Source organism: Pedobacter cryoconitis (assembly GCF_014200605.1).
Taxonomy (GTDB): Bacteria; Bacteroidota; Bacteroidia; order Sphingobacteriales; family Sphingobacteriaceae; genus Pedobacter; species Pedobacter cryoconitis_B.
This window is the reverse complement of the sequence record NZ_JACHCE010000005.1, coordinates 1-57,671: the sequence shown is the minus strand read 5'-3', so window position 1 is coordinate 57,671 and position 57,671 is coordinate 1. Positions and strand designations below refer to the sequence as shown.

Below are 57,671 nucleotides of genomic sequence, written 5' to 3'. Positions count from 1 at the left end.
CCCAGGGTAAGCTGTTCGGCTTCATTGATAGTAACCAGCTCATTTCCCCTGCGTTCTATGCCTTTAGCAGCAATTCTTAAACGCCCAACGTTAAGTGTTTCCAGTTTTGCCCATATTTCTTTCTTATCAATTCCGGATTGCTGAAGTTTTTCCTTTTCTTCACTGAAAAAGTCAGAAAAAGGAGATTTAAGACATCTTGTTTCATGACCGGGAGCGGTTTCCAGTAATATCGTATCACTGGCATTGACTGCTTCCTGCTGAAATCTTTCCTGAATAGCACCTGTACTTACTGCTTCTTTAGTATATAAATAAGCAGTTCCCATCAATACCCCTATTTTCACCCCTTTAGCGGCAAGTGGTGCAGCCATAATTGCGATAAAAGCGGTAGAAAAGGAATCATGGATACCACCAGCAAAAAATACGCTGATCTGCTCAGGATTATCTTCTTTGAGTAAACGCTCAATTTGTTTTTCCCAGAGTACCATGCTGGATAAAGGACCAACGTGCCCACCACATTCTCTGCCCTCAAATACGAATCTGCGGGCTCCTTCTTTCAAAAACATGTCTAACAGCGATGCTGAAGGCACATGCAGGAATGTTTTGATACCGGCTTTTTCAAGTGGTTTTGCCTGGGAAGGACGCCCGCCCGCAATCAAAACTACCGGGGGTTTTTCTTCCAGAATATATTGCATCTGTTCGTCCCGCAATTCTTGCGGGGCAAAACCAAGAATACCTACACCCCAGGTTTTATCACCTGCAAGTTTTTTGGTTTCCTGAATCAGATTTCTGGCTGTTTCTCCTTTTAATAGGGATAGCGCGATAAAAGATAAAGCTCCTGCACCAGATACCGCATCTGCAAATTGCGCTACATCACTTACCCTTGTCATTGGGCCTTGTGCAATAGGATAAGTCAGGTTCAATTCTTTGGCCAGTGGATTTTCAGGGCTGATTACGTTTAGTGATTTGGCCTGGTTCAAATGTCCGTAAATAGCTTCTTTGACACCAAATACAAGTTTATCCAGTTTTTTATATCTGTTAAAAAGGTCTGATGCCAATGCAACATCCTGTCCTAAAGACAGGTAGCTCTTATCCAGATCAAAATCAATAAAATAAGCCTGTAGCTCTTTATAAGTCAGGTTAGCTGCAACTGCCGGCGAATTAGGACGGGATAAAACACGGCAGTTATCAAAAAGCTTTGTTTCTGTGCCACTTAGCTTAGCACAGATATCTTTAATTGCTTTAGGTGCACTGCAATCAGCGAATAAAATTAATTGACTATCCAGTACAACTCCTGCAGCTCCCTGAGCCATCAAAGCCGCAGCGGTATGTACCCCTACGCCACCTTGTATCCAAACAGGGATATCTTTAACTTCTTGTATAATACGTTGAAACAGCACAAAAGAAGACTCGTGCCCTACTCTTCCGCCCCCCTCATTACCTTTTACAATAATTCCATCCGCCTTTGAAGCTTTGGCCTTCTTTGCCGATTCAAGATCATAAACCTGACTGATAAGCTTAACTCCTGGTTTACGCTCAAACTTTATATCCTGTGGGATAATAACCAGGCTCACCTGTACAGGGAGGGGAATAGAGATCATATCAGAAGATGGAAAACAAACTCCAAAATCTGTCACACCGCGCTGTACCAATTCATGAATTGCCCGAACAGCATCAGCCTGCTGATATCCAAGGTTCAATACAGGAAAGATTCCTGCTTTTATCAAAGCAATCGCAAGTTCGGTATCTGGCTTCTCAAATGGGGTTACTCCAATTATCTTAAGATTTTCCATATAGTAATAGGTAGATAAATATTAAACTTTATAGATATTATACTGTCAAAAACATCAATTACAAATTGAGCTCTTACACTAAAGAATACACCCCGGATATCGCCCAAATAATTAGCCTTAAGCTAATAAATTAGCTAAATCGAAAAAACAATAATCGAGGTGAGTCTTAATTCTTTCAATAGAACAAATTTACGACTCTGATTATAGGTTTTCGCCTCAGAAAGAGTAATGAACAAAAAGAATAAAACAGGTATTATTTATTCATCATAAAATAACATGAAAGAAATAAAAAGCTGAAAAATGTTAAAACAGAATAAAATGAAATTAAGCGAATAGCAGTAAAAAAAGATAAAAATGATTGTTTTCATGATGAATCCCAGGATGATTATGAATTCTAAAAACAATATGCTAAAACGTAATACACTAAAAATTAGGCTATTTTAAAACAAAAAAAAGCCACCACAGTAATGTGGCGGCTTTTTTCTCCTATCTAATAAGACTCAAAATAAATTAATAATATCCAAAATATTAAAGGAGAATAACATTTTAAGGTATTTTTATCTTTTATTCTTTAGTTAATTTATATCTCCTTACTATAATGAACAAGCTTTCGGAACGTAACCTGTTAAACTGAGGGTTCCCATCTGACAACGTCTCCCCACATGTCATAAATGTCGCCTTTTGAGATACGTATATATTCAGCTTTTGCATTGTAAATCCCCTCTTGCCAGGTTTCATATTCCTCATCAATTACGGTTTGAAATAGAACCTGCTGTCCGTGCTGTGGCAGCGTGGTTTTGTCGAGTTTAACTTCCATACTGTAAACATATAAACTTGCATTGACATTCCCTATAGGTTTAAAGCGATTCAAACATTATCACAACTATACTGTTGTCTGTCAGCATCTAAAGAAAGGGGCTTCCCAGCCAAATTTCAAAGATCAGACTATTCTATTTTATCTACCTATTTAAAAACAAACAATTATGACTAAATCGATTCAAACATTTAGTGATAAATCTCCATTGGGATTTATCAGCCGTTTATCATGGAGCGCAGTATTTGCGGGCGTATTTATTGCCCTTGCTGTACAATTATTATTAAGTCTATTAGGCCTGAGTATTGGATTTGGCAGTATTAATCCTGTAGAAGACACAAAGCCCTTTAGCGGCTTAGGCACAGGTGCACTGATCTGGTGGGTGCTTACTGTACTGATTTCATTATTCTCTGGTGGCTGGGTAGCTGGCTGGCTTTCTAATCAGGTACAAAAGACTGATCTGATCTTGCATGGCTTAATTACCTGGTGCCTTTTTACGTTTCTAAATATTTATGTAGTGACACTCTCGGTCGGAAAGATTGCGGGAGGCTTAGGTGCTGTAATTGGTAAAGGATTTTCAATAGCAGGCACAGGTATAAAAAATGCAGCACCCGAAGCAGGTGATCTGATTAAAGATCAATTGAATATAGATGGAAATTCTATTGAAAAAATGAAGAATGAAGCTGAGTTGATGTTAAAGCAGACTGACAAGAAAGAATTACAGCCCGAAAAACTGAAAAATAAGGCAAAGCAAGCTGCTGGTAAAGCTGAAAATACAGGTAAGTCTGTTTTAGAAAACCCGCAGCAGGCTCAGGCTAAAGTGGATTCTCTTTTCTCCAAATTGTTCAATAGCGGTGATACTGCATTTGAGGCCGCAGACCGCGATGCCCTGGCTAATATTGTCATGCATAAAACAGGTAAATCCAAAGTTGAATCTGAGCAGATTGTAGACAACTGGGTAAATGCGATTAAACAGACAAAGGAGAAGCTTAAACAAGCTAAAGACAAAGCTGTAGAGAAAGCAAAAGAAGTAGGTGATGATGTAGCATCCGGGCTTTCTAAATTTGCACTTTTCTCTTTCTTTGGTCTATTGCTGGGTGCAATAAGTTCAAGTATCGGTGCCGGTATTGCCGCCCGTAAACGTGAAACAATCAGTTTACATACCACGACAGTAGTAGAAGACTAACAAAAAAAGGCCTTTTTGATTAAAATACAATCAGAAAGGCCTTTCAATATATATGATTAAGGATTAATCAGCTTAAAGAACTTAGGCACATCATTTTGATTGCTTGAAGTAAATACCAGGCTTTTGTTAGCATCATATAAATAAATAGCCGGATATTGTTTTGGATGGAAAGCCATAATAAAAACATGGTCACGATCCTGAACTACCTTTACATTTTTTTCCTGTAAAAATGGCTTACCAAAATTGGTCATAAAATAATCTATAGATCTGTATTCATCCTGCGAGATCATATAGACATTTACATTTTTCAGTTCTTTTGTTCTTTTACTCATTTGCGCCACTACTTTTTGACAATGTTCACAGGTCGCATCAAAAAAGACAATGAGTGACTTTTTCCCTTTAGGAATACTATAGGTAGAAAACGGGGTATTATCTCTATTGTAAAAAATAGCGTTAGGTATAGTAGAACCTATATCCTGCGCAGTAGCAGAAAGCGAGAAAAAGATAACAGTAAGGCAGGTTATTAATAACTTCATATGATGGTTTTTAATTTTATACGTGCCGCAAATATCGGTTTCCCCATTTTGCTTTATGTCAGCTCATTTACAGATTTTAGAAACATAACCGTTATAAACGGTATAAATCAGGTGTTCATGCAACGGACAGATTTTAGTCTTTGGTCAATGTAAATAAAATGGAATCTGCTGCATGTATTTTATCTTACTGATTTTCAATTTATCCATACCAGGATAATATATGGCACAAAATGTTTTTTTTCTTCTGGGATCATGTTCAGGCACCAGCATCCTTGCTCCATGATCACCAGAGATTATTATAATTTTATTTTTCCAGTCTGGAATACCATTTAACATTTTCAGCACAACTGTATTTGCATAAGAAAGATAACTAGTATATTGTCTGGTTACTTCTTTAGACGAAGCAGCATCAAATACTTCTATAGGATGCTCATTTACTCTACCATGGGCGTCTCTATAAAACGGCGTATGCGGAATCAGTAAATGAGTCCAGGTAAAGACAGGCCTGGACCTTTTTAAATGCATATTTTTATTGAACTTACTAACTATCATTTGATTATAATCATCATAAGGCATTTTATGCTTTAAAAACAGAGAATCCCATGCTGAGATAAACAAAGTACCATTTAAGACTTGTCCAATATAGTTATCCGGAAAGATTTTCAGGTCCTGCAATTTTGGATGTCCACCGATATTAAGGAAGTCTAAACTTATAAAATCATATCCGAATTTAGTCAAATGGTTAATCCAGCTACTCTGATTTAAATATACAGTAGCATTAGCATAATTCGAAATAGTAACACTATCATCAAGATTGAATAAAGAATTAACAGAATAAACCGTCGTATCACTTCGGGAATTCATATTTTCAAAAACATAAAAACCCTTATTCCCCAAAGAATCGACCAAACTATCTTTAAAGTTAAATTGACTTTTCAGACTGGCAGGAGATGCATATTCATCCAATAAAATCCAAACAATGTCTTTATTATCCTTGATTTTTAAGGAAGGTAGCTTTCTGTTTTGCAAATAGAAATTATGACCCTTTTCTTTCAAATAGATTTGAACACCAGAAAATATAATCAGTCCTGTTAAAATCAAGACAAAAACATTTACTAAATAATTTAATCCTGAGATTATTTCATAACCAACTCTCCTCTTTATGACATACACCAATAAAGAAAATACAAAAATAAATGTGACAAGATATCTTAGCCGAAGAAATGATGGATCTATAACTGTAGTTAAAAAAGCAGCTATCTGAGAAAAAAAAAGAACTAAAATCCAAACAAGTATAAGCCAGCTTATACCATATTTATAAAGTCCTGTTTTTCTTTGTATCCATATCAAAATATAATTAACCAGGCAATATCCACCTAGAAAACATAAAAACAACAAAGGATTAAACAACTGAAAACACAGTGAACTCTTATAAACTAAAAAAAACAGACCAAAAGTGTAAACAAAAACAGGAGTTTTAAGCAGATTAATTAGATTTTTTCCCACAGATACAGTTTTCTTAATGAGTTTTCAAATGAGTGTGAAGCTTTTAGTTTAAAGTGCTGTTCAAAAGAAAGTATAAAATCATTTTCAGTATAATGCTCAAAAATATCTCCTTTATGCTGAAGCAAAATCTTTGATTTAGGATCTTCTTTCGGCACAAATTCAACAATAGCAAAACGAGAGGTCATATTCGAAAAAAGCCGGGCAATAAAAGAAATTGGCAAATTTCTGCTCAGGCATAAATGGTGTATCAGTGCAAGCGCCATCACCATGTCGCCTTTTAATCTTTGTAACAGCGGAGATTTTTCATCATTACTCCAGCCAAGTCCGGGAGATGGATCAACAAGGTCAGCAACAATAGTGGTTACATTATTATTTTCTGTTTTACGATTAGCCTGATAAATATCATTGACACAATAAATATCACTTTCCACTGCATAAACAACTTTAGACAGTGATGATGCGATACTGGAAAATTTACCAGTATTTGCACCCAGGTCAATCGTTATTTCTGGTTTTGCTGCTGTTAGCCATTTTGTAATAACCTCTGTTTTGTCAGTTATATAAGACTCACTTTCAATATCTTTTTCATAATAGTCTTCCCAAATACTATTTTTTAGCATGGGTTCTTTTTTCTGATTGATGTTCTTTTTGATAGAAGAAAAAAGAACCTTCAATTTTTCAGCAGTAAATCCATTATGTTTATCATCACTCCCTTTATTTCTATTCTTAAATCGGGAATGAAGATGGATATGCATTAAGCAAAACAGGTCGAAATTAGTTTTGAAAGGCAAATGGGCGCTAACAAAAGGAAGGGATAAACCAGTTATGCTTCCTCTGTATAGTTTAGACCATAAGGGATCTTTATAGTACATTAATAGAAATGGGGATAAAGATTCTTCACAAAACTGCCTATAGGCAACCCATGGATCACCATCTTTATAAAAGCTGAAAGATAAAGTATCAATTAATACACAATTTCCATGATGAAAAGTGAAGTTATAAGGAGAAGCATCCTTTAAAATCATTCCATGATCTAATGCTATTTCATTGATTCTGATGTAGCAAAGTAACATTTGCTGCCATTGTAAAAATGACCATTCATAAGGATAAGATATCAGGCCAATCTGCTGGGGAAAAATCTTCTTATAAAAATCAGGAAATTCCCGATTCAGCTCTATCTCCCGATGAGACACCATTAATCTTTCCTCAATCAGTAAATTATAAAGTCCGGAATTATTGAGCTGATCAAATTCACTTGCATAACTATGTGCAATATATCTATAGTAACCATCATTTAACTTTACAACAAAACCCGCAGGGTCTTTATAGGAAATAGCCTGTTGTAAGCTCATATTTGTTTATTTCCCTTTTTAGCTTTAACATTTCTGATGACTTGCAATACAAAAACTTTTATTCTGCTTCCGAAAACAGACAGGGTAAGAACGGCCGATAAAATGGCCTGATAAAAGAGACTTCCGGTCCCAGGGTCAATGTATAATAAATACTTTATCATAATCAGTTTTTTTTGTTTTTATGACTTCCTACTCTTTCAAAAGTTTAAAACATTTTAATAAAATAATAAAACTTATATAACAATATACATAATACTTAATTTAGTTACCCCATTCAATTTGTTCATTTCTACAACGTAAATTACTTGTTACAGACTGAAACACCAGTAATAAAAAAAGTATTTTGGGCTCCTTGTATAAGCAGTTCAAACTTCAGATGAGTAAATCAGCCGCCAAAGGATCAAAATCTTTTGCAGTTTTTCTATTGATCCTGATTTGTCTGCTTTCTATCTGTACAATCAGAAAAAGTATACAATCCTTTTTCTCAGATACAGCTGTTGAGCGTACTGCTGTATCAGGCAAATCTCTTAGGAACTTATGGACTCAACAGCACCAATTCAGTCCTAAAACTGTTGATTGCTCAAAGACTTACCTGAATTCATCTCCGGATGAACCATTATTCAAACAAAGTATTTCAAAAACAGCGGTAATTATGCTTTTTGCATTCATACTCCCTGTTTTTATTCTTTCTCTTCTCCTTCCTTTTAAAAAGCTGATCATTTTACACACCCCTGAGTCTCAGTGGCGCTGGTCAGTAATACCCCTGTTTTTACAAAACAGATTACTGTTGATATAGAAAATTATACGCTGATAATTTTCACCGTTACGTTGATTTAAACCATCGCGGATACACGTTTTCTTTTTATATCCACAATTAATTTTCAAATATGATGAAGTATAATCTTTATCTGATTAGCCTGTTTTTCATGCTGATTAGTGTAAGTACCTGCGCACAGCAAACAGCCGGACTGACTTTAGCACAGGCCTGGGAACTTGCTTATCAGAACTATGCTGGTTTAATGGCCAAAGATGCACAACTCCAGGAAGCCTATTATGCAAAAAAAGAAGTTCAAAGCCGTTCTTTACCACAAATACAATTACAGCTGCAAAATTCTTATGGAACATTTGCAGGAAGCAATGGGGCATTCTTCCCTGTTCCTGGTGTATTCAATGTAAATGGCACCAAATCCGATCACGCAGGCAGCCCTGCAGCCAATACATTCGGATCAGTATTAGCAGACTGGAAGTTTTTTGAGTTTGGCAGGCAACGCAAAACGATAGCAGCTGCTGGTTATAAAGTTCAGGAGGCCCAAAGTGGTTATGACGCTGCAAAACTATCCCTGCAAGCAAAAGTTACGTCGCTGTATATAGGAATACTCTATGCAAATTCCAATTTAACATGGGCAGATCAGCAAGTAAAAAGAGTAAAAGAAATCCTTGAATTAACGGTAAGCCTTGCTGATGCCGGCCTGAAACCCGGCGCAGACACAGCGCTTGCTGCATCTTCCTATTTACTGGCAGTTGCCTCAAAAAATGAATGGGCAGGAAAATATAATGCTGGTCAGATCAACTTCTCAGAGGTTGTGCCAGGTACATCCGTTCTGCTGCCGCAGCAATCTTTCATGCACTATCAGACGCTTCATATCCTCCCGGATTCTATCTCTTCAAACCATCCTTATCTGCAAATTCTTGATCAGCAGGTTAGATATAATGAAGTTCAAAGTACTTTAGCATCAAAAAAGGCATTACCCTCCTTATCACTTTTAGGGGGTCTGTCAGCCCGTGGAAGCGGTATCTATACAGCTGGTACGGTCGAAAAGAATTGGTCTGCAGGATTTAACAATATAGCGCACAATTACCTGATTGGCATAGGATTAACATGGAACCTTAGCAATATTTACACTGGTTCTCCAGAAAAGAAACGTACAGCTAAAACCCTGCAAAGCTCCAAATTCAATTATGACTTGCAAAAATTACAAATGAATATCGCAATACAAGCGATCAACAGCAGAACAGATCAGCAGCTCAAACAAGTTAAAAATATCCACCTTGCTTTAGCAAAAGCACAGCAGGCCTATGAGCTGTATCTCTCGAGATATGAAAGCGGGCTGATTAATTTAACCGAACTGCTTCAGATCCAATCCCTTTTACAGCAAGTCGAGAAAAACTCCATTGAAGTTCAGCAGGAGTTCTGGAACCTTCTTATCCGAAGAGCCGAGTTATCAGGTGATTTCAATTACCTGTTTAATCAATTTTAATTATAGAAAATGAATATGATCCGATTTGCCTTAAAAAAACCATTAACTGTGATGGTTGCTGTACTGGCCATTGCTTATTTCTCTTTCACTGCCATAAAAAATATCAACGTCGATATTTTCCCTAAAGTCGAATTGCCTGTTATCTATATCGCCATGCCTTATGGAGGCCTGAGTCCGGCCTATATGGACGGTTTTATGGCTAATGAGTTTCAGAAAGTACTGATTTTTATCAGTGGGGTGAAGGATATAGATTTTAAAAGTGTTCAGGGCTTTACCCTGATGAAAATCACATTTTATCCCGGTGCTGATATGGCCCAGGCAGCTGGTGAAGTCTCTGCCTATGTCTCCAGGGCAATGGGATTCCTGCCTCCCGGAGCTGTTCCACCTATGGTGGTCCGGTTTGATGGCAGCTCCCTCCCTATCGGACAATTAGTTTTTGAAAGTCCGTCTCGCTCAATCACTGACCTTCAAACGCTGGTTCTGACTAAAATCAGGCCCATGTTTGTCACTATTCCAGGAGTTACTGCACCTGCTCCTTTTGGTGGAAATGTACGCACGATGGTAGTAAAAGTAAATCCTGAACTCATGCAGTCTTATGGTTTATCTGCTGAAGAAATTACTACAGCAATTGCAAAAAACAACTTTCCATCACCCGCCGGCAATATCAGGATTGGAGATCAAAACCTGATGAGCCCGGTAAATTCTATGGCAAAAGGGCCCGAAGAGTTTCTGAATATCCCGGTAAGAACTGGCTCCGGAACCCATGTCTATGTGAAGGATATTGCCAGTGTAGAAGATGCTGCCGATATTACCAGTGGTTATGCACTGATCAACGGTAAAAGATCTGTCTATCTGCCTGTCATCAAAAAAGCAGATGCCTCCACGCTTAAAGTAGTGGAAAATTTAAAAACATCAATCCCTATGTTAAAAGCGGCTTTGCCAGAAGACGTAAATGTTAAATATGTATTTGACCAGTCCGGTTATATAGAAAAATCGTTAGAAAATCTTGTCCATGAAGGGGTACTGGGTGCATTGCTAACCGGTTTAATGGTTTTTCTCTTTTTAGGAGATTCCAGGGGTGCATTAATTGTTGTACTAACAATTCCGATAGCAATTCTTTCTGCTGTGATTATGCTCTACCTGTTTGGTCAGACCATTAATGTGATGACCCTGAGTGGGCTTGCACTTGCCATAGGGATTTTGGTCGATGAAGCTACAGTGACGATTGAAAATATTCACCAGCATTTTGAAATGGAGAAACCTAAACAACGTGCCATCCTGGATGCCTTACTCGAAATTTCTGTACCTAAAATACTGATCCTGTTTTGTATCCTGGCTGTGCTGATCCCTTCTTTTTTGATGACTGGAATTCCAAAAGATATGTTTATGCCTTTGTCTCTGGCAGTCGCATTTGCTATGATTGCCTCATTTATCGCCTCGCAGACATTTGTACCCATATTAGCCAACTGGCTAATGAAACCAGAACTGTTCCAGCATCATAAAATTAGTTTACAGCGGAAAAAACTAACCTGGTTTGAGAAATTTAAACGCAGATATCTGTTGTTTATCAGGTCTGGTCAGCGGAAGACAGGACTGGTAATTGGTACTTATGCTGCCATTGTCTTATTGATGGTTACTGCCGGCGGATTAATTATTGGAACTGATATTTTGCCTGCAGGTAACAGTGGCGATATACAGCTCCGTATTGTGGCACCTGAAGGCAGTCGTTTAGAGCTGACAGAAGGATATTTAAAAAAAGTTACCCAGCTTATTAAAGAACAGCTACCAGAAGAAGCTGTCAAAATCAGTTCTGCTTATGTTGGAACGCAACCATCTTCAAATGCAATCAATCCTATCTTTCTTTTCACAAGCGGTTCACATGAAGCGGTACTGCAATTGTCGGTTGACCAGAAACTATTTAAAGGTTCAATCACAGTACTCAAAGAAAATATAAGAAAGGTTATTCATCAGGAATTACCTGTGTTAAAAATTGGCTTTGAGCCGATGGAACTGGTAGAAAAAATAATGAGCCAGGGTGCAATGAATCAAATACAGATTAAAATTGCAGCAGGACAACTAAAAGGGGCAGAAAAGTTTGCAAAAAAGATTGAACAGAATTTATTAAAAGTTCCTTTTTTCAGGGATGTGCGCATAGCAGAACCTGTTAATTATCCAGGTGTACAGGTTGATGTGAACAGAGAACTTGCTGCGCAGTTTGGCCTGACCATGGACGATATAACCCGTACACTGACCATTGCAACCTCTTCTTCGCGTTTTACGAATAAGAATCTCTGGGCAGATCCTAAATCCGGCCTGGTTTTTCAGGTTCAGGTACAAATCCCGGAAGCTGATATGCACTCGCTGGATAAACTCCGTTCTTTACCTTTAAAATCTGGTCAGCCGAGGCCTTTATTAGAGGATGTAGCAACGATCAGTCTGGTTAAATTACCGGGACAAGTGAACAGACAGGGCCCAAACAGATATGTGACCTTAATGGCCAACCTTCATCAAACCGATATAGGGACAGCCTCTAAAGCAGTTGAGAAGGTGATTAAAGAAGCCGGTACACCTCCAAGAGGGATTATCGTTTCTACCGAAGGATTGGTCCCATTATTGGAAGAAACACTTTCTGGTTTGCAAACAGGTCTGCTGGTGGCTATTGTTGTCATCTTTTTGATGCTGACTGCTTACTATCAGTCTTTTGCCGTTTCGGCTCTTATTTTATCGGTTGTCCCTGCTGTTATTGGCGGCAGTTTAATGCTATTGATTTTATCAGGAAGCACGCTAAACCTTCAGTCTTATATGGGTATTATTATGTCTGTAGGAGTTTCAGTATCGAATGCGGTACTCCTGATCAATCAGGCAGAGACTAACCGTTTAAAACATGGCATGCAAGCCAAACAAGCCGCTTTTATGGCAGCATCGTCAAGGCTAAGACCTATTATTATGACCACCATGGCTATGATTGCAGGTATGATCCCTATGGCCATTGGCATAGGCGATGGCGCTGAACAGGTAGCTCCATTAGGTCAGGCCGTTATTGGCGGACTTATCCTATCTACGCTAACTGCACTGCTGGTTTTACCACATGTATTCACTTTAGTGATGAAAAACAAAACAAGGAACAGCCTGACCCTCGATCCTGATGATCCGGAAAATAAAGACCTATTAGTTAATTATTCAAAATAAAAGCCTGACGGCGCTAATCAGCCATTAAATATGAAATTTAAAACTTGTATCTTACCAATTTTCACCCTGACCTGTACTTTAACTTTTACAGGTTGCTCTTCTCCTCAAACAGAGGAGAAGCAACAACAGAACAATGCTATCCAAAAAGAGCCTGTTCAGGTAATCCATCCGATTTCTGATCAGCCTTTTTACCCGCTTTCTCTCCCTGGAGAACTTAAACCTTATGAGGAAGTTGTGATTTATCCAAAAGTAAAGGGATTTGTAAAAAAGATATTTGCTGATAGAGGCAGTAAGGTAAAAAAGGGACAATTACTGGCTATACTGGAGGCTCCTGAAATTAGCCAGCACTATTTATCTGCTAAATCTGATGAGAACAAATTTCACGAAGACTATCTGTATAGTTATCAGGCCTATCGGCGTTTAAAACAGGCCGCTTCCAGAAATGGAGCCGTTGCAGCCATCGAACTGGATAAGGCCAGAAGTAAATTCAGAAGTGATAGTGCAGCTTATGCCGCTGTAAAAGCGACTACTGGTGCATCTGCCCAATTACAACAATACTTAAAAATTACAGCTCCTTTTGACGGAATAGTAATTCATAAAAATGTATCCGCAGGGGCTTTAGTCGGTGACAATAACCAAACCCCTTTGTTTTCTATTGCACAAACCAACCGCCTGAGACTTACCGTGGCCATCCCGGAAAAGCACGCGCAGTCTGTTGGCAAAAACACGAAAGTATCATTTACGGTCAGTGATCATCCCGGTCAGTCATTTCAGTCTGTATTATCACGCAAAAGTGATTTTTTACAGCAGGGAACACGTGCTATTACTGCCGAATTTGATATATTAAATGATAAAAACATATGGAGTGGCGGTGAATATGCACAGGTAAACCTAATCTTAAAAAGGCCTTATGCTACACTTTGGGTTCCCACAGGCAGTATTGTCCAGGCGCAGTCTGGTACATTCATTGTTAAAGTAGTCAGCAATATGATCAAAAGGGTCAGCATAACTACTGGTATCCGCAAAGGAGAACTGCAGGAGATATTTGGCGCGGTTGAAGAAAACGATCAGATTGTTTTGAAAGGAACTGAAGAACTGACCGATGGGGCTAAAATTATGCTCAGATAAATCGTTTGATATCAGACAAAGCCCCCCTATCATATCATTCATTATAGGGACAGGTTGATTTTGGATTAAGCGTCTTAAGACTTAAATGTCCCAAACAATCTGTCCCATATACTGGTATAAAAACCAAAGTTATATTCTTCTTTCAGATGATGATTGTGATGAAAAGAGGATGTGCCCAGGTATTTAATTAAAGGCAGACTGCGGACCTTAACAGGTAATGGTTCTATCCCCAGATGTCCGGTTAGACCAAATACAACATTGATAATCAGATAAATGACAACCGAATAAATATTAAAATGAAACAAAGTCAACAGGATCAGCCACAATGCACCAAAAGAGATTGTTTCTAATGGATGTAAAATAAAAAGATCAATTGGTTTAGGGTTGATGGCCTGATGATGCAGCTGATGCACTATTTTATATAAGAACGTTTGATGTATGCAATAATGAAATATAAACATCAGAAAATCCATTGCGATAAATAGCAGCAAAAAATCTGTAATTATAATTAGCGATATATCTATGCCTATAATCACATAACCATGTTCCCATAATTTAAATCCTGCATAAGTAACTACTGTATTCAGGATATTTGTCCATGCACAAATCTTCCACTCCCTGGCCACGTAATGATAAGGAACGAAAGGAGCTTCCGAATATTTTTGATGTATTATCTTACCAAAAAATAAGACCAGGATAGTTATCATGATATTTTCCATCAGAAAGATCAGCCACAATAATAAGGCTGGTAACTGAGCTAAATAATTAAGTGCATTAATTATATTAAAATCTGATGGCATGATGCATATTAGTGAATTATTCTATAAAATAAAAAACTGCAGCCACGCTATACAATTATAGTTTGTTGGAATTTTGAATATTTTTATTCAAATTCTGTAAATTCAGGATAAAGTATTGAACTATATTTGGCTTACATGAAATTGCACCGTTCCACAAAGCTTAAAGCTGCCTTTTTAATCCTCATATTCTTTTTGAATACGGTGATAGGTTTTGCTTGTGCACTTGGAGTGGATATGGGATTTAACAGCATGCACCACCAGCGAAATCAGGTACATCCTCAGCAAGAGGAAGCCGGTCTTCATCAGCATGATCAAAAAACTGCTCATCAGCATCAGGAAAAAGAAAACTGTTGTAAAAACGAGGTTTCTAAATTAACAACTTCTGATAAAGAAGCGCTTTCTGCTGCTGTTTTTGGTTTTCAATTATCATTTCCGGCCATTTTACAGACACCGTTTTATTTTCAGCATAATCTGATTTCTATTCCGGTAAATATTCCTAATATATATTTTGTCAGACATAGCCGCGCTCCGGTACCGGACGTTCGCATTGCCATACAAAGTTTTCAGATTTGATTTAAGGTTATTTAGTTCTAACAGGATGATTCTGTCCTGTGGTAATTATGTTCACCATTAAAATCGATAAAAATGAAAAAGATATTATTTATGATTGCTTTAATAGCAGCAGTCTTTGTGCAACCTGGATTTGCACAACAAAACACCGAACAACCTACTTCCCTGTTGTCTTCTTATTATGGGGTTAAAGATGCCCTTGTAGCAGACAATCCCAAATTAGCCGCTGTTAAGGCTTCTGAATTTGTTAAGACACTGAATAGTGGAGTACTTAAAACTATAGCTCCGGCTACACAAAAAGCCCTGACTGAAGATGCGGATAAAATTGCTGCCAGCAATGATCTGAAAAGTCAGCGTGATTATTTTTCTGCTTTTTCTGCACATATGATTGCTTTTGCTAAAACATCAAAACTATCAGACGAACCAGTTTACGAGCTTTATTGTCCTATGAAAAAAAGCAGCTGGTTAAGTAGCAGACAAGCTGTTAAAAACCCGTATTATGGCAGTGCTATGCTCACTTGCGGAAAAGTAACGGAAACCTTAAAATAAATATCTTTAATTACCCTGATCTGTACAAGATCAGGGCTTTAATAAAAACAAACATGAAAAACTTCCTGTTAAGCATCACTATAGTCACTATTTTTTTAAGTGCATGCAATAGCAATTCAAACCAAACGGCAAAAGATCAACCGCAAGTAAAAAAGTCCGCTTTGGCTGATCAATCTGAAAAAAAAGCTACAAAATCTCCTGTTCAAGAGGTTATTTCAGCCTATCTTCAACTTAAAAATGCTTTGGTAAATGATGATGATCAAGCGGCAGCAAATGCTGGTAATACCTTAAAAATGGCAGTAGAAAAAGTAATACCATCAAGTCTGGCACCTGCACAGGCTAAAGTATTTAATGATATAGCAGATGATGTTAAAGAACATGGGGAACATATTGGTGCAAACGCTGGAAATATTAAACATCAGCGTGAACATTTTGAGCAGTTAAGCCAGGAAATTTATGAACTGGCTAAAGCAGATAAAAATTCCGGTCAGAGGTTATATTATGATCATTGCCCGATGTATAATAACAAAAAAGGTGGAAACTGGATCAGCGAGACCAAAACCATTCAGAACCCTTACCTGGGAAAAAAAATGGGCACTTGTGGCAGTGAGCTGGAAACACTGAATTAAATTTATGCGCCTGGTTAAAGTAGTACTGGCCATGATCATCCTGCTGGTGATAAGTATACAATTTATTCCGGTTATCAGGAATCAGGACAGCCGCCTCAGAAACACAGCTATAAACAAGATCTATCCTGTACCCTTAAGGGTACAGGCGATCCTGAAAAATTCCTGCTATGATTGTCATAGTGATTATACCCGTTATCCCTGGTATGCAAACCTGCAGCCTGTAAGCGGATGGATGGCCTCACATATCAATAAAGGAAAAAAAGAACTTAATTTCAGCGATTTCGGCAGTTATTCTGTACGCAGACAACAAAGCAAATTAAAGGCGGTCATCAACAGTATTCAGGATGAAACGATGCCGATAGCATCTTATACATTAATCCATAGAGAAGCTAAATTAGCAGAGAATGATAAAAAGCTAGTTATCAATTGGATTGAAAAAACGAAAGACAGTCTTTCATTAATAAAAGAAAAATGAAAAAATTAATCATCTATATATTATTCATGAGTATTTATGGGTTTGCCTCAGCGCAAACCCAGACAAATAATGACCGGCAGAAAGTTGTCCGTTACGACCTCTACGTCAATGATACCACCGTCAATTTTTCGGGAAAACCTAAAATGGCTATGGCCGTTAATGGAAGCATTCCGGGCCCGGCGCTGGTTTTTACTGAAGGTGACACGGCAGAAATTTATGTGCACAACCTGATGAATATGGAAACATCTATCCACTGGCACGGTGTATTCCTGCCTAATGAAATGGATGGAGTGCCTTTTTTGACACAAATGCCTATCAAAGCCCATTCTACTTATCTGTATAAGTTTCAGGTTAAACAAAATGGGACTTACTGGTATCATAGCCATACTATGCTGCAGGAACAAAGCGGCATGTATGGTGCACTTATTTTTAATAAGAAAAATGAACCGGCCATTCCCGCCATTCCAATAGTACTGAGTGACTGGACAGATATGAAACCCGAAGAAGTAGACCGCTCACTTCATAATGCCAATGACTGGTTTGCTATCCGTAAAGGAACTACACAGGGGTATGCAGAAGCCATACAAAAGGGTTACTTTAAAACCAAAGTTACGAATGAATGGAAGCGGATGAATGCAATGGATGTCAGTGATGTTTACTATGAGAAGTTTTTAACGAATGGCAAACAAATCAATGAACAGCCTCAGTTTAAAGCAGGAGATAAAGTAAAATTGCGCGTGGTTGGAGGCAGCTCTTCCACTTATTTCTGGTTAACCTATTCGGGAGGTAAAATTACTGTGGTGGCTAATGATGGTAACGATGTAGAGCCTGTTGAAGTAGACCGCCTGATTATTGCCCCTTCAGAAACCTATGATGTCATTGTAACTGTTCCGGAAAATAAGAGTTACGAGTTTTTATCTACTGCCGAAGATCGTACAGGTTCTACTTCTTTATGGCTTGGAAGCGGGACTAAAGTGCCAGCTAAACCTTTAGGAAAACTAAAATACTTTGAGGGGATGAAAATGATGAACGGTATGATGAAAATGAATGGGGATATGGCGCCTATGGGCATGGAAATGAGCAATCAGCAAATGGACATGAATACAGTCATGTATCCTGAAATTACCGGAGACAATTATGGAAAGAAAAAGCCGGCAGCAGTTACCCGTCATCAAATGGATAAGGCAGGTAAAAAAGACATGCCGGATCAAATGGATATGAAGGACATGGATATGGGAGATAAGCCTGACCTGGTTACTCTTAATTATGGCATGTTAAAGGCTACTGAAAAAACTACTTTAAGGAAAGGGCCTGAAAAACTATTACGTTTCGAACTAACCGGAAATATGAATCGCTATGTGTGGACTATTGATAATAAAACGGTCTCAGAATCAGATAAGATCCTGATCAAAAAAGGAGAAAATGTAAAGATTATACTCTACAATAATTCTATGATGCGCCACCCTATGCATCTTCATGGTCATGATTTTCGTGTATTAAATGGGCAGGGCGAATATGCACCCCTAAAAAACGTGCTTGATATTATGCCCATGGAAACTGATACTATAGAATTTGCTGCTACAGAAAGCGGAGACTGGTTTTTTCATTGCCACATCTTATATCATATGATGAGTGGAATGGGCAGGATCTTCAGTTATGAAAACTCACCTCCCAATTTGCAGATTCCTGATCCTAAAGCTGCAATCCAAAAGCTATACAGTGATGACAGAAAAATGCACCTGATGTCCAATATAGGTTTGGAAAGTAATGGTAGTGACGGTACTGCCAGGTTAGCGAACACCCGTTATAGTATTTCTACAGAATGGAGATTAGGACTTAACGCAAAACACGGATTTGAAAGCGAAACTTATTTTGGAAGATATATAGGAAAAATGCAATGGCTAATGCCTTTTGTTGGTTTCGATTACCATTATAACAGCAGAGAGAATGAAAATGAGAAAAATATGTTTGGACAACTGACAAATCAGTCAAACAGAAAAGCCTTTGTTGCGGGTATGCAATATATGCTGCCTATGCTGGTTACCGCCGAAGCCAGGGTGGACAGCAAAGGAAAATTTCGTTTTCAACTCAAACGTGAAGATATTCCGATTACAAACAGATTGAGATTAAATCTGTCCGGAAATACTGACAGAGAGTATATGGCTGGTTTCAGATATGCAGTAACCAAGTATTTTTCTCTTTCTACACATTACGACAGTGATATGGGTTATGGCGGTGGTCTGACTATAACTTATTAAATTAAGAGGAATTCACTAATTAAAATCCAATATTTAGCCAAAACATGATCATTTTACCCTAAAAAAGCAAACTAAAACCATAAATTAGCCAATTATTAACTCTATTATTTATAAAATGTCAGAAATAGACTACAGAAATGCAACATTACCTGATCTTGAACCAATAGTAGCTATATATAATTCGACAATAGCTTCAAGAATGGTAACAGCTGATACCGAACCGGTAAGTGTAGAGAGTAAAATGAAGTGGTTTGAACAACATACTTCAACTAAACATCCACTTTGGGTAATTGAAGATGAAAACAACCAGATTATTGGCTGGATAAGTTTTCAGGCTTTTTATGGCAGACCTGCTTATAATGGGACGGCAGAGATCAGTATATATCTGGACGAAAAACAGCGTGGTAAAGGAATGGGTAAAAAAATATTGGCTTATTCGTTAAATAAATGCGCCGAACTGGGTATCAAAACTATTCTGGGATTTATTTTCGCTCATAACGAACCGAGCCTTAAATTATTCAGATATTTTGGATTTGAAGACTGGGGTACTCTTCCTGATGTAGCGGTACTTGATGGCGAAGAAAAAAGTCTTAAAATATTAGGAAAAAGAATCTGATTTATCATATTTAAGGCCGTACCTTCTCAATTGAGAGGATACGGCCTTAAATTTATGAAATGATACCACCTTATTATTTATTCAGAAAGCAGTACTAATTTATTCAGAGAGTGCAAAACTGATTGGAATATTATATTTTACACGAACAGGCTTTCCGTTCTGAATACCAGGCAGCCAGTGCGGACTAGCTTTTAATACACGAATAGCTTCTTCATCGGTACCTGATCCCAATTTCCGCTCTACCTTAATATCAGTAAGTGCTCCATTCTTTTCAACGATAAAAGATAGAAATACTTTACCCTGAACTTTGTTTTCCTGAGCCATTCCAGGATATTTGATCGCTTTAGAAAGATAAGTATAAAACTTATCCATTCCGCCAGGAAACATGGGTTGTACTTCAAGAGGCACATAAGGCTCATACACATGATTGTCTTCTGCTGCGGCAGCTTGCTTTATTCCTTCACCAGTAGCCCCGGTAATAACAATTTGCCCCTCAGGCTCACCTATTATAGTTTTTTGTCCCGGATTTGCAGCTTCAAGCTGCTTAATTTGCGGCGGATCTTCATTAACAACTTTATCAACCACTATTGGTGGTGGAAATTTAAGACTATTTTCCTTTGCTTTGGGTGGTTCAACAGAAACCGGTGGTGGGGTCTTGGGATTGACAGCTGGTGGAGGCTGCATAGCTACAGGGGTCTCTCGCTCATAGCTATCTTCTGTTGTCGTATTCCCTCTAATTAAACTAATGATTCCGGGAGATAGAAACAATAGAATAAAAAGTGAACCTGCGATAAAAAGTGCTTTAACTGTATCAGAAGAGCTCTGTCTGCGAAGCGCATACGCCCCGTAACTTTTGTTTTTCTGATCAAATACTACATCAAGCCACTCATTGCCAAATAAATCGATTTTTGAACCTAACATTGCTTTAGAATTTAGAAGTTAACACCATACAATTAAATGGCCCGGAGCTCATTTATAATAGGGATGCTCATTCTTTAAGCTTTCCATAAAAAGAAAACATTTTAGCTAAAACAAGATTCATTGCGACTATAATCACTCCTCCTATATGGAGTTAGCAGACTATTTTACAGGATTATACCGGGCAAAAAGAAATAAAAAGCGGCCATATTATTAATATGGCCGCTCTTATTATCTGATTAAGACTAACCAGGTCATTATAGTTTCCTGACAGCCTGTATATAACTTATTATAAAGTTTCGTTTGTAGCTTTAATCGCGTTTTCTAAAGCGCGTAATAGCGTTTCTTTATAAGCGATGAAGCTAGTTTGACGTGCTTCATCTGTGTCTGCTTCTTTAAGCGCTTTTCTGCTATCTTTTACTTCCTGTAATTCATTGGTATAAAGAGCACTGAATATCTCTGGTTCTTTATTTTTCAATATCCTCACCGTATGTGAATATTTTTCATGTGTATCAACGAGAGCAGCTAAACTTTTCTCATCGTAAGTATTTAAACCAACTATTCTTAATAGCTTTTCAAGCTTTCCTCTTTCTTTTGCGTAACCCATAATTGCGACAAATATACCAGTTCTCTGGAAGATTCATACTATAATAAGCTCTTATAAGATTTTTGGATTAAATTCAGTTTATCATCTTATCTTTGATAACATAAGTCCTGTTCTAATGAAAAGCGCATTTAAAAGACTCCTTATATTAAGTATAAGCCTGATTTCTCTAAATACTTTTGCACAAAATAAGATGCAAAGTCTGGATGAACTGATTAATAAAACAGATCCAGCATGGCCTCTTGTTCAAAAATGGATTGATTCTGCTAAAAACAAAGTAGAAATCCTCGAAGTTGATTCTGTCAATGCTAAACAAGCACTGGTTAACACACAGGTTTCAACTTATTCCACATTAGGCGCAGTAATTTACAATAGCGGAGGAATTATGATTGATAATGGCTGGTTGAGGATTTTAGGTTCAGGAAGTGCCAAACTAAACCGCTCTGTTCCAGAATGGAATAAGGGAAAGACAATACAGGAGTATGGAGATAAACCTCAATATCTATTAATTGCTGATGATGCTGCCGGTGGTTTTTTTGCGATAAACTATGGGGCATTTGGTCAGGATTTGAAAAATGTTTATTATTTCGCGCCAAATAGTCTGAATTGGGAACCATTAGGTCTTGGTTATAGCGAATTTATTCGTTTCTGTTTTGATGGTGATCTTTCTTCATTCTACAAAGGCCTGAGATGGTCTACCTGGGACAAGTTTATTGCTAAACTTGATGGAAGTAAATCTTATAGTTTTTATCCGTATTTATGGACTGCAGAAGGTACTGATATAGAAAAGTGCAAACGTAAACTAGTACCAACTGAAGAACTTTTCAATTTTAACATGACTAAACAGAAGGAGCTTAAAACAGAAAGCACTACTGATTCTCAATAAAATTCAGAAAATACAGATCTGTCTGTATTATTTAGGATAGGCAGAACCGATAATTACAGAAGTCAGTTAATAACGCCTTGTATTCTGTTATGTAACAGCTAATCATTTGATAAAATCGTTATTATTTGGTAATCTTGGAATAGTACAAGGATTCAATTTTGTTTGTACAATTAGATTAAACCTGCTAACCAAAGATAAATGACCGTAAAAACGATAAGCCCTGATCTTCTAAAAACTAAAAAGCATTTTGAAATTCTTGACGGATTAAGAGGAGTAGCGGCTTTGGCGATTGTACTTTTCCATTTTATGGAAATGGCCTTTTCAGACTATACCAAAAACTTCATTGCACATGGCTTTTTAGCTGTTGACTTTTTTTTCTGTCTATCTGGATTTGTAATTGGCTATGCTTATGATGACCGTATTGGAAAAATGGGAATCATGGCGTTCTTTAAATCAAGATTAATAAGATTGCACCCTTTAGTTATTTTAGGATCAATACTAGGTTTATTAGCTTTCCTCTATGATCCTTTCGGTGGCCATCCTGAGTTGTATGGGACCGGCAAAACTATACTCATATTTCTAACTTCCATTTTCCTTATTCCCTTCCCGGTAATAACAGAACGCTCTTTCAATTTATTTGGTATTAGTGCGCCTTCCTGGTCTTTATTCTGGGAATACATTGCCAATATCGTTTATGCTACCGCACTTTATAGAATTGGACGCAATTATTTGCTTCCTTTAACTGTTATTGCGGCTATAGTGCTTTGTTTTGTAAGTTATCATGCAGGTGCATTAATGGGTGGATGGGCCGGAGCAAATTTTTGGGAAGGTTGTGCCCGTATATCTTATTCGTTTTTAGCAGGACTTCTTATCTACCGGTCTAATTGGATTATCAAAAACAACATAGGCTTTATGGGCCTTTCTGTCTTATTGATACTGTCGTTTCTTATGCCTTTTACTAAATGGAACTGGGTAACAGAACCAATTGTTGTATTATTCTATTTCCCTTTATTGATCGCATTAGGCGCTGGAGCAACATTAACACAGGGATTTAAAAAACTATGTGTGTTTTCAGGAAAAATATCTTATCCACTTTATATGACTCATTATACTGTGATATGGATGTTTTTAAATTATTGCACAACCCATAAACCAGGAAATACTCAAATAGCACTGATTATAATAACAGGAACAATTCTTTTAGTTGGCTTCGCTTATTTAGTCATGGTCATTTATGATATTCCTGTCCGGAAATACTTAACTGAGAGAAGAAAACAGGATTAATTCAGTCGTCAGGGAAAGGTAAAATAACTATTATTGTGATTATTAGTATTTATATAGAAGGGAAAAACTATAACTTTGAAAAACATACTAAGTAGTATCTAATGAAGAAGGCTGAACAGACAAGATTTAATATATTGCAAAAGTCATTTGAATTAATTTATATCAAAGGATATCAATCTACCAGCATTGATGATATTCTTTCTTCTATGGAGGTAACCAAAGGTGCCTTTTTTTATCATTTCAAAAATAAAGAAGATATGGGACTTGCTTTGATTACAGATTTCCTATATCCAAGAATGAAAGATTTTTTGATAGATCCGCTAAATTCTGTTAGTGATCCTATAAAAGGTATTTATCAAATGACAGCTAACCTGCTGAAAGATACGGTACATTTCGACGTTAAATATGGCTGCCCTGCTGTTAACCTTATTGAGGAAATGAGTCCTTTGAATACCGCATTTCATAAACAATTGAAAGATATGACGATGGAATGGGCAAACGCCATAGAAAAGTGCCTGACCAGAGGAAAAGAAAATGGGAAAGTTAATCAGACAATTAATCCTGCGGATGCAGCAAATTATATTGTCTCAGGATATGCGGGAGCAAGGAATATGGGCAAAATTTTAGGCACTGCATTTTACCAGACTTATCTAAGGCAATTCAAAATATATCTTCACGGTTTAAGTTAAAAAAATTTGCCCTTTTTACATACCAATTAGTATGTTTAACCAATCAATTATTCATATGTTTTCAATTCTGCTCATTTGTCATTCAGTTACACGATGGTTGGTTCTAATCAGCCTGGGTACAACAATTTACAGATCTGCAACAGGTCTGCTGAATAAAAAGCATTTCACTAAAAAAGATGATCAATGCAGACACTGGACGGCAACAATTATACATATCCAGTTTATTTTTGGAATGGTCATGTATTTTAAAAGCCCTGCAGTGGCCCGCTTCCATATGACAGGCTTAGAGGCAACCAGGGGAATTACAGATTCCGTTTTTTTTGGGATAATACACATTTCAATGATGCTGACAGCAGTAATACTTGTTACGCTGGGATCTGCATTTGCCAAACGATATACAGAGGATGATAAGAAATACAAAACCATTCTCTTATACTTCGGAATAGCCCTATTAATTATCCTGGCTGCAATACCATGGCCATTTTCACCACTGGCCCAGCGCCCGTTAATCAGAACCTTATAAAAAAATAAATATGCTCAAACTATTCAAAACAAACATTGGTCGTTTAAGACTGATAGGACTACTGGAAGGTATATCCCTCTTAATCCTGGCAGGAATTGCAGTACCCCTGAAATATGGATTTCATCAGCCTTCTTTTGTCAGTAAGGTAGGCCCGGTACATGGCACACTTTTTCTTTTGTTTGTCTTCAATACCTTCAGTGTAGCGATACAACAGAAATGGAAGAAAACTATTACGGCTAAATTACTCCTCTCCTGCCTCATCCCATTTGGTACTTTTTATGCAGACCATAAATTCCTAAAATCAGCTTATGAGGAAGACGTCACAAAAAGTAAAAATTTATGAGATCAAAAATCTTTATCCTGATTATACTCTTCCTGCCCTTTGTATATATTTTATCCTGTAACAGACAAAATAAGGCCATTGAAAATAATACGACTTTACTTCCCCAGTCTTTGAATTCATTAGGGCTTTTTAAAGGACAGCCAGACTCACTTTTACCTGCACAGGGTGTCGAGGTTTATGAACTGTCCTCTACCCTTTTTACCGATTATGCGGAGAAACAGCGTTTGATAAAAATACCCGTCGGTAAAAAGTTAAAGTTAAGTGGTGACGGACTGCCGGAATTCCCGGAAGGTACTATACTGGCCAAGACTTTTTTTTACAGCCATGCAAAAACAAATAAGGGCATAGGACGTCAGCTTATAGAAACCAGGATACTGCTGTTTAAAAACGGAAAATGGACAGCTGGTACCTACAAATGGAATCAACATCAGGATGGTGCAATTTATGATCCGGCCAGTACAGAGGTTGCAGTCGATTTTTCGGACAAGCAGGGGGATACGCACCAAATCAAATACCGTATTCCATCTAAACAGGATTGCATGAGTTGTCATCAGTCTGCTAACCAAATCATCCCTATCGGGCCCAAAGGAATGAACCTGAATAGAGAAATTAGAATTGGAGATAATAAAATCAATCAGCTTATCGAATTGCAGTCTAAGGGGAAGTTAATTCTGGGAAAAGGTATTGACAAGATATCCAGGCTTCCGGATTACGAAGATCTTCACGCCTCTGTTGAACACCGTGCAAGAGCCTATATGGAAATTAACTGTGCGCATTGCCATAATCCAAATGGGCTGGCTTACAGACAATCCATTCTCTTAAACTATCAGGTTCCTTTGAAACAATCAGGGATAGAATTCAATAAAAATAACATTATCGATCGTACAGGTAGTATGGGACAATTCCACATGCCAAAGATAGGTACAACTATTTTAGATAAGCAGGGCGTAGAATTACTCAGAAAATATATTACCAGTTTGCAGTAAACCTGAATTACTCAAATACAGGTCTTACAAATGTGCGTTCATAACTGATAATACATTTATTTTGTTCTGCAGCTTTAAATGTTTCTATACTTTCTGCATCTGTCAGCAGCTGATTTCTGTAATATTCATAGTCGGTCAGGCTTGGAAAGGAGAATAATGCAAAAGCAATATTATTTGCACCTTCGCCTGGCATGAAATAGCCGTGATGCTGCCCGCCAAGACGGTTTACGATTTGAATCCATTTTTTACCATAAGCTTCAAAGGCTGGTACCTGATAGGGATCGATGATATATTTTAAGTGACAGGTTATCATTTTATTTAATTTTCGGCTAAAATAATGAAACCCGATTAAAAGAACAGAATAAACAACTCAATTCTATATTGAAGCCAGGCAGGCGATATATGATCTTAAAGAAAAATTTAGTGGCAGCTCATTATTCGGAAACGAGAAAGATGAATCTATTAGTAATCAAAAAGGTACTATCCTCCAAAATCTGTAATCCCGGAAAGGGATTTCCAACTTTCCATTTCTTCAGACAGTATTTTAATTTTATTTTCTGCTCTTTGACAGGCATCACTACCCATAAAGAAATTTACCGGAGGGTTTTCACTTTCAGCCAGCTGTATCAATACATCAGCTACCTTTTCAGGATTTCCCAATTGATTGCCATTCATCGCATTGAATTTCGCATGAAATTCCCGGATATAATCATATTCCTGCAACTGATTTTCAGAAAACACGATAGACTCTGCAGTTGCAAAACTTGTCCTGAACCAACCTGGAGAAACTGCAGTTACCTGAATACCTAAAGGTTTCAGATCATTGGCCAGTGCTTCAGATAAACCACTTACAGCAAATTTAGCAGCTGCATAAACTGACCATCCGGTACCCGGCGCAAAACCTGCAATCGAAGAAATATTCATGATGTGACCAGACTGCTGTGCCCTTAAATAAGGAAGTGCTTTTTGAATCACACGGATCACCGCGAAGAAATTCACGTCAAAGTTTTCACCAATTTCCTTTCCTGACAGTTCTTCCAGTGCCCCTCCTGTACCATAACCGGCATTGTTAACAACAACATCAATTCTTCCGAATTTTTCAATAGCCAGTTTGAATGAACGTGCAATGGAATCTTCATCACCTAAATCAACTTCAACTGGAAGAAAAAAGGAATCAAAAACAGGATCAACTGCATTTTTTAAAACAGTCAGTTTACGCGAAGTAGCCACGACCTGATGTCCCTGATTCAATAAATTTTGAACCAGAGAAAGTCCCATTCCTTTTGATGCCCCTGTTATATACCATACTTTATTTACTGTACCCATATCATTTAAATTTTAAGATGACACAAAAGTACCGGTAAACCAAAGACCAGTGTTAGCCACAGTCAAACCAGTATTTGTACAAATCAAACCTTTCTGTATACAGAAGGACTGGTCCCGCTTTGTTTCTTAAAAAACCTATTAAAATGAGCAAGATCTTCAAAGCCCAGGGCATAACTGATCTGCGAAATATTCCAGTTTGTATGCCGGAGCAGAATCTTTGCTTCGGAAGTGATACGCTCAAAAATATGTTCACTGGTAGTTTTGCCTGTATTCTTTTTGACCACCCTGTTCAAATAATTGACATGAACAGCAAGCTTATCTGCAAAATCATGTGGCCTGCGCAACAAAAGCCGATGATTACTAAATTCAACCAGAAACTGACGTCCCAGAAGTTCTGTAAACAAAGCAGTGATACGCAGGCCGGCATCAGTATGTTTTAACAAAGTCCGACCGGGAGACAGCTTCATTCCCAAAAAGATCAGTTCAGTTACATAAGCCCGTATCAGTTCATATTTAAAGATATATTCCGAATCTATCTCTTTCAGCATCTTAACAAACACAGTAGCTACCTCTTTGCCATCTTCCTCATTCAAACTATAAACGGGGATATGTCCAGGAGCAAACAAAGGCAGATCATTTAAATTCAACCTGAAATTTTCCTGAAAAAACTCTTCCTGAAAGACGCAGAAATAACCTTTAGTGTCTTTAGCTAATGCTTCATAAGCATAAGCTAAACGGGGATGAAAAAACAATAAAGTCATTCCGCTGACCGGAATGCTTTGATCGCCATAATAAAATACATTCTCACCTATATACAGCATCACTTTATAAAAATTCCGTCTGGTATAAACAGGTGAGGCAGTCTGGTTAGCCAATCTGTCGGCAATATCAAATACATTGAACTGCCCTATCTGCTGCTGAATATCTACTGTAAGTCCATTAAATTTATGCTGATAAAACTGTTCTAAAGACTCCATAGGCTTGTTAATCACAAATGCAATATAGCCTTATTTTGAAAAAACGGAAGATTCTATACGTATCCCTTTACTATAAAAAAGAACAGCTGTCTTTAATTGAAGACAGCTGTTCTTTTTATGATCGTATTTAATCTTAGCTTTTAATAAAAGCCAATAGATCTGCATTTATTGTTGCAGCCTCAGTTGCTGGCATTCCATGAGGAAAGCCCGGATAGGAAATCAGTTTTCCATTTTTTAAAAGTTTCACAGCTTTTGCCCCTGAAATAGGAAATGGAACAATCTGGTCATCTTCGCCATGCAGAACCAGTACAGGGATATCTACACTTTTAAGGTCTTCTGTAAAATCAGTTTCCGAAAAAGCTTTGATACCGTCATGATGTGCCTTTACACCGCCCATCATTCCCTGACGCCACCAATTATCCCTTATACCTTGTGATATTTTTGCACCTTCCCGGTTATATCCATAAAATGGGATAGTAAAATCCTGAAAATACTGTGCCCTTTGAGTTGCCGTTCCTACACGTATTTCATCGAAAACAGACAAAGGAACACCATCAGGATTATTTTCAGATTGTATCATTATTGGAGTAACCGCACTGATAAGTACGGCTTTAGCAACACGGCCCTGCCCATGTTTTGCCACATAACGGATAACCTCTCCGCCACCAGTCGAGTGGCCTATGTGTATGGCATCTTTCAGGTCAAGAGCCTGTGTAAGCTCGGCAACGTCTGCTGCATAAGTATCCATATCGTGCCCACCTGAAGCCTGGCTTGATCTTCCATGTCCCCTGCGGTCATGAGCAATAACCCTATACCCCTGCTCCAGAAAAAACATGAGTTGGCCATCCCAATCATCGCTGGATAAAGGCCAGCCATGATGAAAGAAAAGTGGTTGTCCGGTTCCCCAGTCTTTGTAATAAATTTCAGTGCCGTCTTTTACTGTAATTTTACCCATTTCTTTTGATTTTAATTATTGTGTTCAATGATATTTAAGCGCTATAATTTTGTTTTAATAAAAGGATTGAACAGCTCAAATTGTTTTATTCTTTATGCTCTCATGCAAGAGAACAAGGCCATAAGGTTTTATTCCAATCAGGATGTTACATAAAACATATAGCCCGGAGATTTAAAATCTGTAATTTGAATTTCCAAAATATAAACTGATATGAGATACAACCGACGACATTTCCTGGGGAATAGTCTTGCCTTAACATCCACTTTACTATTATGTTCACCAGACATCTTTGGAGCTCCAAAACCAGTCTCAAATGAAAGATCAAAAGGTTTTGAATTAAAGATTATGGCACCTTACTGGGGCTTCAACGGATCTGTAACTGATTTTTGTAAAAAGGCGAAACATGATGGATATGATGGAATAGAAATTTTATGGAGTCAGGATATTACTATGCAAAAAGAGTTATTCACTGCACTCAAAGAAAATCAATTAGCTGTAGGGTTTTTATGCCGGGGCGACGAACCAATTCCGGATAGTAATTTTGCAACTTTTAAAAAGGTCATTATAGCTGCTGCGGAAAATAAATACCAGCAACCACTCTATATCAATGTCCATTCAGGAAGGGATTTCTTTACCTATGAAGAGAACAAATGGTTTATTGATTTCACAGTCAGTTATTCAAAAAAGACAGGCGTTCCGATTTACCATGAAACTCACCGGTCACGTATGCTCTATTCAGCACCTGCAGCTTTACCCTATTTACAAAAAAATCCGGATCTGAGACTTACACTGGATATTTCTCACTGGTGTAATGTTAGTGAAAGCTTATTAGAAGATCAGCCGGCTACAGTTGAACTGGCCATTTCCCGTACAGATCATGTACATTCCCGGATTGGACATGCTGAAGGCCCGCAAGTTGGAGACCCCCGTGCACCGGAATGGAAAGCAGAGTCAGATGCCCATTTTGCCTGGTGGGATAAAGTTGTTGCCACAAAAAAAGAGCAGGGTAAATTGCTAACGATGCTAACCGAATTTGGCCCTCCCTCTTATATGCCAACCATCCCTTATACCAATCGCCCGGTCGCTGACCAATGGGAAATAAATGTATACATGATGCAGGCCTGGAAAAAAAGGTATTTATAAATCGGGCTAAGCCAGCAAAAAAAACACACAATCTATTGTAAACCAAATATATTAACTCATGAACATCTTTCAAACATTTTATGAAGAACTGACTGGTTTCTTCGGTATCGGCGGTATTATAAAGATGGTGCAAACCGGAGATTACGGATCGTTATCAACATTTGAAGGCATACAACATCTGATCACCCCTATTATCCCGATTTTATTATTGATAGAAATAATAAGGGCCTTTTTTTATAAGCGTTTTAAAATAGACGAATACCGGATACCCTTTTTTGTATTTGTAGTAAATCGGTTTATATCCAGGTTTATATCAATTGCTGCTGTAGCATTCTGTATCGGACTACTTGAAAAACATGCAATTTTTACGACAACATTCACCTGGTACTGGCTCATCTATGGTTATATTATCTGGGAATTTTCTCATTTTGTTTATCATGCTTTAGCGCATAAAGTCAGGGTGTTATGGTGTCTTCATTCCACCCATCATGCACCGCAGCAGATGAACCTCTCCGTTAATTTTGCCCACTTCTTTTTAGAGGCACCCTATGCAGATGTAATCCGCACTTCAATTTGTATAATTTTTGGGGTAAATCCAGCCTTATTATTTTTCATCATGTTCATCGACGGATTTTGGGGATCCTTTATACATATAGGAGAAAATGTGATTAAAGACGGAAGGCTGGGGTTTTTAAATCATATTTTGCTTACACCTTCCCATCACCGGGTACATCATGCAAGAAACGCATTATATATGGATACTAATTTCTGCAACCTTCTGAATATCTGGGACCGGGTTTTCAGGACTTATCAGGAAGAAAGAACAGATATTAAAATAGAATATGGCATCACCAGAGAAATGAATCCTAATAGTTTGTGGGACGTTTATTTCGGTGAATTTATTTGCCTGGGAAAAGATATTGCTGCTGCTCCTGGCTTCAAAAACAAACTGTTATATATTATCATGCCACCGGGCTGGAGCCATATAGGAGATCACAAAACTGCCAAAATCACCAGGCAATCCTTTATTGAAGACGAGCTCATTAAACCGGCTAAATAAAATTTGGACTTTTCAACAAAGCAAGGAATTATATTAATACTCATCTTTGTATGCTGATCTTATCATGATGACAAAGAGCGCAATAGAATAGTTTCGCTAATTTAAAGACAAATCTATACACATGAAAATAATATTAACAGGGGCCACAGGAATGGCAGGCCAGGGTGTTCTATTAGAATGCCTGCAAAATAATGCCGTTACAGAGATATTAATGGTCAATAGAAAACACCTGGACATCGTAAACCCTAAACTAAAAGAATTACTGGTCCCTGATTTTTTGAAAATAGAGGCCTTTAGCGATTCTTTAAAAGGTTATGATGCCTGCTTTTTCTGTGCGGGTATTAGTTCTGTGGGAATGAATGAAGAGCAATACACCAAAATTACCTACGACACAACCATGCAATTTGCCAAAACATTAGTTGCAATTAATCCAGCTATGGTTTTTAACTATATCACAGGTGCGCAAACTGATAGTACGGAAAAAAGCAAAACAATGTGGGCCAGGGTAAAAGGTAAAACTGAAAACGATTTGATGAAACTACCTTTTAAAGGACAGTATAATTTTCGTCCGGGTGGCATGGAGCCTGTAAAAGGGCAGAAAAATGCCAAAATGCTCTATGTAGTTCTGGTAAGCATCATCAAAGTCTTTTCACGAAAAAACATTATCACGCTTAATGAATTGGGACAGGCCATGATTAATGCAGTACTGCATGGCTATGTTAAACAGGTTCTGGAAATCAGCGATATTAAAATACTGGCTAAAGAGCAGGTTGATGAAGAAAGTATTTAAAATTCTAAAACGCACCATGCAGATTTTTTTAATATTGATCGTATTCATAGGGGCCGTCACCTTTTTATATATGCGTCAGGCCAAATTTGGACAATTACCAGCTGGAGAACGGTTAGCAAGAATTGAAAAGTCACCGCATTATAAAGATAGCCACTTCCTAAACCTAATTGAAAAGCCAACACTTACACCGGGCTATTCAATGTTAGGGGAATTATATAAAACAATTTTTAAAAAATATCCTAACCGCGAGCCCCTGGATTCCCTGCCTTCAGTAAAAACAGATTTAAAAAACTTACCTATTGATAGCAATCTGATTGTCTGGTTTGGACATTCTTCTTTTTATATGCAGCTTGACGGAAAAAGATTTTTAGCAGACCCTGTATTTAGTGAATCGGCCTCTCCTGTTCCAGGTTCGGTTAAGGCTTACAAAGGAAGTAATATTTACGAGGCAGACGATATGCCTGAAATTGACTATATGCTGATCTCTCATGACCACTATGATCATTTGGACTATAAAACAGCTATTGCATTAAAAAACAAAGTAAAACATGTGGTTTGCGGCTTAGGTGTAGGTGCACATTTTGAGTACTGGGGCTATAGACCCGAACAGCTTATAGAAAAAGACTGGTATGAAAAAGTAGAAGTAGCTCCGGGCTACACGATCTTTACCGAATCAACCCACCACGATTGCGGCAGAGGGTTCAGACCAGGCAAAGCATTATGGCTATCTTTTTTAATCCAGTCCCCTGCTATGAAAGTTTATTATAGTGGTGATGGTGGTTACGATAATCGTTTTGCAGAAATAGGTCATAAATATGGCCCGGTTGACTGGGCAATTATGGAATGCGGGCAATACAATAAAGCCTGGCAATCCGTGCACGAGTTACCAGAAGAAGTGGCATTGGCAACTGTGCAATTAAAGGCAAAGAACATGATACCTGTACACCATTCTAAATTTACGCTGGCAAATCATCCATGGGATGAGCCCCTGAATAAAATAACGGAGTTTTCAATTCACAAACCCTACCGTCTGGCCACACCTATGATTGGTGAAGCTGTAAGCCTGAATGATCCGGCACAGACATTTACAAAATGGTGGAAAGGTGTAAATTAGCAAATGCCTGATTGATTCCTATGAAAATTACAGAAATAACCTCTTGCTATCTTGGTCCGCAAATTTCACCAGAGCAATTTGTACCGGAACACGTTTTTATCTTTTTGCTTAAAGGGACGATCAATGGTTATGATGGCACTAAACACACCAAAATAGAATCTGGAGAATGTTGCCTTGTCCGTAAAAACAGATTAGCAAGATACAACAAACAAAAAGATCAGAATGATTTTGAGAAAGCAGTAATCATATTGGATGAAGAATTTCTAAAAAAGTATCAAAAGAAATATGCGGTTTCGCCAACCGCATATTTTGTATCCGATATTTTTATTCCATTAAACAATACACCTTCCATTACAAAATTTATGCTGGAAGAGCTCCTGCATTACAAAGATCAGGAATCAACTGTACAGGATACAGATGGGATAAGAGAACAGTTCCTTCAACTCCTGCTCCAGGCACAACCGGAGCTGATTAATTTATTCTTCGACTTTGGAAAACCCGGCAGAATAGATCTGGAAGCCTATATGCAAAGACATTATAAGTTCAATGTAAGTCTTGAGCGATTAGCCTACCTGACAGGACGCAGCCTTTCTGCATTTAAAAGAGACTTTAAAGATATATTCAAACAAACACCAAACCGCTGGCTCGTACAAAGACGCCTGGAGGAAGCGCATTTTCTCATTGAAAAAGAGAAAAAAATATCAAATGAAATATATCTTGATCTGGGATTTGAAGATCTTTCTCACTTTTCTTTCGCATTTAAAAGACATTTTGGCTATAATGCTACAGAAATTGCGAGATAAAATGCGGGTTGTGGCATTCATTTCATCTCTCCTATTCACAAATAGTTAACATAATTTTATCATTATAATTATAAACAATGTTTAGTTTAGCTAAACAATAGATATACTTATAAACAGAATATTCAAATTACCTGAACCCATCAGATAAAATTATGAAAACACGATTGCTTATCTTCTTCCTGTTAGTATCAGGCGTAACCTTTGGTCAGCGGACTAAAACAAAAAACATTATTTTTATTTCTATCGACGGCTATCGCTGGGAAGAGATATTTCATGGTGCAGACTCTTCCTTGCTAAAAATCAAGAAATACCATGAGCAGGATTCTGCAGCTATTGCGCGTAAATACTGGGCACCCACATTAAATGAACGCCGCGAAAAATTAATGCCGTTTTTCTGGAATGTTATTGCTAAACAAGGACAGCTACATGGTAACCGCGACCTTGGAAATAACGTGAATGTTAAAAATAAATATTGGTTTTCATATCCTGGCCGCAGCGAAACCATATGTGGTTATTATGATCCTGCTGTGAATTCAAACTCATATCCTGATAATCCAAATGAAAATGTACTGGAATTTATAAACAAACAAAAGGGTTATGAAAACAAAGTCGTAACTATTGCTGGCTGGGATGCTGTTGCTAAAGTAGTTAACCGGAATAGAAATCATATGCCACTGATCAACCCCTTTGAAAAAGTTGAAGGGAAACACCTCACAGAGGCGCAACAACTAGCTAATGAGCTACAAAATTATCTGCCTAATTATTTCGGCACTTCCGTAAGATGGGATATGGGTACTTATGCCATTGCCAAAACCTATATAACAGCTAATCATCCTAAGTTTACTTATATTGACTTTGCTGATCCGGATGATCTTGGCCATGCCGGGCAATATGATTATTATCTGGATGCAGCACATTACCTGGATGCCATGATCAGCAGTCTTTGGCTTACCTTACAGGCTGATCCGTTTTATAAAGATAATACAACCCTTGTTATTTGTCCCGACCACGGACGGGGTGTTGGCAGCGGATGGACGGGCCATGGAAGTAGCACAGCCAGGTCAAACGAAACATGGCTCGCTGTAATAGGGCCAGATACACCAGCAACAGGAGAAATGAAAAATCCAGCGCAAATTTATCAGGACCAGTTTGCGCAAACGATGGCACAACTACTTGGTTTTACATTTAAAGCTAATCACCCGGTTGCACCAGCAGTTAGTTCCGTTTTTAAATAATGATTACTTAACCTTAACAGAACGCCATAATCTTATAATGAGATTATGGCGTTTTTCATTAATAACGGTCTGGTTAGCCACGTTCCGAAACAAGGATAGTTTATAAATACTTAACAAAAGTTTAGTAATACCTTCATGAACAAAGTTTAGTTTTACTAAACAAAGCAAAACTAAAAACATGAAAAAATTTTTCACTAAACCCCAGCTAATACTCCTTGTATTTCTGGTGTTTTGTTCAAGCCATCTCTTTGGCCAGACAAAAATCACAGGTACAGTAGCTGACCAGGCCGGCTTGCTGCCCGGAGCCAGCGTAACTAACAAAACGACTGGAAAAAGTACAGCCACTGATTTTAAGGGAGGTTTTAATTTAACAGCTTCACCTGGCGATCTGCTGGAAATAAAATCAATCGGCTACCTTACTAAACAGCTTAAAATAGAGGATACCAAACCTTTAAAAATAATGCTGGAGCAGGACAATAAATCCCTTAGTGAAGTAGTAGTTACTGCATTAGGTATTAAAAAAGAGAAAAAGGCGGTAGGTTATGCCGTTCAGGAGGTGAAAGGAAATGATTTAGTTAAAGCCCGTGAGCCCAATCCGGTACTCTCTTTAACCGGTAAAGTGGCAGGTCTGGTAATTACACCCAGCACCGATATGTTTGCGAATCCAGGTATTACGTTGCGTGGACAAACAGGTGTACTATTTGTGGTCGATGGTACTCCCGTTAATACAGATTCCTGGAATCTGAGTGCTGATGATGTTGAAAGCTATTCGGTATTAAAAGGTGCCAATGCCGCTGCCTTATATGGTAGCAGAGGGGCTAAAGGTGCTATATTAATTACGACCAAAAAAGGAACCGGTACCAAGCAGAAACTAACTGTAGAGTTAAATTCAAGTACTCAGGTACAAACCGGCTATAATGCTATCCCTAAAATACAAACCAGTTATGGTGCAGGTGATAGTTTTAAATATGCATTTAAAGACGGTAAAGGTGGTGGTATTAATGACAATGACTTTTTTAACTGGGGACCAAGATTTGAAGGACAGCTAATTACACAATATAACAGTCCTGTTGACCCGGTTACTGGTGCGCTGGTACCTCTACCATGGTTAGCCAGAGGGAAAGATAACCTTAAGAACTATTTAGAAACCGGTATATTGAGCGCCAACAGTGTATCTATTGGTACACAAAGTGATTTAGGTGATTTAAGATTTTCACTTTCCAATACCCATCAAAAAGGCATTACTCCTAATACCAGCTTAAACATTACAAATTTCTCTTTGAATGGTAGTATTAATGCCGGTAAGAAAGTGAAATTTGAAGCAGCAGTTAATTTTAACAGACAATTATCTCCTAATTATCCCGCACCGGGTTATGGTTCAAACAGCCCAATCTATGAACTGACCGTTTGGGGTGCTGCCGATTTCGACGTTCGCGATCTGCGCAATTACTGGCAGCCAGGAAAAGTGGGTCTGCAACAATATAGCAGAGAATATACGATCTATACCAACCCATATTTTACCGCTTATGAGCAATTGCACGCTTACAATAAAAGTGATTTATACGGACATGTACAGATGAATTATGATGTGACTGACAAACTGAAATTTAACCTGCGCACAGATGTAAGTACATACAATTTAAATACATCATTGAAATTCCCTGTTTCAGGTAATTTTACCAATTATGGGATTAACCTGGTTGGCGGATACCAGGAGAACTACAGCAAGTTCTGGGAAAACAATACTTCAGCCTCTTTAAGTTATGCAGATAAATTTAAGTCATTTGGTTATAAAGCATCCATTTACGGAAATATCAGAACTGTAAATGTATCTTCTATAGCAGCCAGTACCAATGGTGGCTTAATTGTACCCGGGGTATATAGTTTAAGCAATACGGTATTGCCTTCGGTGCCTACCAATGCTTCGGCCCAGCGCCAGGTAAATAGTGTCTATGGCTTACTGGATTTGAATTATAAAAGCTATATATACTTAAACTTTACTGGTCGTACAGATCGTTCGTCTACTTTACCAGCGAAAAACGATTCTTATTTTTATCCTTCAGCATCATTAAGTACTGTAATTTCAGAATATGTTCATCTTCCAAAGGCCATATCTTACCTGAAAGCAAGGGCCTCTTACGCGAATATCGCTTCAGACCTTGTAGACGAGAGTAATCAGTATGACATCTATAAACTGACACCTACTTACAGTACTTACGGCACCCGCTGGAATAACAATACCGGGGTAAGTTATAGCGGCACACTCTACAATCCGGACATACAGGCTTCCCGCGTAAAAACATCAGAGGTAGGTTTAGAAGCACGTTTTCTGAACAACCGCATTGGTTTTGATGCCGCCTATTTTAGAAATATTGAAGGCCCGGGTATTGTAAATGTAAATGTTTCCCCAACTTCAGGGGTTACATCCTATCAGGAAAATGCTTATACCTATATCCGTAGAGGCGGAGAGTTAACTATTGATGGAACACCAGTGAAAACAAATAATTTTTCATGGAACATAGCAGTTAACTGGGCAACTAACCACCGGTATTTAAATAAAATTGACGGTGTATTAACAAGAAATGGCATGATTAAACTGGGTGACCGGGCCGATGGTTATTATATAACCGATTTTCAAAGAGATGCACAGGGGAATATGATTGTAGGCTCTAATGGTTTGCCAGCTTATAATCCTTACCAAACCAAAATTGGTTATTCAGATAATAAATTTGTTGCGGGCATTAATAATAAATTCCAATACAAATCATTTGGCCTGAGTTTTCAGATTGACGGACGTTTTGGCGGCAAAATAAGCAATTACCTGGATGCCAAACAATGGAGTTCAGGTACAGAACCAAATTCAGATTCTCCAGAACGTCTGGCCGATTGGAATAACAGAAATAACCCTGCATGGAAAGGTACCGTCATGACCAAAGGACAAAAAATTGTAAGCGGTGCATTAAATACTGACCAGGATGGAAATGTAATTTCAGATACACGGGTATTTGCACCAAATGATATCCCTGTACTGTATCAGACATGGGCAACCAATTACTACCAGTCAGGCTATGAATTAGCCAGGAACGCCACCTTTGTAAAACTGCGCGAAGTGGTATTAAGTTTTAATTTCTCAAAAAGTCTGCTTGAAAAAATAAAGTTTATCAAAACAGCCAGTGTTTCAATGGTTGGCAGAAACCTGCTTTATTTTACGGGAAAAGGAACAAAAAATATAGATCTGGATCAATTTACAACCAGTTCTACCCTGCAGACCCCTTCAGTTAAAAGCTTTGGAATAAACCTGAATGCAACCTTTTAAATATAAACACCATATGAAAAAGATAAAAATAATGGGACTGATTGTACTTTTAAGTACGTCCTTATTTTCCTGTAAAAAATTCTCTGAGTTACAACAGAACCCTTCAGCTATCGTAAATGCTGCGCCAAAACTGGTTTTCACCGGACTGCTGCTCAATATGTCCTATAGCCCATGGTCAGCAGATCATCGCAATAACCAATACATGGTACTCAATGAGTCTTATTATGGAAATCAGGCTTATGGCTGGACAACCAGTGATTACGGCAATTATACACAGCTTGCCAACGTAGTCAGATTAGAGACAGAAGCACAAAGGGTTGGAGCTACAGCTGCCCCTTATCTGGCACTGGCTAAATTTTTCAGGGCTTACTTTTTTGTAAGCATGACGACCATGTTTGGTGACATTCCTATGAGTCAGGCCCTGCAAGGCCCTACAGACCATAATTTTGCGCCTAAATATGATAGCCAGCATGATGTCTATATGCAGTGCCTGAAATTACTGGATGATGCCAACAATGACCTGACACCACTGATAGCCGGGAAAGCCGTAGTAGAAGGTGATTTTTATTACAATGGCGACTTATCCAAATGGCAAAAACTGATCAATTCTTTCCGTTTACGCGTATTGATCAGCCTGAGTAAAAGAGCCGATGACAATGCCGATTTAAACATCAGAAAACAGTTTACAGATATCGTTAGTAATCCGGCGAAATATCCTTTGATCTTAACCAATGCTGATAACTTCCAATTGGTTTATAATTCTTCTGATGTTTCTAACCGTTATCCTTTATGGCCTTCGGATGGTATCGTACTTTACCAGGACCTGCGAAATACACTGGGCGCAACCTATGTCGATATCGCTACAAAAACACAAGATCCGCGTCTTTTGGTCATAGCGCTACCTACAGATTCGGCCAAAAAGAGCGGCGATGCTGCATATGCAACCAAATTTACTTCTTTTAAAGGGGGCAAGACCGGCGATCTGCAAACTACGCTGAAAGCACAGGCTGTAGCCGGTAAACTGAGTAATATTAATTTCAGTTACTGGGAGGCTTCTCCGGCAGGTATTCCTAATATTCTTTTAGGTGCCGCTGAAGTTAATCTGAGCATTGCAGAAGCTGTTAATCGCGGCTGGGTACCAGGTGATGCGGCGGGTTATTACAACCAGGGCATTACCGAATCCTGTAAATTTTATGGGGTTACTGATCCTGCTAAAATTAATACTTTCCTGACAGCCAATGCTTACTCTGGTAATAATACAGCAGGGCTTACCCAGATATTACAACAAAAATATGTTGCTTTCTTTGAGAACTCAGGACGGGAGGCTTATTATAATGCCCGCAGAACTGATATTCCTAAATTTGATATTGGTCCATCCAATGCCAATAACAACCTGATCCCTACACGCTGGGCCTATCCAACCAGTGAGTACACAGTAAATACGGTAAATTTAAAAGCAGCTATCCAGAGTCAGTTTAATGGTGCAGATAATCAGAACGGTATTACCTGGCAAATTAAATAGCAACGCGTATCCTATTATTTAACCTTTTGAAATGAAAAGAAGAAGCTTTTTAACGACATCAATTATCGGAGGAATAAGTATGTCTGGCATAGGAACGCTCGCATCCGGCGCCGCTATTAATCCGGAGCATGAGCTGCATCAGCGAAAGGTACTCTTTAGCATGGGTGTATGTACCGATCTTCATCATGATCTGATTAAAGATGGTCCGGAGCGTTTACAGGCATTTATTACAAAAATGAATGAGCTAAAGCCTGATTTCATTATCCAGATGGGCGATTTTTGCATACCAAAACCAGCCAATCAACCGATCATGGATATCTGGAACCAGTTTAAGGGGCCAAAATATCATGTTATTGGGAATCATGATATTGATGGTGGCTTTACGCACGATCAGGTAGTTGATTTTTGGAATGCAAAAGGCAAATATTACTCATTTGATGCCCATAATTATCATTTTATTGTATTAAACGGCAATGAACGATTACCGGGAAACACGGCTAAAGGTTATCCGAATTCAATCGCACAAGAACAACGCGACTGGCTGAAAAAAGATTTAGACCGTACAAATTTACCTGTGATTGTCTTCTGTCATCAGGGTATAGATAATGATCTGGATGGTTTAAAGGAAGGGAATTTAATCCGTATCCTGTTTGACCGGGCCAACAAAAAAGCAGGATTTCAAAAGGTACAACTGGTTTTGAGCGGCCATCACCATGAAGATTACCTGAATCATTACAACAATGTCAATTACCTGCAAATCAACAGCATATCTTACCAGTTTGCTCATTTAAAAAAAGGTTATGCATTTGAACTGACAGCAGAGCCGCTCTGGGCTCTGATTACAGTATATGATAATGGTGTTATAGCTGTGAAAGGAAAACAATCTGTTTATAAAGAAACCAGAACACCCGATGAACTGGCTGATTATGATGGCTATCCTACAGTACCATACATATCAGACAGAATGATAAAAGTGGAGGCAAAGAAATGAAAAGAAGAAATTTTTTAGTTAATACAATTATTGGAGGTATCGGCCTGACCGGCATTACTGGTTTGCCGGCTATTGCTAAAAACCCTCCGGCTAAAAAGAGGAAAGTACTCTTTAAGCTGGGCATTTGTGCCGACTTACATCAGGACATTATGCCCGATGGCCCGCAAAGGCTGCAAACATTTATTACAGCAATGAATGAACATCAGCCCGATTTTATTATTCAAATGGGGGATCTGTGTGTTCCTAAGCCTTCAAATCAAGTCATTATGGATATCTGGAACCAGTTTAAAGGGCCTAAATATCATGTAATCGGCAACCATGATACAGATGGCGGCTATACCCATGATCAAGTTGTTAATTTCTGGAATGCCAGAGACAAATATTATTCATTTGATACTGGCGGTTATCATTTTATTGTGCTGAATGCCAATGAAGAAAAACAGATCCCCAAATACCAGGGGCCGCCAAGTATCATTTCGGACGATCAGAAAAAATGGCTGGAGCAGGATATTGCCGGCACAAATTTACCAGTTATCGTGTTCTGTCACCAGGGGCTGGATAATGATACTGGTGGTGGTGTTTACCAGGGCAACCTGATCAGGGTAATATTTGACCGGGCGAATGTAAAAGCAGGCTATAAAAAAGTACAAATGGTATTTAGTGGCCATCACCATCAGGATTATTATAATGTAATTAATGGTGTGCATTATGTACAGGTTAATAGTATCTCTTATCAGTATATGGGACCTGCATATGCGCATGCCCATTATGATAGCGCTACCGAGCAGGCTCATCCAAGTGTAAAGTATACAGCACCCTATAAAGATCCGATATGGGCTTTTTTAACAATTTATAGTGATGGTACAGCTAAAATAACCGGAAGAAAATCTGTTTTTTTAAGCCCCGCACCACAAGAAATGCAAAGACCTGAATTTCATTCGGGTTACCCTGATGTACCCTATATTTCTGATAGGGATATCCATATTTAGAAAAATACAGAAAAGAAAAGGGGCCATTAACGGCCCCTTTCTTTTTTATTTCTCTGCTATTTTATGGTGAAAAGGACAGCCCCCTTTTGCGGCAGCTGCAGCAACAGCGGCGGCAGCGTTATCTTTTTCTTCTTGTATGGTTACCGGAGTTGATACTGGTCTTCTGCGGTGCTGTTCTTGAGTAAGCGGGAAAACTGAAGTAAAGAAATTAGACCAGCCACCAGTCCTCACCCGCAGCAAATTATATTGTTCTGGTGAATTTACTGCTTTAGTATAAGTATCCGGGCTGGCTACCGTAATCGTTAAAATGTTAGAGGATTTACCCTGTGCAAACTGCCTCATGATGCTGATAATTTTTTCTACAGGGAAGTTCTCATCTATATTAAAATCTGTTGGCGCACCATCTGTCATCAGCTCTGCACCTTTACCGTCAAATCCTTCAAGCGAACTTTCAAATCCGGCATACTGATGATCAACAGGTAAGTCCATCGGACTTGGCGCAGCACTTAAATCAGAAGCCACCGCAGTCCCAAGCCTGCGTCCGTCGGCACTGGCACCATTCCATGCCCCCATTTCTACATGGTTCTCAAATGTTCCTACACCAGGCTGAATCTGTAATCCGAAAGGAAACTCTTCAGAACCATAGCGGCCAGCCATATCTTTTAACAGATCATACATTTGTGGTAAAGGCTTTGTAAATGTTTCTACAGAAAGCCTGGCTATTCTTTCGACGATCATGTTTCCGAAATGATCAATTTCCTGATGACCTCTGCCATAGCGGGGTAAGGAAAGTGCAATTTCTCTAAGCCGCTTAAAACGGTCTGAACGGGCGGCAATACGGGATTCACCTGCCAGGTTACTGATAAAAGGTTCAGTCATTTTATAACCCCAGTCGCAGCACAGGCACTCTAAAAGTTCAGGTAATGTAGTTACTGCATTTTTATCATCAAATACCATAATTTTAATGGCATATAATGAATTGATAGCAGAGCTTAAAGAGATATAACAAGGTCCATAAATGCTGTATTTTGTACCCCCGCTATAAAAGTCGAGCCCTTTTGCCAGACAATCGTCCATCAGGACGTTTAATAGTGGTGAAGGACAGAATTTAGTATTCGCACCATAACCCCTCAACTGACCATTAAAGGCTTTTCTATTTAAGATTTCAAAATGCTGGAAATAGATGGTAACCAGTTCATCAAAACTTTTAATCTGATCAGCAGGTTCTGAATTCAGTGAAACGGTCTGGCCGAATAAATAAGATTGTCCTGCAGAAGAGTAAGTCCTCCCTTGATTTAAAGCACATTCAAGCGGCTGCAAAGTAGAAAAACCACCTAAAGAAAACCAGTTTTCACCCGGAAACTGAGGTTCATAACAACCATCACAAGCATAGTTCTGTGCAGATTTGATGGTCACAGCAGAATTCCATTTTTTAGTTTCCTGACTTAAATTACCACCTACCTGATCGCCACTTTCATGAAGCCCCTGAATGATTTTCTCATCATTGAGCAATATCGGATGCGCGCCACCAGAAAGGACTGCATGTGCAGCTGCTTCTAAAATTTTTTCCGGCATATCTTTACGTGTCCGGAGTGAAAGACAAGGTGCATTTAAAGGCAGCCTTCCTGAAGCATGGATAAAAAGTCTGGTTATATCATTATAAGCAGGTTTTGTATCCTTAAAATCAGCGGCACCGTTAGCAACAGTCCCTCCGACAGTAATTTGCTGAATCCATTGCCCTAAAGAAGCACCCTGCGGATATGGACCTGAGCTGCCCCCCATCGCAAGATTGCCAAAAGGCTGGTGATCTTCCATGAAGATCCTGTTCTGCTGGACTTTCTCGTCCAGCTTGATATAGAAAGCATCAATAATTTCCTGTGCTTCATCTTCTGAAATATGGTCTTTTTCATAGAAAGGCTGTAAAAGCTGATCCATTCTTCCAATCGCCGTTGGCTCTCCGTTCAGATGTAAACAAGTATGCAATGTGAAAATGAACTGAACAGCTTCTACGAAAGTATCCGGTTTTTCAGTGGATAATTTTTTCATGCGGTCTGCAATAGCAATCAGGTTAGCTCTTTCCCAGGCTTGTCCTTTGGCCATCTCCCCTGCCTTTTCCCTGGCCAGCTTTTCATAATTGATACAATATTCAGAAATCCCCTCTAATGACAGATAAGCAGAACGGTAAAGCTCTTTCTTCTCAATCGTAGTTGCTTTGGATTCGTAATCCAGCACTTCAGCTTTCATTTCTTTTAAACCCTTCTGTAATGCTTTCTCATAATGAGGGATGACATGCCCTACACCAGATGCTTCACTCAGGTTATTTAAAAACCCATCCATTCGTTCTGCATACGAAAGGTATTTCATCACATAACGGCCTTCTCCCAAAGACAAATTAGGCATCGCACCTACAATGATTTCTTCCGGTGAAATCCGATAGGTATCGGAACCATATATACATTCCCCTTCATTTTCCAGAAACGTAGAATAAGGATGTAAAGAACCATCCTTCTTTCTTATCTTACGCCCTCTGAAACCGTAATCAGCATTACTGAACAGTTGCAGACTCAGGCGAATAGCCCAGCCTTTTCTGATCATGATAGACTCTTTCATGATATCAGCAGGCTTATCTTTTCCCTGATAAGCATCTATATAATGACGGATATCGTGTTTAATTTCTTCCTGTTTGCGGTTAAAATACCAGTTATCCTGCCATAGTGAAAAGATGTTTTCCAGTAAACTCAGGATACGTTTGGAAGGAACTTTGAAGAAACTCTTCCCGGGTCTGCCTATACCTGTAGACATGGTAAATAAATAGTTCTGATGGTTATAATACATCAGGCCGTTTTCAGAAGAATCCTGAAAATGCCGATCCAGCCTTGACCAGTCCACGCCAGGGAATATTGACCAGTCTCCACCTTCCATAGCGGAGAAATCGTTGGAATAATCCTGCTCTTTATCTAATTCAAGATCCTCTATGCTTGGAATATAAAACAGACCTCCCAGATCAGATTTCAGATGGTTAAATAAGCGGTCATTCATATAGCGGCGGTCAGCTCCAATCTGGTTGCTCATGATGCTTTCAAGAATACTGGCTTCTTTACAAAATCCAGCAAAATAAATCCCCTCTTCATCAGATAATGTTACCGATTTAGGTACCCTGAATTTAGAGTCAACCTGTTTCGCCCGGCCAAATGGTAAACCCAAACGCAAAACAGGTGTAGTGTTTCCATTCTCATCCTGTATCCTTGCCGATTTGATATGACTGCGTGAATCACGATCAGGAATGATGGTATCATCTGTTTTCCGCCCGATCAGATCTTCAATCTGATCTTCGGTCATCATATTGATTTGGTTCCAATTGATCAGGAAACGTTGTGCAAGCACAAATGAACCACCCAAATGATCGATATCTTCTCCTCCAATAAGCGTATGTTTCGCAATGGTAACCGGGTCGGAAGGATTGTTTAAATTCTCAGAAAAACGACAGCCTAATACTTTGCCTTTATGCCCATCTTCCCGGTTAGATTTGGAAGCGGCCTTCTGCGCAAAATATCTTTCAGTATAGTCTTTCAGTGCATCTACAACCATTTCCAGCACCTCGTCACATGGTGCTTCATTTTTACTTTTAATATGGAACCAGATATCTCCATTAGAATCTTCAAAAACTCCTTTAGAAGCACCAAAAACATCAGATGTATATTTATCCTCTTGGGAGGGGAAATTTAACTTCATTCCTTTAGGTAAATTTTCTTCCCCACAAATGGCTGCCCAGTTTTTGAAAGAGATCCCCAGCACAACAGTGGTATTCTGACTTTGTAAAGTAGCCCTGGTGTTGATCTCCCGGCGAAATTGAGCCATTAATTTAGCCAGGAGCGACTTTTGAATTGGTTTTCCGTCCGGGGTTTTCAACCAGAATGTAGCAAAAGTTGCATGCGGAGATGGATAAACCAACCCACGTTGACAATGTTTCCATACATCATCTAATCTTTCTTCGAGACTTAGCGTTGTTTTCATATTTAGATAGTTTTATAACCAGCGATAGAACAGGTTAGATTATAATCTAAATTAACCCAATTCCACTCCTGAAAACCACGTAGATTTACGTGGTTTTTGAACTGCGTAGTTTTACGTTATTTCAATATCTATTTATCACAAATATCCCGGATAGGGTATAAACAATGCTCAGTGCCAATAACTTATTCTCCCGATTCTTTCTCTTTTGACCAGTTCCGGAATGTGTTCCGGTCCGGTAGCTTCCAGGCTTTTAAAATTTTCTTTTTCGTTCTCCCGGTAAAAGGTAAATAGAAAACCGGGTTCTATTCGCAAATTACACCGCATCAGAAAATACCCTTCCAATTTCTGGCACTATTTCTGGCAGGTGATTATAAATCTATCAGAGATAACAAACACAGGCATAAGACTGTTGACACAATTATTATGTATTAAATAATTATATTAACGATATCATGATTGAAAATAATAAAGAAATTTTAAGAAAAGCAAATGCAGCAATCACTGCAGGAGATTATGAAAAGTTCCTTTCTTTTTGTACTGATGATACAGTATGGACATTTATTGGTGAGGAAACTCTGGAAGGGAAAGAAGCTGTTCGTCAATATATGTCAAAAATGTATATAGAACCGCCAAAGTTCAATGTTGATACTTTAATTGCTGAGGATGACTTTGTTACCGCAATCGGGAAAATCAGCATGAAAGATAAAGATGGTAAAACGACTGATTATTTATATTGTGATGTCTGGCGATTTCGGGAGGGCAGGATGGCAGAATTAAAAGCCTTTGTCGTTAAATCGGAATAGAAAGGTTAATTTTATTTACACACCACATTTTATGCTGATTAAAAAGATACTTTTACTAGTTACGTTTATTGCATGTACTTACTGCCATTCGCTATTTGCCCAGAGTCTATATAGTAAAGCCTACGGGGATAGCAAAAACCCTCCATTGATTTTTATACATGGTGGCCCCAGAGGGAATTCAACCTTGTTCGAAGGCACAACCGCAAAAAGATTGGCAGACATGGGCTTCTTTGTAATCGTATATGACCGCAGAGGTGAAGGCCGTTCGGCAGATCCCGCAGCCAGGGTCAACTTTGAGGAAGCGTTTAATGATCTCAATCAGCTGATTGCGCAATATGGACTAAAAAAAGTAAATCTGATAGGCCATAGTTTTGGCGGGATTGTTTCAACTTTATTTACAAATAGGTACCCGGAAAAAGTCGAACGCCTGATCCTGACAGGGGCTCTTTTTGCACAGCAGGAAAGTTATAATTATATACTTCAGAGCGGTGAAAAGAAGGCAATAGCGCAAAAAGATACGGCAGCTATTAGCAAGATACACTATATAAAAACTTTAGATAAACGCGGGGCAGAATATCGTCAGCTAACTTACGGGATTGGCTCCCGTTTTGGGTATTTCAAAATGCCTGAGCCTACAGAAGAATCAATAAGGGTCAACAAAGAATATGAAACCAGTGAATTTTCGAAGTCTGACATCCGTAATGATCAGGCACCGGCTTTATTTTACAAAAATGAGTCCCTTGTGAATATCGACACCAAACCTATTTTAAAAGGCCTTTCTGATAAAGGCGTAAAACTCTTTGCTATTTATGGAGCTGATGACGGCATTTTCTCTCCCAAACAACTGTTAGATCTGGAGAAAATCACCGGTAAGGATAAATTCCATATCATTCGCAATTGTTCCCACTATCCTTTTGCAGACCAGCAGGGTGAGTTCTTAAAAACAATGAAGAATATCATGGATCGAAGGGCATAAAAAAACCGGGACTGAATATTCAATCCCGGTTTTTTTATGCGTTTTTTAGCTTTGTTCAATTTCCTTTAAACTACTCATTTTTTTGTAGGCCAGGAATCCTTTGATACCTTCAAAGTGCTCACGAACACGCTTATTACCAAACTCGAATACTTTTTCTGCCAGCCCGTCCAGGAAATCCCTGTCATGGGATACCAGGATCAAAGTACCATCAAAATCCTTAAGCGCATCTTTGATAATATCCTTGGTCTTCATATCCAGGTGATTGGTTGGCTCATCCAGTATCAAGACATTTACAGGTTCCAGAAGCAACTTGATCATGGCCAAACGGGTTTTCTCTCCTCCGGAAAGTACCTTAACCTTTTTCGTGGTATCATCACCACTGAACATAAAGGCCCCCAAAAGGTCTTTTATTTTTATAGCGCCATTGGTTAATGGAATCTGGTCAATGGTTTCAAATACCGTTAAGTTCTCGTCAAGCAATGAAGCCTGGTTTTGAGCAAAGTATCCAATTTTAGCATTGTGGCCTACTTTTAAATCTCCTTCAAAATCGATCTCACTCATGATCGCTTTGATCATGGTCGACTTACCTTCACCATTTTTACCGACAAAAGCAACCTTTTCGCCCCTTTCGATCACCATAGACGCCTTTTCGAATACGACGTGATCTCCATAAGCCTTGGTAAGCTCTTCTACAATTACCGGATATTGACCAGAACGTGGTGATGGTGGAAATTTCAATCGCAATGCAGAAGTATCTACTTCATCGATCTCAATAACTTCAAGCTTTTCAAGCATCTTTACACGCGATTGTACCTGCAGGGTTTTGGAATAAGTCCCCCTAAAACGGTCAATAAATTCCTGATTATCTGCAATAAAACGTTGTTGTTCTTCATAAGCTTTCAATTGGTGTACGCGGCGGTCGGCACGCAACTGAAGATAATGACTGTATTTGGCTTTGTAATCGTATATCCTGCCCATAGTAACCTCTATGGTACGGTTAGTAATGTTATCTACAAAGGCACGGTCGTGTGAAATCACCATAACGGCTTTTGCCGAGTTGATCAGGAAATCTTCCAGCCACTGTATACTTTCGATATCCATGTGGTTGGTAGGCTCATCCAATAAGATCAGATCAGGTTTCTTTAACAGAATTTTAGCCAGCTCGATACGCATACGCCATCCACCAGAAAACTCAGAAGTCTGGCGGGTAAAGTCTTTACGTTCGAAACCCAAACCTTTAAGTACCTTTTCTACCTCTGCATCATAATTGACCTCTTCGATCGAATAAAATTTCTCACTCAGTTCTGATACACGTTCGATCAGCTTCATGTAGTCATCACTTTCGTAATCAGTACGTATAGTAAGCTGCTCATTCAGCTCATCAAGCTCTGTTTGCATCTGGTTTACCTCTGCGAAAGCTTTCATCGTTTCTTCAAAAACGGTAACGTTATCGTCAGCAAGCAAATGTTGTGGCAAATAGGCTATTACCGCGTCCTTTGGACCAGTTACATTACCAGAAGTAGGTTTAGCCGCATCGGCAATGATCTTTAGAATGGTCGATTTTCCCGCGCCATTTTTACCCATAAGGGCAATCTTATCGTTCTCGTTTATCGAAAAGGTTACGTCGCTAAACAGCGTGGTTCCGCCAAATGAAACGGAGATGTTATTTACATTAATCACAGTATGAGAATATTGAATTGTTCGCAAAGATAAGAGAAAGACACCGGATTGAAAGACCTTAATTAAGTTCAGTAGGTGCCATACCGAATTTTTTCCTGAAGGAACGCGAAAAGTGTGACAGGCTTTCAAAACCCAGATCAAGGTAAATGGCCGAAGGTTTTTGGTGTTTGGTTTCGATAAGGTATTTTGCTTCTTTGAGCCGCTTATCCTGCAGCCACTGACGCGGTGGTGAGCCAAAAGTTTTTTGGAAATCACGTTTGAAAGCTGCCAGACTGCGACCAGTCAGCTGCGCAAATTTTTCGACGGGGATGTTGAAATGAAAGTTACTGAGCATGAACCTTTCTAAATCGATCTTATAAGGATCTGAAAAGTCGAATAAAAAATTACGAAGTCCCGGCAGAGCAAGCAACAGCAATTTAACTCCTTCTTTCACTTTCAGAATGCCCATGGCATCTGTCATGGTCGCTCCTGAGCTTCGCGCGTAAGGAATTATAGATTGAAAATACCCCAGCAGGAATTCGTTAGATGGAATTAAGAGATTTGGCGGACCAATATATTTCCGGTCTGCTTCGAGCTTTTCTTCTAATACGATCTTACGTAACAGGCCCTCCTGCAGAGATATGACGATTGTTTCATAATTTCCTCCTGGTAGTGGTGTTTTAGTGAGCGTACCCAGCTGATTTTTGCCAATCAGCAGCATCTCACCTCCGTTCATCGAAACCTTTTGTACAGAGGTCTCTAATATAAATTGCCCTGAAACCAGCAATACTAAGGTATGGTGGTTCCATAAACATACTTTCTCTTTCCGCTCGGCACAGAGGTAAGAATAGAAGATCACGCCGGGAAGGATTTCTGCAGGACTTGTCATTTAGCGTTGTAAGTAAGTGCCGCCAGCTATAGCGCCTATTGTAAATGTAGTATTTAAAGTGTTCATTTCTTCTGTCGTAAATACAATATCCATTGCTGCAATGTTTTCTGGCAAGCGAGACCTGCGGCTCATGCTTACTAATGACATCATATGCGCTCCTTGCTCCTTTACCCAGGCAATAGCTACCTGCGTTGGCGTACAACCTTTATTGCTGGCCAGTTGCTTTAAGACTTCTACTTTTTCCAGGTTATTAATCAGGTTTTCGCCTTGAAAACGAGAGAAATGGTTACGGTAATCTTTTTCTGCAAGCGGCGCTTTCATTTCCCCTGTTAATAAGCCCTCGGCTGTATTGGCGAAGGCCACTATGGCAATACCCAATTCTTTTGCTGTTGGCAACAGTTCGTTTTCTATTTGGCGGTCGGCCAGCGAATAACCGATCTCCAGCGCACTTATAGGGTGAATGCTGTTAGCTTTACGAAGTTGGTCAGCTGTAATTTCCGATACGCCAATGTGACGAACTTTACCTTCTTTAATCAGATCGGCAATCGTTCCAATGATTTCTTCCACCGGCACACTATTATCTATTCGGCATGGCTGATAGAGATCAATGGTTTCAATACCCAAACGGGTCAGAGAGTAGTTTATAAAATTTTTGATAGCGATGGGACGCAGATCCATTCCTACTGGCCTGCCGTTATGAAAGATAGCGCCGAATTTCACGCTGATGAAGGCATCGTCACGCCTTTCTTTAATGGCTTTCCCTATCAGCATTTCATTATGACCAGCACCGTAAAAGTCTCCGGTGTTCAAAAAATTAATACCACTATCCAGAGCTCCATGAATCGTAGCGATACTTTCTCTTTCATCAGGTATAGAACCACCCCAGACAGAGGACATACGCATACAGCCTAAACCAAGTTTGGAAACTAATGGACCATTTTGACCCAACTGAATTTTTATGATGTTTTTCATGATATAAATATCAAACTTCAAAATATATTTAACTTGTCTATATGGCTCAAATAGTTTATCCCTACGGCTCATATACTGCTTAAGTTTCAATATAAGCACGAACTGATAGTGAATTAGAATTGAATCTTAAAAATGATTATAATAATTTTGCCTGAACTGATATAATGATAGTGTATGTTTAGACATTTTCCCCAAATAACGGGTTATCGCCCTTATCATAATAACCTAATATGAAAGAACTTATAAATTACATATTAAAATACAGTGTACTCCATGAACTGCAAATCGAGTTGATCAAAAGTAAAGCTCAAATGAAAGTTATTAAAAAAGGGGAATGTTTTTTAGAGGCTGGCAAAGTAGCTAAACAACTAGGATTTGTATTGGAAGGAATTTTGAGGGTTTGTTGGTATAATGACAAGGGAGAAGATATTACAAGGGCATTTATTACGGAGAATCATTTTGCATTAAACGTTTCCAGTTTCACGAATTCAACACCATCCGAAGTTAGCTTTGAAGCAATTTCAGATTGTAAATTACTGGTTTTTTCAAAAAATTCTTTGATTGAGCTTGAAGAAGCAATTGCTTGCTGGAAAGAAATTATGTCTAAAGTCACTTCTACCGCCCTGACAAATAAATTAAGAATAAGTAATAACATGCTTATTCAGGATGGAAAAACACGTTACCTGGAATTTTTAAAAATCTATCCCGGTCTGGCCAATCGGATTCCACTATCAACACTGGCATCTTATCTGGGTATTAAACAATCTTCCTTGAGCCGGATAAGGAAAAATATCAAATAGTTTTTGCCATTTGTCAAAAAAAACACAATCAAACAGCTGTAGTTTTGACCTGTTAAAACAGGTAAAATGTCAAAGAATTTTCAAACTGCAAACGATGAAAACCTTGCTAACATCGCTAACTGGAAGATCTCTCCTTTTAGTCGGTGGGCTTTTCATCACGTTCATCAGCTGATACCAACAATAGCTATTGAAAACGATATACATCAGATTAATTTCTTAAAAAAAGCTTCAAAATCTATTAAAGGAATTATACTTAAATTACTCTTAAAGGCAACAGCAACTGATGCTATTGTTATTCTTCATGAGGGAAAAATTGTATATGAATCTTATAAAAATGGGAACAATGAACATACGCGTCATATATTAATGTCTGCTACCAAAGCTGTGGTTGGGCTTATTGCGGGCATCCTGGAATATCAGGGAGATATTGACCTGAGTATTTCTGTATCTTCATATATTCCACAAACCAGTGGAACTGTTTACCAGGATATAACCCTGCGACAATTGCTAGACATGCAATCAGGAGTTGAATTTGATGAAGATCAGCAAAAGCACTATGATATATCAACTAATTGGGAGCCGGTGCCAGAAGGATATAAACCCGGAAACCTTCATGAATTCTACACCAGTTTGAAGCATTCCGGGAAATCCAATCATGGATATTTCAGTTATGTCTCCGCAAACACCGATCTTTTAGGCTGGGCTATGGAAAGTGCTACCGGAAAAACTTTTAACTCATTATTGAGTGACTTACTCTGGAAGCCAATGGGAGCTGAAAAAGATGCCTGCCTAACTGTGGATATAGACGGGTTCCCCAGGTGCACAGGAGGCCTTTGTACAACTGCACGTGATTTTGCACTTATTGGTCAGCTTATTGCAGACGGTGGCGTCCGTCATTCAAAGCAAATCATACCGCTTTCTGTAATAGAGGATATTACAAACAATGGTGATTCTAATGCCTGGGAGAAAGGCCAGTGGGGTAAAGCATTTGCCCCAATCAGTAAAAACATGAATTATCGCAGTGGCTGGTATCTGATGAATGATAAACCCAGGCTCATGTTTGCTATGGGCATTTATGGCCAAAATCTATTTGTTGACCGGACTAATAATATCGTTATTGCAAAGTTCTCGTCATGGAAAAAACCGACGGATTATATTGCATTGCCATTAACCCATCTCATGGTTAAAAGAGTAAGGAAATTATTAAACAAGGGTTTATAACATACAGGCACTGTTATAGATTCAGACCTTGTTCAGGCACATATTTATCATATTCCATTTGTTTTGCAACTGCCTCAGCCACTTCTTTACCTCTCAATTTTGAAACTAAATGCAAAGCACCGTCTATACCAGCCGATATCCCTGCTGTGGTGATTACTCTGCCATTATCAACATAACGGACATTTTGAAGCACTTTAGCTTTCGGTACAGCCTTTTGAAGATTTGTTATGCTTTTATGAAAAGTGGTAACTGTAAGCTGATCAAGCAGACCGGCTTTCCCAAGAATAAATGCCCCTGTACAGACAGAAAAATAGCTTTTAGTAGCGCTATCCCGGGATTTTATCCAGGAAATAACTTCAGGATCATCTGCTGCCACTTCATCTGAACCACCAAATACTGCAAAAATATCTGTTTGCGGTGCGTCTTTAATACTGTAATCCGGAATGATCTTTAAAATTCCCTGTGACAAAAGAGGAGCTTTAGTTTTTGCGACAGTGATAATTTTGAATCCTGCATAGGAAAAGACTTCCATTGGCCCTGCAAAATCAAGTACCTCTACCCCATCATATAAGTAAAAGCAAACTGTTATTTTTTGATCCTTTGATACGCGTTCATTTTTCCCGGTTAATGTCATCCCGCAATGCGCACAAACACCGGGTTGCTGATAAACAGTGGAATCACATGGATGATTGCAAGGCGGACATACATAAGTGCTTGCATAGACCTGCGCAAATGCAAAGCATGGAATAAAAAATATTAAGAGTAATAGCTGTTTCATAAACGTCTTATTTGAATCCAAAATTAATTGAATACCTCTAATAAATCAGGACAGCCATAGTAACAATCCGGCCATTCTATCTAAGACAATAGGTTAGTCTTTTGCTTCTTTAACTAACTTTCTCAGTTGAGCAGTGGTGTTATAACCGCATTCTTTCGCTACCCAGGCTATCTTCTGCCTGGTTTTAAGCAGATACTTTGCTTTTTCCTGTCTTAGCGATTGAATATATTGCCCAATAGTGGTTCCTGTGGCAGATTTGAACAACCGTGTAAGATTACGCGGACTGATAAAGACTAATTCAGCCAATTCTGCTATTGTTATTTTATGATGTAAATGCTTAGTAATATAATCCTGTATCTGATGTACATGATGGTTAATATGCTGCCTGTTTTGCAGATAAATGCTATTTTGTGCTTCAGTTCCATCTCTGCGTATGTAAACGACCATATCTTTTGCTACAAGACATGCAAAAGCCGCTCCGTGCTGCTCTTCAACAAGGTAAAGTGCCAGATCAATACCCGTAGCAATTCCCGCGCTGGTAAAGATCCTGCCACTTTGCACAAATAGTTTGTTCTCTATCACTTTAAGCAGGGGATATTTTTGTTGTAAAGCTGTAGTCCATGCCCAATGCGTAGTGCAATTGTGCCCATTTAAGAGTCCTGCAGCGGCAAGAGCAAAGGCTGCCGTACAAATTGAAGCTATCGTGGCACCAGTTGCAGCAGCAGACTGTAACCAGGGTATCCAGAGGTGATCATCCGCCCTGTTCCATTTTTCAATTTCCATTCCGGCAACAATGACAATATCATCTACAGTAACTGTGACCGAACTGAGTGGCTCAACATTTGAAAATCCAAGACCAGATGAGGTTCCCGGATTGTCATATGGAGAAACATAATGTATGTTGTATTTTTTTCCGCAGCATCCGGACTCATAAAAAACGGTTACTGCACCAGCCAGATCCAAAAGGTGAACGTTATTAAATATGAAAAATATAACACGACTGGAGTTCATTTTTCAAAGTTAATATATAATAGGTTCCCTACAAAGGAACCCCGGTGACGTGAAAATTGATGATCACTTTTAGCTCATCTGATGCTTTTTAGTTTCGCCCGGACTGTATCCAAAATGACTTTTATATAAGCGGGAGAAATGAGAAACATTCTCATAACACACATTTGCAACCGTTAATTGAGTAGAAAAGAATAGTCTGAAATATGAGCTAATTCCTGGAGTTTATAAGGCTGAAGGTAATGCGCTTCTATAGTTTTCAGTTTATAATGCGATCTAAGTTTTATAAAGCTGGCAGTTTCTAATTTTTTAAATCCAATTGTACAGGGTACTTCGGTTATTGCCATTTCTGCTTTTCTATGATTTCTGATTCAATGATACTGGTCACATTTATATTTGCGCCTTCCAGTAAAAATACACTTGCTCCGGATTCTCGCGAATACGGGCTTTTAACTTCCCCAATTTTAGTAATCTTTTTAAAGAATGGCCTTTCCCTTTTACGCTGTGGATCTTCATCCATTGCCCCGGTGAGCATGATCATAGCCTGGATTGGTTTTTCCATGCGGAACCAATGTAGATAATCATCACTATAGGCAACAGCCCGAATATCATGAAACTTTGAATAGTAATTTATCGCACCTGCCTGACCATAATTATCTGCGCGTACCAAAAGAGTGCTTTTATTCTGAACCCGGCTGTATGCAATATCAGCCAAATGAGCAATTTCCTTCCACCCCTGCATATCCGCATAATCTTGCGGCAATGCATGGTTTTTGCCATCTTCCCATCGAAGTAATCCAAAGCGTTCAAACCGCTTTCTATGTTTAATGATCTGCATTGGAGAATATACTGGCATGAGCAACGGTAGCACGTATATAAACGACACTAGCATAAAAATCAAAACAGAGCCCCATACAGCAACGTATTTTGATAAGACCTGCCCAAAATAGACTGCACCGAAACAAAGCAGAACAGGGTAAAGCCCCAAAGTGTAATAGTCCTTTCCATGCAAATAGATAAACACCAACATCGTAAATAAATAAGTGAATATGATCCAACGGTATTTTGCAAAGGGTTTATAAAAGATCAATGTACAAATACCGGCGAGGAGGAAAAAAATAGAATTGGCGAAAAACAAAAGCTGGCTGAATAAAAAGGGGATTAAACCCACGTTTACTAACTGTGTTCTTTGTAGTAGCTTCATGTGGTGCATTACTGGAAAGCCACGGTTAATTTGCCATAGGATATTGGGAAGCGCAATTAACAGTGCAAGTAGAATTGCAAAATATAAATGTTTAGATGCAAGGATTTTTCGTTCTTTCCCGATCAAAATTGCAGGAAACAATCCAATAACCAGGAACAAAATGTTGTATTTGTTCAAAAATCCGATTGCAATAGCGGTGGCAAAAAGGTACAAATATTTTTCTTGCTCATGATCAAAATACCGGATCAGGTAATAGAAAGCTGCTGTCCATGCCAAAACATCGAACGAGTTTGGTTGATAAAGCGTGTTCAACCTTAAATAAATCGAGCAGATCATAGCGGTGCAAGCCAGGCATTGAGCCAAAAGATTCCCTTTTATTGCGCCTACAATCTTCCAACAATAAACAATGGTAAGTGCACCAATAAACGCGGGAAAAAATCGCACAAGGTAAAATCCACCACCCAACAATTTGATTAACCAGGAAAATACAGAGATTAATGGGGGAACGGAAGTGAAACCAGCTGCCATATGCTTGGCTTGATCCAGATATAGAAATTCATCCCGGTGGAAATCATAAGCACCGTTAACGAGCGCATAACTTAAAACAATCTTTAGAACAATAAATAAACCAAGGAAGACGGATTTTTTTAATGTAATTTTCAAATCAAGAGCGCTCATATTTGACTGTTCTTTTTAAATATACAAGCATTTAGGTTCAAATGTAATAAAAGATTTTCAGCGTAGTCCAGCTTAAATGGAGATCCTGGATTGTGACATAGCAGATATTTGCGACACATGTAGTCTACACAACTTATAAAATACACCTGGTAATAAATAGACTTAGACCATGATCTTCTGCAATTTATCAAGAACTCATTTTATTATTCAAACATCATTTTTAGTTTTTGATAATGAGTATCTGATCAATAAATCTGGCATAAAAAGGTCTGTCCAAAACATGTATATAAAAGTACAGAGGAATTTGTGTTGTGCGGTTCGAGACAAATAAAAATGCAATAATTTGGTTCAAAGAATACCCGCTTATAATGTTCAAACAAATTGAGGTTCAGTGGTAATACGGATCAAGTCATAAACTTTTGTATTAGGGATTAAATTTCAAGTTTTGGATTTGATATTGTCTTAGTTCAAAGCAGATGGTTACGATTCTTTAATAAGCTAATTACTTCCTGATTTTATAGTTCAATTTATCATTATTCAACGCCCTGATTACTTTGAT

General features: G+C 38.6%; 50 protein-coding genes (1 of these 50 running past the window's edge). 31 read left to right on the top strand and 19 right to left on the bottom strand.

Going from position 1 to position 57,671, the window contains the following annotated elements:
- Together HDE68_RS15890 and HDE68_RS15885 are read right to left on the bottom strand one after the other, a co-directional pair.
- Positions 1-1,790 carry the 5' end (the start) of a type I polyketide synthase gene (locus HDE68_RS15890; protein ID WP_183883213.1) on the bottom strand. The gene continues 5,260 nt to the left of window position 1, outside the view, so 1,790 of the gene's 7,050 nt are visible here — the first part of the coding sequence; it begins with the start codon at positions 1,788-1,790; the stop codon falls past the left edge of the window.
- A 625-nt stretch (positions 1,791-2,415) separates the two neighbouring features.
- Entirely contained in the window at positions 2,416-2,607 is a 192-nt protein-coding gene (locus tag HDE68_RS15885) for a hypothetical protein (RefSeq protein WP_068395261.1), read from the bottom strand.
- A gap of 166 nt (positions 2,608-2,773) precedes the next feature.
- Between HDE68_RS15885 and HDE68_RS15880 the strand changes: the two genes are divergently transcribed.
- The gene (locus HDE68_RS15880) at positions 2,774-3,790 is read left to right on the top strand and encodes a hypothetical protein (protein ID WP_183883212.1); all 1,017 of its coding nucleotides are present in this window, start codon (positions 2,774-2,776) and stop codon (positions 3,788-3,790) included.
- A gap of 56 nt (positions 3,791-3,846) precedes the next feature.
- Here the strand turns inward: HDE68_RS15880 and HDE68_RS15875 are convergent, their stop codons facing one another.
- The 3 genes from HDE68_RS15875 to HDE68_RS15865 all read right to left on the bottom strand — a co-directional run bounded on the left by HDE68_RS15875 (position 3,847) and on the right by HDE68_RS15865 (position 7,184).
- Positions 3,847-4,326, bottom strand: a complete 480-nt coding sequence (locus tag HDE68_RS15875; protein WP_221300767.1) for a TlpA family protein disulfide reductase — start codon at positions 4,324-4,326, stop codon at positions 3,847-3,849.
- Between the two features lie 144 nt (positions 4,327-4,470).
- On the bottom strand, positions 4,471-5,736 hold the full coding sequence (locus HDE68_RS15870) for a hypothetical protein (RefSeq protein WP_183883211.1): 1,266 nt from the start codon (positions 5,734-5,736) through the stop codon (positions 4,471-4,473).
- An 80-nt stretch (positions 5,737-5,816) separates the two neighbouring features.
- Positions 5,817-7,184 (bottom strand): hypothetical protein, encoded by a 1,368-nt coding sequence (locus HDE68_RS15865; protein ID WP_183883210.1) that lies wholly within the window; start codon positions 7,182-7,184, stop codon positions 5,817-5,819.
- 376 nt (positions 7,185-7,560) lie between these two features.
- On the opposite strand from HDE68_RS15865, the gene HDE68_RS15860 reads away from it, so the two are divergent.
- The 4 genes from HDE68_RS15860 (at position 7,561) to HDE68_RS15845 (ending at position 13,759) form a co-directional block, all read left to right on the top strand.
- Entirely contained in the window at positions 7,561-7,980 is a 420-nt protein-coding gene (locus HDE68_RS15860) for a hypothetical protein (RefSeq protein WP_183883209.1), read from the top strand.
- Between the two features lie 91 nt (positions 7,981-8,071).
- On the top strand, positions 8,072-9,442 hold the full coding sequence (locus HDE68_RS15855) for a TolC family protein (protein WP_183883208.1): 1,371 nt from the start codon (positions 8,072-8,074) through the stop codon (positions 9,440-9,442).
- Between the two features lie 9 nt (positions 9,443-9,451).
- The gene (locus tag HDE68_RS15850; protein WP_183883207.1) at positions 9,452-12,631 is read left to right on the top strand and encodes an efflux RND transporter permease subunit; all 3,180 of its coding nucleotides are present in this window, start codon (positions 9,452-9,454) and stop codon (positions 12,629-12,631) included.
- A 30-nt stretch (positions 12,632-12,661) separates the two neighbouring features.
- On the top strand, positions 12,662-13,759 hold the full coding sequence (locus HDE68_RS15845; RefSeq protein WP_183883206.1) for an efflux RND transporter periplasmic adaptor subunit: 1,098 nt from the start codon (positions 12,662-12,664) through the stop codon (positions 13,757-13,759).
- A 74-nt stretch (positions 13,760-13,833) separates the two neighbouring features.
- Here HDE68_RS15845 and HDE68_RS15840 read toward each other — a convergent pair whose 3' ends face one another.
- Positions 13,834-14,559: a sterol desaturase family protein gene (locus tag HDE68_RS15840; protein ID WP_183883205.1), complete on the bottom strand. Its 726-nt coding sequence runs from the start codon at positions 14,557-14,559 to the stop codon at positions 13,834-13,836.
- Positions 14,560-14,694: 135 nt separating this feature from the next.
- Between HDE68_RS15840 and HDE68_RS15835 the strand changes: the two genes are divergently transcribed.
- The 6 genes from HDE68_RS15835 to HDE68_RS15810 all read left to right on the top strand — a co-directional run bounded on the left by HDE68_RS15835 (position 14,695) and on the right by HDE68_RS15810 (position 19,656).
- Positions 14,695-15,132, top strand: coding sequence for an HYC_CC_PP family protein (locus HDE68_RS15835; protein ID WP_183883204.1), 438 nt, complete (start codon positions 14,695-14,697; stop codon positions 15,130-15,132).
- 72 nt (positions 15,133-15,204) lie between these two features.
- Complete coding sequence (locus HDE68_RS15830; RefSeq protein ID WP_260171786.1) at positions 15,205-15,678, top strand: DUF3347 domain-containing protein; 474 nt, start codon at positions 15,205-15,207, stop codon at positions 15,676-15,678.
- Between the two features lie 53 nt (positions 15,679-15,731).
- A complete protein-coding gene (locus tag HDE68_RS15825) occupies positions 15,732-16,307 on the top strand; it encodes a DUF3347 domain-containing protein (protein WP_183883203.1) in 576 nt (191 codons plus the stop codon).
- Positions 16,308-16,311: 4 nt separating this feature from the next.
- Complete coding sequence (locus HDE68_RS15820) at positions 16,312-16,782, top strand: heme-binding domain-containing protein (RefSeq protein WP_260171785.1); 471 nt, start codon at positions 16,312-16,314, stop codon at positions 16,780-16,782.
- The gene (locus HDE68_RS15815; protein WP_183883202.1) at positions 16,779-19,040 is read left to right on the top strand and encodes a multicopper oxidase domain-containing protein; all 2,262 of its coding nucleotides are present in this window, start codon (positions 16,779-16,781) and stop codon (positions 19,038-19,040) included. The genes HDE68_RS15820 and HDE68_RS15815 overlap by 4 nt, the downstream gene beginning before the upstream one ends.
- A 115-nt stretch (positions 19,041-19,155) precedes the next feature.
- Positions 19,156-19,656, top strand: coding sequence for a GNAT family N-acetyltransferase (locus HDE68_RS15810; protein ID WP_183883201.1), 501 nt, complete (start codon positions 19,156-19,158; stop codon positions 19,654-19,656).
- 99 nt (positions 19,657-19,755) lie between these two features.
- Here the strand turns inward: HDE68_RS15810 and HDE68_RS15805 are convergent, their stop codons facing one another.
- Positions 19,756-20,577 carry an energy transducer TonB gene (locus tag HDE68_RS15805; RefSeq protein ID WP_183883200.1) on the bottom strand — a complete coding sequence of 274 codons (822 nt, stop codon included), beginning with the start codon at positions 20,575-20,577 and terminating at the stop codon, positions 19,756-19,758.
- 286 nt (positions 20,578-20,863) lie between these two features.
- Positions 20,864-21,181, bottom strand: coding sequence for a hypothetical protein (locus HDE68_RS15800; protein WP_183883199.1), 318 nt, complete (start codon positions 21,179-21,181; stop codon positions 20,864-20,866).
- A gap of 115 nt (positions 21,182-21,296) precedes the next feature.
- Here HDE68_RS15800 and HDE68_RS15795 point away from each other — a divergent pair, with 115 nt between their 5' ends.
- From HDE68_RS15795 to HDE68_RS15770, 6 genes are all read left to right on the top strand, one after another.
- Positions 21,297-22,064, top strand: a complete 768-nt coding sequence (locus HDE68_RS15795; RefSeq protein WP_221300765.1) for a DUF2625 domain-containing protein — start codon at positions 21,297-21,299, stop codon at positions 22,062-22,064.
- A 198-nt stretch (positions 22,065-22,262) separates the two neighbouring features.
- Positions 22,263-23,348 (top strand): acyltransferase family protein, encoded by a 1,086-nt coding sequence (locus HDE68_RS15790; protein WP_183883198.1) that lies wholly within the window; start codon positions 22,263-22,265, stop codon positions 23,346-23,348.
- Positions 23,349-23,449: 101 nt separating this feature from the next.
- Positions 23,450-24,037: a TetR/AcrR family transcriptional regulator gene (locus HDE68_RS15785; protein ID WP_183883197.1), complete on the top strand. Its 588-nt coding sequence runs from the start codon at positions 23,450-23,452 to the stop codon at positions 24,035-24,037.
- Positions 24,038-24,068: 31 nt separating this feature from the next.
- Positions 24,069-24,560, top strand: a complete 492-nt coding sequence (locus HDE68_RS15780; RefSeq protein ID WP_260171784.1) for a hypothetical protein — start codon at positions 24,069-24,071, stop codon at positions 24,558-24,560.
- A gap of 10 nt (positions 24,561-24,570) precedes the next feature.
- A complete protein-coding gene (locus tag HDE68_RS15775) occupies positions 24,571-24,903 on the top strand; it encodes a DUF3817 domain-containing protein (protein WP_183883196.1) in 333 nt (110 codons plus the stop codon).
- On the top strand, positions 24,900-25,889 hold the full coding sequence (locus tag HDE68_RS15770; RefSeq protein ID WP_183883195.1) for a hypothetical protein: 990 nt from the start codon (positions 24,900-24,902) through the stop codon (positions 25,887-25,889). Before HDE68_RS15775 ends, HDE68_RS15770 begins: the two co-directional genes overlap by 4 nt.
- 7 nt (positions 25,890-25,896) lie before the next feature.
- Here the strand turns inward: HDE68_RS15770 and HDE68_RS15765 are convergent, their stop codons facing one another.
- The 4 genes from HDE68_RS15765 to HDE68_RS15750 form a co-directional block, all read right to left on the bottom strand.
- Positions 25,897-26,202 (bottom strand): NIPSNAP family protein, encoded by a 306-nt coding sequence (locus HDE68_RS15765; RefSeq protein ID WP_183883194.1) that lies wholly within the window; start codon positions 26,200-26,202, stop codon positions 25,897-25,899.
- A 167-nt stretch (positions 26,203-26,369) separates the two neighbouring features.
- Positions 26,370-27,215, bottom strand: a complete 846-nt coding sequence (locus HDE68_RS15760) for an SDR family oxidoreductase (protein ID WP_183883193.1) — start codon at positions 27,213-27,215, stop codon at positions 26,370-26,372.
- Positions 27,216-27,298: 83 nt separating this feature from the next.
- Positions 27,299-28,192 carry a helix-turn-helix domain-containing protein gene (locus tag HDE68_RS15755; RefSeq protein ID WP_183883192.1) on the bottom strand — a complete coding sequence of 298 codons (894 nt, stop codon included), beginning with the start codon at positions 28,190-28,192 and terminating at the stop codon, positions 27,299-27,301.
- A 133-nt stretch (positions 28,193-28,325) separates the two neighbouring features.
- Positions 28,326-29,147 carry an alpha/beta fold hydrolase gene (locus HDE68_RS15750; protein WP_183883191.1) on the bottom strand — a complete coding sequence of 274 codons (822 nt, stop codon included), beginning with the start codon at positions 29,145-29,147 and terminating at the stop codon, positions 28,326-28,328.
- A gap of 210 nt (positions 29,148-29,357) precedes the next feature.
- On the opposite strand from HDE68_RS15750, the gene HDE68_RS15745 reads away from it, so the two are divergent.
- The 10 genes from HDE68_RS15745 to HDE68_RS15700 all read left to right on the top strand — a co-directional run bounded on the left by HDE68_RS15745 (position 29,358) and on the right by HDE68_RS15700 (position 42,110).
- The gene (locus tag HDE68_RS15745; protein ID WP_183883190.1) at positions 29,358-30,290 is read left to right on the top strand and encodes a sugar phosphate isomerase/epimerase family protein; all 933 of its coding nucleotides are present in this window, start codon (positions 29,358-29,360) and stop codon (positions 30,288-30,290) included.
- A 58-nt stretch (positions 30,291-30,348) separates the two neighbouring features.
- Positions 30,349-31,350 (top strand): sterol desaturase family protein, encoded by a 1,002-nt coding sequence (locus HDE68_RS15740; protein WP_183883189.1) that lies wholly within the window; start codon positions 30,349-30,351, stop codon positions 31,348-31,350.
- Between the two features lie 121 nt (positions 31,351-31,471).
- Positions 31,472-32,140 (top strand): epimerase, encoded by a 669-nt coding sequence (locus HDE68_RS15735; protein WP_183883188.1) that lies wholly within the window; start codon positions 31,472-31,474, stop codon positions 32,138-32,140.
- A complete protein-coding gene (locus HDE68_RS15730) occupies positions 32,124-33,254 on the top strand; it encodes an MBL fold metallo-hydrolase (protein WP_183883187.1) in 1,131 nt (376 codons plus the stop codon). Before HDE68_RS15735 ends, HDE68_RS15730 begins: the two co-directional genes overlap by 17 nt.
- A 20-nt stretch (positions 33,255-33,274) precedes the next feature.
- Complete coding sequence (locus HDE68_RS15725; RefSeq protein ID WP_183883186.1) at positions 33,275-34,057, top strand: helix-turn-helix domain-containing protein; 783 nt, start codon at positions 33,275-33,277, stop codon at positions 34,055-34,057.
- A gap of 152 nt (positions 34,058-34,209) precedes the next feature.
- Positions 34,210-35,292, top strand: coding sequence for a phosphoglyceromutase (locus HDE68_RS15720; protein WP_183883185.1), 1,083 nt, complete (start codon positions 34,210-34,212; stop codon positions 35,290-35,292).
- A 178-nt stretch (positions 35,293-35,470) separates the two neighbouring features.
- Complete coding sequence (locus HDE68_RS15715) at positions 35,471-38,608, top strand: SusC/RagA family TonB-linked outer membrane protein (RefSeq protein WP_183883184.1); 3,138 nt, start codon at positions 35,471-35,473, stop codon at positions 38,606-38,608.
- 13 nt (positions 38,609-38,621) lie between these two features.
- Positions 38,622-40,130 (top strand): SusD/RagB family nutrient-binding outer membrane lipoprotein, encoded by a 1,509-nt coding sequence (locus tag HDE68_RS15710; RefSeq protein WP_183883183.1) that lies wholly within the window; start codon positions 38,622-38,624, stop codon positions 40,128-40,130.
- A gap of 31 nt (positions 40,131-40,161) precedes the next feature.
- A complete protein-coding gene (locus tag HDE68_RS15705) occupies positions 40,162-41,121 on the top strand; it encodes a metallophosphoesterase family protein (protein WP_183883182.1) in 960 nt (319 codons plus the stop codon).
- A complete protein-coding gene (locus HDE68_RS15700; RefSeq protein ID WP_183883181.1) occupies positions 41,118-42,110 on the top strand; it encodes a metallophosphoesterase family protein in 993 nt (330 codons plus the stop codon). Before HDE68_RS15705 ends, HDE68_RS15700 begins: the two co-directional genes overlap by 4 nt.
- Positions 42,111-42,155: 45 nt before the next feature.
- Here HDE68_RS15700 and HDE68_RS15695 read toward each other — a convergent pair whose 3' ends face one another.
- A complete protein-coding gene (locus tag HDE68_RS15695) occupies positions 42,156-46,124 on the bottom strand; it encodes a Dyp-type peroxidase (RefSeq protein ID WP_183883180.1) in 3,969 nt (1,322 codons plus the stop codon).
- A gap of 452 nt (positions 46,125-46,576) precedes the next feature.
- Here HDE68_RS15695 and HDE68_RS15690 point away from each other — a divergent pair, with 452 nt between their 5' ends.
- Both HDE68_RS15690 and HDE68_RS15685 read left to right on the top strand, forming a co-directional pair.
- Positions 46,577-46,927, top strand: a complete 351-nt coding sequence (locus HDE68_RS15690) for a nuclear transport factor 2 family protein (RefSeq protein ID WP_183883179.1) — start codon at positions 46,577-46,579, stop codon at positions 46,925-46,927.
- A gap of 31 nt (positions 46,928-46,958) precedes the next feature.
- Positions 46,959-47,903 carry an alpha/beta fold hydrolase gene (locus tag HDE68_RS15685; RefSeq protein WP_183883178.1) on the top strand — a complete coding sequence of 315 codons (945 nt, stop codon included), beginning with the start codon at positions 46,959-46,961 and terminating at the stop codon, positions 47,901-47,903.
- 45 nt (positions 47,904-47,948) lie between these two features.
- Here the strand turns inward: HDE68_RS15685 and HDE68_RS15680 are convergent, their stop codons facing one another.
- Genes HDE68_RS15680 through HDE68_RS15670 form a run of 3 tightly spaced genes read right to left on the bottom strand, consistent with a single transcriptional unit; the run spans position 47,949 to position 51,495 of the window.
- The gene (locus tag HDE68_RS15680) at positions 47,949-49,583 is read right to left on the bottom strand and encodes an ABC-F family ATP-binding cassette domain-containing protein (RefSeq protein WP_183883526.1); all 1,635 of its coding nucleotides are present in this window, start codon (positions 49,581-49,583) and stop codon (positions 47,949-47,951) included.
- 58 nt (positions 49,584-49,641) lie between these two features.
- Positions 49,642-50,451: a helix-turn-helix domain-containing protein gene (locus tag HDE68_RS15675; protein WP_183883177.1), complete on the bottom strand. Its 810-nt coding sequence runs from the start codon at positions 50,449-50,451 to the stop codon at positions 49,642-49,644.
- The gene (locus tag HDE68_RS15670; RefSeq protein WP_260171783.1) at positions 50,452-51,495 is read right to left on the bottom strand and encodes an aldo/keto reductase; all 1,044 of its coding nucleotides are present in this window, start codon (positions 51,493-51,495) and stop codon (positions 50,452-50,454) included.
- A 158-nt stretch (positions 51,496-51,653) separates the two neighbouring features.
- Here HDE68_RS15670 and HDE68_RS15665 point away from each other — a divergent pair, with 158 nt between their 5' ends.
- Both HDE68_RS15665 and HDE68_RS15660 read left to right on the top strand, forming a co-directional pair.
- The gene (locus HDE68_RS15665; protein ID WP_183883176.1) at positions 51,654-52,223 is read left to right on the top strand and encodes a Crp/Fnr family transcriptional regulator; all 570 of its coding nucleotides are present in this window, start codon (positions 51,654-51,656) and stop codon (positions 52,221-52,223) included.
- Positions 52,224-52,289: 66 nt separating this feature from the next.
- Positions 52,290-53,444, top strand: coding sequence for a serine hydrolase domain-containing protein (locus tag HDE68_RS15660; RefSeq protein WP_183883175.1), 1,155 nt, complete (start codon positions 52,290-52,292; stop codon positions 53,442-53,444).
- A 13-nt stretch (positions 53,445-53,457) separates the two neighbouring features.
- Here the strand turns inward: HDE68_RS15660 and HDE68_RS15655 are convergent, their stop codons facing one another.
- The 3 genes from HDE68_RS15655 to HDE68_RS15645 form a co-directional block, all read right to left on the bottom strand.
- Complete coding sequence (locus tag HDE68_RS15655; protein ID WP_183883174.1) at positions 53,458-54,222, bottom strand: DJ-1/PfpI family protein; 765 nt, start codon at positions 54,220-54,222, stop codon at positions 53,458-53,460.
- Positions 54,223-54,315: 93 nt separating this feature from the next.
- Positions 54,316-55,233 (bottom strand): GlxA family transcriptional regulator, encoded by a 918-nt coding sequence (locus tag HDE68_RS15650; RefSeq protein ID WP_183883173.1) that lies wholly within the window; start codon positions 55,231-55,233, stop codon positions 54,316-54,318.
- 334 nt (positions 55,234-55,567) lie between these two features.
- A complete protein-coding gene (locus tag HDE68_RS15645; protein WP_183883172.1) occupies positions 55,568-57,112 on the bottom strand; it encodes a glycosyltransferase family 39 protein in 1,545 nt (514 codons plus the stop codon).
- Positions 57,113-57,671 lie beyond the last annotated feature (559 nt).

Coding starts and splice junctions, on each gene's coding strand:
- HDE68_RS15885 (WP_068395261.1), bottom strand. CDS start 2,607: ATGGAAGTTAAACTCGACAAAACCACGCTGCCACAGCACGGACAGCAG.
- HDE68_RS15880 (WP_183883212.1), top strand. CDS start 2,774: ATGACTAAATCGATTCAAACATTTAGTGATAAATCTCCATTGGGATTT.
- HDE68_RS15875 (WP_221300767.1), bottom strand. CDS start 4,326: ATGAAGTTATTAATAACCTGCCTTACTGTTATCTTTTTCTCGCTTTCT.
- HDE68_RS15865 (WP_183883210.1), bottom strand. CDS start 7,184: ATGAGCTTACAACAGGCTATTTCCTATAAAGACCCTGCGGGTTTTGTT.
- HDE68_RS15860 (WP_183883209.1), top strand. CDS start 7,561: ATGAGTAAATCAGCCGCCAAAGGATCAAAATCTTTTGCAGTTTTTCTA.
- HDE68_RS15855 (WP_183883208.1), top strand. CDS start 8,072: ATGATGAAGTATAATCTTTATCTGATTAGCCTGTTTTTCATGCTGATT.
- HDE68_RS15850 (WP_183883207.1), top strand. CDS start 9,452: ATGAATATGATCCGATTTGCCTTAAAAAAACCATTAACTGTGATGGTT.
- HDE68_RS15845 (WP_183883206.1), top strand. CDS start 12,662: ATGAAATTTAAAACTTGTATCTTACCAATTTTCACCCTGACCTGTACT.
- HDE68_RS15840 (WP_183883205.1), bottom strand. CDS start 14,559: ATGCCATCAGATTTTAATATAATTAATGCACTTAATTATTTAGCTCAG.
- HDE68_RS15835 (WP_183883204.1), top strand. CDS start 14,695: ATGAAATTGCACCGTTCCACAAAGCTTAAAGCTGCCTTTTTAATCCTC.
- HDE68_RS15830 (WP_260171786.1), top strand. CDS start 15,205: ATGAAAAAGATATTATTTATGATTGCTTTAATAGCAGCAGTCTTTGTG.
- HDE68_RS15825 (WP_183883203.1), top strand. CDS start 15,732: ATGAAAAACTTCCTGTTAAGCATCACTATAGTCACTATTTTTTTAAGT.
- HDE68_RS15820 (WP_260171785.1), top strand. CDS start 16,312: ATGCGCCTGGTTAAAGTAGTACTGGCCATGATCATCCTGCTGGTGATA.
- HDE68_RS15815 (WP_183883202.1), top strand. CDS start 16,779: ATGAAAAAATTAATCATCTATATATTATTCATGAGTATTTATGGGTTT.
- HDE68_RS15810 (WP_183883201.1), top strand. CDS start 19,156: ATGTCAGAAATAGACTACAGAAATGCAACATTACCTGATCTTGAACCA.
- HDE68_RS15805 (WP_183883200.1), bottom strand. CDS start 20,577: ATGTTAGGTTCAAAAATCGATTTATTTGGCAATGAGTGGCTTGATGTA.
- HDE68_RS15800 (WP_183883199.1), bottom strand. CDS start 21,181: ATGGGTTACGCAAAAGAAAGAGGAAAGCTTGAAAAGCTATTAAGAATA.
- HDE68_RS15795 (WP_221300765.1), top strand. CDS start 21,297: ATGAAAAGCGCATTTAAAAGACTCCTTATATTAAGTATAAGCCTGATT.
- HDE68_RS15790 (WP_183883198.1), top strand. CDS start 22,263: ATGACCGTAAAAACGATAAGCCCTGATCTTCTAAAAACTAAAAAGCAT.
- HDE68_RS15785 (WP_183883197.1), top strand. CDS start 23,450: ATGAAGAAGGCTGAACAGACAAGATTTAATATATTGCAAAAGTCATTT.
- HDE68_RS15780 (WP_260171784.1), top strand. CDS start 24,069: ATGTTTAACCAATCAATTATTCATATGTTTTCAATTCTGCTCATTTGT.
- HDE68_RS15775 (WP_183883196.1), top strand. CDS start 24,571: ATGCTCAAACTATTCAAAACAAACATTGGTCGTTTAAGACTGATAGGA.
- HDE68_RS15770 (WP_183883195.1), top strand. CDS start 24,900: ATGAGATCAAAAATCTTTATCCTGATTATACTCTTCCTGCCCTTTGTA.
- HDE68_RS15765 (WP_183883194.1), bottom strand. CDS start 26,202: ATGATAACCTGTCACTTAAAATATATCATCGATCCCTATCAGGTACCA.
- HDE68_RS15760 (WP_183883193.1), bottom strand. CDS start 27,215: ATGGGTACAGTAAATAAAGTATGGTATATAACAGGGGCATCAAAAGGA.
- HDE68_RS15755 (WP_183883192.1), bottom strand. CDS start 28,192: ATGGAGTCTTTAGAACAGTTTTATCAGCATAAATTTAATGGACTTACA.
- HDE68_RS15750 (WP_183883191.1), bottom strand. CDS start 29,147: ATGGGTAAAATTACAGTAAAAGACGGCACTGAAATTTATTACAAAGAC.
- HDE68_RS15745 (WP_183883190.1), top strand. CDS start 29,358: ATGAGATACAACCGACGACATTTCCTGGGGAATAGTCTTGCCTTAACA.
- HDE68_RS15740 (WP_183883189.1), top strand. CDS start 30,349: ATGAACATCTTTCAAACATTTTATGAAGAACTGACTGGTTTCTTCGGT.
- HDE68_RS15735 (WP_183883188.1), top strand. CDS start 31,472: ATGAAAATAATATTAACAGGGGCCACAGGAATGGCAGGCCAGGGTGTT.
- HDE68_RS15730 (WP_183883187.1), top strand. CDS start 32,124: ATGAAGAAAGTATTTAAAATTCTAAAACGCACCATGCAGATTTTTTTA.
- HDE68_RS15725 (WP_183883186.1), top strand. CDS start 33,275: ATGAAAATTACAGAAATAACCTCTTGCTATCTTGGTCCGCAAATTTCA.
- HDE68_RS15720 (WP_183883185.1), top strand. CDS start 34,210: ATGAAAACACGATTGCTTATCTTCTTCCTGTTAGTATCAGGCGTAACC.
- HDE68_RS15715 (WP_183883184.1), top strand. CDS start 35,471: ATGAAAAAATTTTTCACTAAACCCCAGCTAATACTCCTTGTATTTCTG.
- HDE68_RS15710 (WP_183883183.1), top strand. CDS start 38,622: ATGAAAAAGATAAAAATAATGGGACTGATTGTACTTTTAAGTACGTCC.
- HDE68_RS15705 (WP_183883182.1), top strand. CDS start 40,162: ATGAAAAGAAGAAGCTTTTTAACGACATCAATTATCGGAGGAATAAGT.
- HDE68_RS15700 (WP_183883181.1), top strand. CDS start 41,118: ATGAAAAGAAGAAATTTTTTAGTTAATACAATTATTGGAGGTATCGGC.
- HDE68_RS15695 (WP_183883180.1), bottom strand. CDS start 46,124: ATGAAAACAACGCTAAGTCTCGAAGAAAGATTAGATGATGTATGGAAA.
- HDE68_RS15690 (WP_183883179.1), top strand. CDS start 46,577: ATGATTGAAAATAATAAAGAAATTTTAAGAAAAGCAAATGCAGCAATC.
- HDE68_RS15685 (WP_183883178.1), top strand. CDS start 46,959: ATGCTGATTAAAAAGATACTTTTACTAGTTACGTTTATTGCATGTACT.
- HDE68_RS15675 (WP_183883177.1), bottom strand. CDS start 50,451: ATGACAAGTCCTGCAGAAATCCTTCCCGGCGTGATCTTCTATTCTTAC.
- HDE68_RS15670 (WP_260171783.1), bottom strand. CDS start 51,495: ATGAGCCGTAGGGATAAACTATTTGAGCCATATAGACAAGTTAAATAT.
- HDE68_RS15665 (WP_183883176.1), top strand. CDS start 51,654: ATGAAAGAACTTATAAATTACATATTAAAATACAGTGTACTCCATGAA.
- HDE68_RS15660 (WP_183883175.1), top strand. CDS start 52,290: ATGTCAAAGAATTTTCAAACTGCAAACGATGAAAACCTTGCTAACATC.
- HDE68_RS15655 (WP_183883174.1), bottom strand. CDS start 54,222: ATGAAACAGCTATTACTCTTAATATTTTTTATTCCATGCTTTGCATTT.
- HDE68_RS15650 (WP_183883173.1), bottom strand. CDS start 55,233: ATGAACTCCAGTCGTGTTATATTTTTCATATTTAATAACGTTCACCTT.
- HDE68_RS15645 (WP_183883172.1), bottom strand. CDS start 57,112: ATGAGCGCTCTTGATTTGAAAATTACATTAAAAAAATCCGTCTTCCTT.